63 protein-coding genes, 1 tRNA gene, 2 pseudogenes and 2 riboswitches (1 of these 68 running past the window's edge) are annotated in these 57,671 nt (G+C 34.6%); of the genes and pseudogenes, 49 read left to right on the plus strand and 17 right to left on the minus strand.

Going from position 1 to position 57,671, the window contains the following annotated elements; all coding sequences use genetic code 11:
* Window positions 1-266 precede the first annotated feature (266 nt).
* Together E3U55_RS03010 and rpmG are read right to left on the minus strand one after the other, a co-directional pair.
* Complete coding sequence (locus tag E3U55_RS03010; RefSeq protein WP_194840807.1) at window positions 267-836, minus strand: 5-formyltetrahydrofolate cyclo-ligase; 570 nt, start codon at window positions 834-836, stop codon at window positions 267-269.
* 66 nt (window positions 837-902) lie between these two features.
* Window positions 903-1,052 carry a 50S ribosomal protein L33 gene (rpmG, locus tag E3U55_RS03015; RefSeq protein WP_134338860.1) on the minus strand — a complete coding sequence of 50 codons (150 nt, stop codon included), beginning with the start codon at window positions 1,050-1,052 and terminating at the stop codon, window positions 903-905.
* Window positions 1,053-1,211: 159 nt separating this feature from the next.
* Between rpmG and E3U55_RS03020 the strand changes: the two genes are divergently transcribed.
* The 7 genes from E3U55_RS03020 to E3U55_RS03050 all read left to right on the plus strand — a co-directional run bounded on the left by E3U55_RS03020 (window position 1,212) and on the right by E3U55_RS03050 (window position 7,648).
* Window positions 1,212-1,607: a hypothetical protein gene (locus E3U55_RS03020; protein WP_134338861.1), complete on the plus strand. Its 396-nt coding sequence runs from the start codon at window positions 1,212-1,214 to the stop codon at window positions 1,605-1,607.
* Window positions 1,608-1,630: 23 nt separating this feature from the next.
* Window positions 1,631-2,194 carry an endolytic transglycosylase MltG gene (locus E3U55_RS03025; RefSeq protein ID WP_134338862.1) on the plus strand — a complete coding sequence of 188 codons (564 nt, stop codon included), beginning with the start codon at window positions 1,631-1,633 and terminating at the stop codon, window positions 2,192-2,194.
* 55 nt (window positions 2,195-2,249) lie between these two features.
* Window positions 2,250-3,803: a rhomboid family protein gene (locus E3U55_RS03030; RefSeq protein ID WP_134338863.1), complete on the plus strand. Its 1,554-nt coding sequence runs from the start codon at window positions 2,250-2,252 to the stop codon at window positions 3,801-3,803.
* 8 nt (window positions 3,804-3,811) lie between these two features.
* Complete coding sequence (locus E3U55_RS03035) at window positions 3,812-4,003, plus strand: YqgQ family protein (protein ID WP_134338864.1); 192 nt, start codon at window positions 3,812-3,814, stop codon at window positions 4,001-4,003.
* Between the two features lie 155 nt (window positions 4,004-4,158).
* The gene (locus tag E3U55_RS03040) at window positions 4,159-6,057 is read left to right on the plus strand and encodes an LTA synthase family protein (protein WP_134338865.1); all 1,899 of its coding nucleotides are present in this window, start codon (window positions 4,159-4,161) and stop codon (window positions 6,055-6,057) included.
* Between the two features lie 94 nt (window positions 6,058-6,151).
* Complete coding sequence (locus E3U55_RS03045; protein ID WP_134338866.1) at window positions 6,152-6,853, plus strand: ABC transporter ATP-binding protein; 702 nt, start codon at window positions 6,152-6,154, stop codon at window positions 6,851-6,853.
* Window positions 6,854-6,862: 9 nt separating this feature from the next.
* Window positions 6,863-7,648, plus strand: a complete 786-nt coding sequence (locus tag E3U55_RS03050; protein WP_134338867.1) for an ABC transporter permease — start codon at window positions 6,863-6,865, stop codon at window positions 7,646-7,648.
* Window positions 7,649-7,669: 21 nt separating this feature from the next.
* Here the strand turns inward: E3U55_RS03050 and E3U55_RS03055 are convergent, their stop codons facing one another.
* Window positions 7,670-7,855 (minus strand): DUF2759 domain-containing protein, encoded by a 186-nt coding sequence (locus E3U55_RS03055; RefSeq protein ID WP_134338868.1) that lies wholly within the window; start codon window positions 7,853-7,855, stop codon window positions 7,670-7,672.
* A 153-nt stretch (window positions 7,856-8,008) separates the two neighbouring features.
* On the opposite strand from E3U55_RS03055, the gene E3U55_RS03060 reads away from it, so the two are divergent.
* Entirely contained in the window at window positions 8,009-8,635 is a 627-nt protein-coding gene (locus E3U55_RS03060) for an MBL fold metallo-hydrolase (protein WP_323740395.1), read from the plus strand.
* 47 nt (window positions 8,636-8,682) lie between these two features.
* On the opposite strand, the gene E3U55_RS03065 is transcribed toward E3U55_RS03060, so the two are convergent.
* The 9 genes from E3U55_RS03065 to comGA form a co-directional block, all read right to left on the minus strand.
* On the minus strand, window positions 8,683-8,925 hold the full coding sequence (locus E3U55_RS03065; RefSeq protein WP_134338869.1) for a DUF2626 domain-containing protein: 243 nt from the start codon (window positions 8,923-8,925) through the stop codon (window positions 8,683-8,685).
* 117 nt (window positions 8,926-9,042) lie between these two features.
* Window positions 9,043-9,114 (minus strand) — tRNA-Gln (locus tag E3U55_RS03070).
* 14 nt (window positions 9,115-9,128) lie between these two features.
* Window positions 9,129-9,545, minus strand: a complete 417-nt coding sequence (locus E3U55_RS03075) for a hypothetical protein (RefSeq protein WP_134338870.1) — start codon at window positions 9,543-9,545, stop codon at window positions 9,129-9,131.
* The gene (gene comGF / locus E3U55_RS03080) at window positions 9,517-9,939 is read right to left on the minus strand and encodes a competence type IV pilus minor pilin ComGF (RefSeq protein ID WP_134338871.1); all 423 of its coding nucleotides are present in this window, start codon (window positions 9,937-9,939) and stop codon (window positions 9,517-9,519) included. The genes E3U55_RS03075 and comGF overlap by 29 nt, the downstream gene beginning before the upstream one ends.
* Window positions 9,923-10,258 carry a hypothetical protein gene (locus tag E3U55_RS03085; protein WP_134338872.1) on the minus strand — a complete coding sequence of 112 codons (336 nt, stop codon included), beginning with the start codon at window positions 10,256-10,258 and terminating at the stop codon, window positions 9,923-9,925. The genes comGF and E3U55_RS03085 overlap by 17 nt, the downstream gene beginning before the upstream one ends.
* Window positions 10,248-10,697: a competence type IV pilus minor pilin ComGD gene (gene comGD / locus E3U55_RS03090; protein ID WP_134338873.1), complete on the minus strand. Its 450-nt coding sequence runs from the start codon at window positions 10,695-10,697 to the stop codon at window positions 10,248-10,250. Before comGD ends, E3U55_RS03085 begins: the two co-directional genes overlap by 11 nt.
* Window positions 10,678-10,989: a competence type IV pilus major pilin ComGC gene (gene comGC, locus E3U55_RS03095; RefSeq protein WP_134338874.1), complete on the minus strand. Its 312-nt coding sequence runs from the start codon at window positions 10,987-10,989 to the stop codon at window positions 10,678-10,680. The genes comGD and comGC overlap by 20 nt, the downstream gene beginning before the upstream one ends.
* A 12-nt stretch (window positions 10,990-11,001) precedes the next feature.
* Entirely contained in the window at window positions 11,002-12,039 is a 1,038-nt protein-coding gene (locus E3U55_RS03100) for a type II secretion system F family protein (protein ID WP_134338875.1), read from the minus strand.
* The gene (gene comGA / locus E3U55_RS03105) at window positions 12,008-13,012 is read right to left on the minus strand and encodes a competence type IV pilus ATPase ComGA (RefSeq protein WP_134338876.1); all 1,005 of its coding nucleotides are present in this window, start codon (window positions 13,010-13,012) and stop codon (window positions 12,008-12,010) included. The genes E3U55_RS03100 and comGA overlap by 32 nt, the downstream gene beginning before the upstream one ends.
* Before the next feature lie 31 nt (window positions 13,013-13,043).
* Between comGA and E3U55_RS03110 the strand changes: the two genes are divergently transcribed.
* On the plus strand, window positions 13,044-13,541 hold the full coding sequence (locus E3U55_RS03110; RefSeq protein ID WP_134338877.1) for a shikimate kinase: 498 nt from the start codon (window positions 13,044-13,046) through the stop codon (window positions 13,539-13,541).
* Between the two features lie 248 nt (window positions 13,542-13,789).
* A complete protein-coding gene (locus E3U55_RS03115; protein WP_134338878.1) occupies window positions 13,790-14,590 on the plus strand; it encodes a GNAT family N-acetyltransferase in 801 nt (266 codons plus the stop codon).
* Window positions 14,591-14,637: 47 nt separating this feature from the next.
* On the opposite strand, the gene E3U55_RS03120 is transcribed toward E3U55_RS03115, so the two are convergent.
* Entirely contained in the window at window positions 14,638-15,447 is an 810-nt protein-coding gene (locus E3U55_RS03120; protein ID WP_194840808.1) for a YqhG family protein, read from the minus strand.
* The gene (locus E3U55_RS03125; RefSeq protein WP_134338880.1) at window positions 15,434-17,053 is read right to left on the minus strand and encodes a DEAD/DEAH box helicase; all 1,620 of its coding nucleotides are present in this window, start codon (window positions 17,051-17,053) and stop codon (window positions 15,434-15,436) included. Before E3U55_RS03125 ends, E3U55_RS03120 begins: the two co-directional genes overlap by 14 nt.
* 119 nt (window positions 17,054-17,172) lie before the next feature.
* Window positions 17,173-17,263, plus strand: a riboswitch (glycine riboswitch).
* Window positions 17,264-17,266: 3 nt separating this feature from the next.
* Window positions 17,267-17,351: riboswitch (glycine riboswitch) on the plus strand.
* A gap of 66 nt (window positions 17,352-17,417) precedes the next feature.
* On the opposite strand from E3U55_RS03125, the gene gcvT reads away from it, so the two are divergent.
* The 3 genes from gcvT to gcvPB are packed head-to-tail and all read left to right on the plus strand — an operon-like array spanning window position 17,418 to window position 21,339.
* Window positions 17,418-18,512 carry a glycine cleavage system aminomethyltransferase GcvT gene (gene gcvT / locus E3U55_RS03130; RefSeq protein ID WP_134338881.1) on the plus strand — a complete coding sequence of 365 codons (1,095 nt, stop codon included), beginning with the start codon at window positions 17,418-17,420 and terminating at the stop codon, window positions 18,510-18,512.
* 15 nt (window positions 18,513-18,527) lie between these two features.
* Window positions 18,528-19,877 carry an aminomethyl-transferring glycine dehydrogenase subunit GcvPA gene (gene gcvPA / locus E3U55_RS03135; RefSeq protein ID WP_134338882.1) on the plus strand — a complete coding sequence of 450 codons (1,350 nt, stop codon included), beginning with the start codon at window positions 18,528-18,530 and terminating at the stop codon, window positions 19,875-19,877.
* Window positions 19,870-21,339: an aminomethyl-transferring glycine dehydrogenase subunit GcvPB gene (gcvPB, locus tag E3U55_RS03140; protein WP_134338883.1), complete on the plus strand. Its 1,470-nt coding sequence runs from the start codon at window positions 19,870-19,872 to the stop codon at window positions 21,337-21,339. Before gcvPA ends, gcvPB begins: the two co-directional genes overlap by 8 nt.
* Before the next feature lie 37 nt (window positions 21,340-21,376).
* Here gcvPB and E3U55_RS03145 read toward each other — a convergent pair whose 3' ends face one another.
* Entirely contained in the window at window positions 21,377-21,769 is a 393-nt protein-coding gene (locus tag E3U55_RS03145; RefSeq protein ID WP_134338884.1) for a rhodanese-like domain-containing protein, read from the minus strand.
* A gap of 299 nt (window positions 21,770-22,068) precedes the next feature.
* Here E3U55_RS03145 and E3U55_RS03150 point away from each other — a divergent pair.
* The 3 genes and pseudogenes from E3U55_RS03150 to E3U55_RS03160 all read left to right on the plus strand — a co-directional run.
* Window positions 22,069-22,863: pseudogene (locus tag E3U55_RS03150) on the plus strand (ribonucleotide reductase N-terminal alpha domain-containing protein); the annotation flags it as partial.
* Window positions 22,864-23,215: 352 nt separating this feature from the next.
* A pseudogene (locus E3U55_RS03155) lies at window positions 23,216-24,982 on the plus strand (vitamin B12-dependent ribonucleotide reductase); the annotation flags it as partial.
* A gap of 102 nt (window positions 24,983-25,084) precedes the next feature.
* On the plus strand, window positions 25,085-25,978 hold the full coding sequence (locus tag E3U55_RS03160) for a patatin-like phospholipase family protein (protein ID WP_134338887.1): 894 nt from the start codon (window positions 25,085-25,087) through the stop codon (window positions 25,976-25,978).
* Between the two features lie 17 nt (window positions 25,979-25,995).
* On the opposite strand, the gene E3U55_RS03165 is transcribed toward E3U55_RS03160, so the two are convergent.
* On the minus strand, window positions 25,996-26,328 hold the full coding sequence (locus tag E3U55_RS03165) for an SA1362 family protein (RefSeq protein ID WP_134338888.1): 333 nt from the start codon (window positions 26,326-26,328) through the stop codon (window positions 25,996-25,998).
* A 173-nt stretch (window positions 26,329-26,501) separates the two neighbouring features.
* Between E3U55_RS03165 and E3U55_RS03170 the strand changes: the two genes are divergently transcribed.
* From E3U55_RS03170 to E3U55_RS03305, 28 genes are all read left to right on the plus strand, one after another.
* On the plus strand, window positions 26,502-26,993 hold the full coding sequence (locus E3U55_RS03170; protein ID WP_134338889.1) for a YqhR family membrane protein: 492 nt from the start codon (window positions 26,502-26,504) through the stop codon (window positions 26,991-26,993).
* 45 nt (window positions 26,994-27,038) lie between these two features.
* Window positions 27,039-27,488 (plus strand): type II 3-dehydroquinate dehydratase, encoded by a 450-nt coding sequence (aroQ, locus tag E3U55_RS03175; RefSeq protein WP_134338890.1) that lies wholly within the window; start codon window positions 27,039-27,041, stop codon window positions 27,486-27,488.
* Between the two features lies 1 nt (window position 27,489).
* The gene (locus E3U55_RS03180; protein ID WP_134338891.1) at window positions 27,490-28,551 is read left to right on the plus strand and encodes a M24 family metallopeptidase; all 1,062 of its coding nucleotides are present in this window, start codon (window positions 27,490-27,492) and stop codon (window positions 28,549-28,551) included.
* A 24-nt stretch (window positions 28,552-28,575) separates the two neighbouring features.
* Window positions 28,576-29,133 (plus strand): elongation factor P, encoded by a 558-nt coding sequence (gene efp / locus E3U55_RS03185; RefSeq protein WP_134338892.1) that lies wholly within the window; start codon window positions 28,576-28,578, stop codon window positions 29,131-29,133.
* Between the two features lie 203 nt (window positions 29,134-29,336).
* Complete coding sequence (gene spoIIIAA / locus E3U55_RS03190; RefSeq protein ID WP_134338893.1) at window positions 29,337-30,326, plus strand: stage III sporulation protein AA; 990 nt, start codon at window positions 29,337-29,339, stop codon at window positions 30,324-30,326.
* Complete coding sequence (gene spoIIIAB / locus E3U55_RS03195; RefSeq protein WP_134338894.1) at window positions 30,262-30,774, plus strand: stage III sporulation protein SpoIIIAB; 513 nt, start codon at window positions 30,262-30,264, stop codon at window positions 30,772-30,774. Before spoIIIAA ends, spoIIIAB begins: the two co-directional genes overlap by 65 nt.
* A 24-nt stretch (window positions 30,775-30,798) precedes the next feature.
* Window positions 30,799-31,029, plus strand: coding sequence for a stage III sporulation protein AC (spoIIIAC, locus tag E3U55_RS03200; RefSeq protein WP_134338895.1), 231 nt, complete (start codon window positions 30,799-30,801; stop codon window positions 31,027-31,029).
* On the plus strand, window positions 31,029-31,418 hold the full coding sequence (spoIIIAD, locus tag E3U55_RS03205; protein WP_134338896.1) for a stage III sporulation protein AD: 390 nt from the start codon (window positions 31,029-31,031) through the stop codon (window positions 31,416-31,418). Before spoIIIAC ends, spoIIIAD begins: the two co-directional genes overlap by 1 nt.
* Window positions 31,419-31,435: 17 nt before the next feature.
* Window positions 31,436-32,617 (plus strand): stage III sporulation protein AE, encoded by a 1,182-nt coding sequence (gene spoIIIAE / locus E3U55_RS03210; RefSeq protein WP_134338897.1) that lies wholly within the window; start codon window positions 31,436-31,438, stop codon window positions 32,615-32,617.
* 14 nt (window positions 32,618-32,631) lie between these two features.
* Window positions 32,632-33,237: a stage III sporulation protein AF gene (gene spoIIIAF, locus E3U55_RS03215; protein ID WP_134338898.1), complete on the plus strand. Its 606-nt coding sequence runs from the start codon at window positions 32,632-32,634 to the stop codon at window positions 33,235-33,237.
* Complete coding sequence (gene spoIIIAG, locus E3U55_RS03220; protein WP_134338899.1) at window positions 33,237-33,866, plus strand: stage III sporulation protein AG; 630 nt, start codon at window positions 33,237-33,239, stop codon at window positions 33,864-33,866. Before spoIIIAF ends, spoIIIAG begins: the two co-directional genes overlap by 1 nt.
* Window positions 33,867-33,868: 2 nt before the next feature.
* Window positions 33,869-34,426 carry a SpoIIIAH-like family protein gene (locus E3U55_RS03225; protein ID WP_134338900.1) on the plus strand — a complete coding sequence of 186 codons (558 nt, stop codon included), beginning with the start codon at window positions 33,869-33,871 and terminating at the stop codon, window positions 34,424-34,426.
* Window positions 34,427-34,590: 164 nt separating this feature from the next.
* The gene (gene accB, locus E3U55_RS03230) at window positions 34,591-35,103 is read left to right on the plus strand and encodes an acetyl-CoA carboxylase biotin carboxyl carrier protein (protein ID WP_134338901.1); all 513 of its coding nucleotides are present in this window, start codon (window positions 34,591-34,593) and stop codon (window positions 35,101-35,103) included.
* A 15-nt stretch (window positions 35,104-35,118) separates the two neighbouring features.
* On the plus strand, window positions 35,119-36,492 hold the full coding sequence (gene accC, locus E3U55_RS03235) for an acetyl-CoA carboxylase biotin carboxylase subunit (RefSeq protein ID WP_134338902.1): 1,374 nt from the start codon (window positions 35,119-35,121) through the stop codon (window positions 36,490-36,492).
* Window positions 36,493-36,894 carry an Asp23/Gls24 family envelope stress response protein gene (locus tag E3U55_RS03240; protein ID WP_134338903.1) on the plus strand — a complete coding sequence of 134 codons (402 nt, stop codon included), beginning with the start codon at window positions 36,493-36,495 and terminating at the stop codon, window positions 36,892-36,894. It abuts the gene before it with no gap.
* 552 nt (window positions 36,895-37,446) lie between these two features.
* On the plus strand, window positions 37,447-37,830 hold the full coding sequence (gene nusB / locus E3U55_RS03245; RefSeq protein WP_134338904.1) for a transcription antitermination factor NusB: 384 nt from the start codon (window positions 37,447-37,449) through the stop codon (window positions 37,828-37,830).
* 13 nt (window positions 37,831-37,843) lie between these two features.
* On the plus strand, window positions 37,844-38,692 hold the full coding sequence (gene folD, locus E3U55_RS03250; protein WP_134338905.1) for a bifunctional methylenetetrahydrofolate dehydrogenase/methenyltetrahydrofolate cyclohydrolase FolD: 849 nt from the start codon (window positions 37,844-37,846) through the stop codon (window positions 38,690-38,692).
* Between the two features lie 16 nt (window positions 38,693-38,708).
* Window positions 38,709-40,052 (plus strand): exodeoxyribonuclease VII large subunit, encoded by a 1,344-nt coding sequence (gene xseA / locus E3U55_RS03255; RefSeq protein WP_134338906.1) that lies wholly within the window; start codon window positions 38,709-38,711, stop codon window positions 40,050-40,052.
* A gap of 2 nt (window positions 40,053-40,054) precedes the next feature.
* On the plus strand, window positions 40,055-40,288 hold the full coding sequence (gene xseB / locus E3U55_RS03260; RefSeq protein WP_134338907.1) for an exodeoxyribonuclease VII small subunit: 234 nt from the start codon (window positions 40,055-40,057) through the stop codon (window positions 40,286-40,288).
* A gap of 1 nt (window position 40,289) precedes the next feature.
* On the plus strand, window positions 40,290-41,165 hold the full coding sequence (locus E3U55_RS03265; RefSeq protein WP_228547457.1) for a polyprenyl synthetase family protein: 876 nt from the start codon (window positions 40,290-40,292) through the stop codon (window positions 41,163-41,165).
* 703 nt (window positions 41,166-41,868) lie between these two features.
* Window positions 41,869-42,459 (plus strand): CNNM metal transporter family protein, encoded by a 591-nt coding sequence (locus E3U55_RS03270; protein ID WP_134338909.1) that lies wholly within the window; start codon window positions 41,869-41,871, stop codon window positions 42,457-42,459.
* 21 nt (window positions 42,460-42,480) lie between these two features.
* Window positions 42,481-44,373: a 1-deoxy-D-xylulose-5-phosphate synthase gene (gene dxs / locus E3U55_RS03275; RefSeq protein ID WP_134338910.1), complete on the plus strand. Its 1,893-nt coding sequence runs from the start codon at window positions 42,481-42,483 to the stop codon at window positions 44,371-44,373.
* A 5-nt stretch (window positions 44,374-44,378) separates the two neighbouring features.
* On the plus strand, window positions 44,379-45,200 hold the full coding sequence (locus E3U55_RS03280; protein WP_134338911.1) for a TlyA family RNA methyltransferase: 822 nt from the start codon (window positions 44,379-44,381) through the stop codon (window positions 45,198-45,200).
* 60 nt (window positions 45,201-45,260) lie between these two features.
* Complete coding sequence (ahrC, locus tag E3U55_RS03285) at window positions 45,261-45,713, plus strand: transcriptional regulator AhrC/ArgR (protein ID WP_134338912.1); 453 nt, start codon at window positions 45,261-45,263, stop codon at window positions 45,711-45,713.
* A gap of 15 nt (window positions 45,714-45,728) precedes the next feature.
* Entirely contained in the window at window positions 45,729-47,441 is a 1,713-nt protein-coding gene (gene recN / locus E3U55_RS03290; protein ID WP_134338913.1) for a DNA repair protein RecN, read from the plus strand.
* A gap of 184 nt (window positions 47,442-47,625) precedes the next feature.
* Window positions 47,626-48,708 (plus strand): SpoIVB peptidase, encoded by a 1,083-nt coding sequence (gene spoIVB, locus E3U55_RS03295; RefSeq protein WP_228547458.1) that lies wholly within the window; start codon window positions 47,626-47,628, stop codon window positions 48,706-48,708.
* A gap of 223 nt (window positions 48,709-48,931) precedes the next feature.
* Window positions 48,932-49,717, plus strand: a complete 786-nt coding sequence (gene spo0A / locus E3U55_RS03300; RefSeq protein WP_134338915.1) for a sporulation transcription factor Spo0A — start codon at window positions 48,932-48,934, stop codon at window positions 49,715-49,717.
* Between the two features lie 183 nt (window positions 49,718-49,900).
* Entirely contained in the window at window positions 49,901-51,265 is a 1,365-nt protein-coding gene (locus E3U55_RS03305) for an aspartate kinase (RefSeq protein WP_134338916.1), read from the plus strand.
* Window positions 51,266-51,308: 43 nt separating this feature from the next.
* On the opposite strand, the gene E3U55_RS03310 is transcribed toward E3U55_RS03305, so the two are convergent.
* The gene (locus E3U55_RS03310) at window positions 51,309-51,548 is read right to left on the minus strand and encodes a DUF2627 family protein (RefSeq protein ID WP_134338917.1); all 240 of its coding nucleotides are present in this window, start codon (window positions 51,546-51,548) and stop codon (window positions 51,309-51,311) included.
* 138 nt (window positions 51,549-51,686) lie between these two features.
* Between E3U55_RS03310 and E3U55_RS03315 the strand changes: the two genes are divergently transcribed.
* The 5 genes in view from E3U55_RS03315 to lpdA are tightly spaced (at most 28 nt apart) and all read left to right on the plus strand, a layout consistent with a single transcriptional unit that may run on beyond the window.
* Complete coding sequence (locus E3U55_RS03315) at window positions 51,687-53,735, plus strand: sigma 54-interacting transcriptional regulator (RefSeq protein WP_134338918.1); 2,049 nt, start codon at window positions 51,687-51,689, stop codon at window positions 53,733-53,735.
* Between the two features lie 28 nt (window positions 53,736-53,763).
* Entirely contained in the window at window positions 53,764-54,663 is a 900-nt protein-coding gene (yqiS, locus tag E3U55_RS03320; RefSeq protein ID WP_134338919.1) for a phosphate butyryltransferase, read from the plus strand.
* A 20-nt stretch (window positions 54,664-54,683) separates the two neighbouring features.
* Window positions 54,684-55,784: a Leu/Phe/Val dehydrogenase gene (locus E3U55_RS03325; protein WP_134338920.1), complete on the plus strand. Its 1,101-nt coding sequence runs from the start codon at window positions 54,684-54,686 to the stop codon at window positions 55,782-55,784.
* Window positions 55,785-55,802: 18 nt separating this feature from the next.
* Complete coding sequence (gene buk, locus E3U55_RS03330; protein ID WP_134338921.1) at window positions 55,803-56,885, plus strand: butyrate kinase; 1,083 nt, start codon at window positions 55,803-55,805, stop codon at window positions 56,883-56,885.
* Window positions 56,886-56,899: 14 nt separating this feature from the next.
* Window positions 56,900-57,671, plus strand: the 5' portion of a protein-coding gene (lpdA, locus tag E3U55_RS03335; protein ID WP_134338922.1) for a dihydrolipoyl dehydrogenase. The gene runs 650 nt beyond the window's last position; the window shows 772 of its 1,422 coding nt (coding positions 1-772); its start codon is at window positions 56,900-56,902; its stop codon lies off the right edge, out of view.

The raw sequence follows: 57,671 nt of genomic DNA on the forward strand, positions 1-57,671 counted from the left end.
CGGATATGAGGTCTCTTCATCTTCGGGTCTTGAAGGCATGCATTTACAAGGTGCGATGACAATTTTCACCGCTAATGTAAAACGTATACTAAAACTTAAAACATAAAAGAACAATACAAATTTCTAACTTATACCAAAAAATAGCTGTTTCGGACATTTAGAAATCCGAAACAGCTATTTTTTTTAGCTCACAATTAAGTTTCTTGAAAAACTGACAGTTTTTCAGTGGCCTCCATCAATGTAGGCATTTCTTTTTGTGTCTAGAGTTATACGTTTGTGTAATAAGTATCTTTTTCAGTAATGATCCCATCTACCGGCAGGTCATATTGATCATGAGGTAAATGTTTAACCAATTGTTGTTCCATAGCTATTGAAATTTTAGCATTGCTATATTTCGACAGGTAGCGGTCATAATAACCTCCACCGTAGCCAATACGATAACCTTGATAATCATATAAAAGCCCAGGAACAATGATTAGATCAATTTCTGAGGGTTGTACGAGCTTCTGTTTATCTTCTTTAGGTTCATACAAATCCAAAAAAACATTTTCTAACTCATGCTGGTTAGTAAACTTATAAAAGTTCATGGAATGGTCTTGATCTGGATAACATTTTGGAATAACGACAGTTTTCTGTTGCTTCCAGGCCGTTTCTATAATTGGCAATGTTTCCAATTCGATTTTTCTCGCAATTGTTAGAGCAATAACGTCGGAGCTCATCCACCATTCTGAGAGGTATAGACGATTAGAAATATCATTTAAGTATTCCTTTTTCTGTTCTTTTGTAATTTGCCTTAACAATCGTTTGCTTAGAATACGAAAAGTTTCTTTATACACAAGATTCCACTCTCCTGAAACTACTAGAATTAAACATATAAAAAAACAGTAGGAGACCCTACTGTTTTATTTCGTTTCACGGTGTAACGTATGTTGATTTTCTCTTGGACAATATTTTTTCATTTCAATACGCTCAGTGTTCGTACGTTTATTTTTAGTAGTGTAATAATTGCGGTCACCACATTCAGTACATGCTAACGTTACTTGTACACGCATGTAAATCCCTCCATTTCTGCATTTACAATCATTTTTGACTACATTATCATACCAAATGTGAATTAATTATTCAAGGACGAAATCATAAATTAAAAGCATTCTCTTTCGATATAGTTAATGTTAAACTATTTACTAGAATGTTGGTGAGAGGTGAGGAGCTTGTTATACATCATAGTTACGTTATTAAGTGTGGGAATAGTATTGTTAATAAGTTCATTTTTTATGAGCAATCGTTTTGATGAATTAGAAAATCAAATTGAACAATTATCAATTTCAACTTTGCAAGATAGTTATGTTTTGAAAAATAAAGTAAAGGTATTAGAAGAGGAATTGTTAACCGATTCCATTGATTTATCAAATATTAGACAGACAATGAAAACACAACAAACGAACGGTTCGAAGTCTGTCGATAAAGAACCTGCAATTGTAAAGAATGTAAAATCATTATATGAACATGGGTATTCCATGAAACAAATAGAAGATCAAACTGGTTTAAGACAAGAAGATATAAAAGTGATCGTTAATCAACAAAATAAAAATGAAGCATTTAAATAATGTTTTGAGGGAGATTTTTAAGCATGAGAACTGTGGTGCAATCTTTTTCTATAGGAATCATAACTGCTGCATTAATCATAGGTATATTCTATATGTTAGAAGAGGAAGAGACCGTTCAATCAGAGAGCACATTATCTACTCAAGAAGCTAAAGAATACTTAAAAGATGAAGGGTTTGCGGTGGTTAGTTCTTCAGAATACGATGAAATTCTTAGGGAAAAACAGCAACTTGAGAATGAAATTGCACAGATAAAAGAAGAACAATCTAAAAAAGAAGATGAAGATAACAAGGAAAAATCAGAAACAGAACAAAATACAGAAGAAAATAATGAATCAAATGCGGGAACCCAAAATGATGAAGAAAAAGAGACCGAGGACAACAATAAATCTTTTACACTTAATATCCAAAGTGGTATGACTTCAATCGATATCGCTAATGAATTAGAAACAGCACAAATTATAGATAATGCAGATGAGTTTAACAATTATTTGGAACAAAATAATTATAGTCGTCAAATTCAACTTGGTGAATACCAATTAAATAATAGTATGAGCTTTAATGAAATTGCTGATGTTATAACTAATTAATAATGTATTGATAATTAAATGATAGGTTGTTTTGGGTGGGTTAGGAGTTGTTACTTTGTTTATCAAAGAGAGGTTTATTTTATTAAAAGCGATTGATCATCTAATTGAAGATCATAACTATCGCATTATATATACATCAAAGAATCGGGATGAATACGTTTTACAGAAATACGATAAACGAGTGAATAAGATTCTGCGTTTTAAGCAGCAAACATTTGATTGGGCTAATCACTTAAAACGTGACATAGAACAAAGGATTGCAGCTTTATTAAGACAAAAACAATTCCTTAAAGGTAAAGAAATTCAAATGCACTTCGTTTATATAGCTGATTTAAATCCAGTAGATGATTGGGAACACTTAATAAATACTAATAAGGTAAAACACTCTAAACCCACTAACGTTTCAGTGTATTATTTAGATCAACACAACCGTGAACAAGAGTGGGAACGTTTTATTATGCACATTAATGAGGGTAACCCAAACTTAGTAGATAACCTTTCACATTCTGAAGAACTAGAAAGACATGTGCCTTATCTAGAACAAAAATTACAAGCATCTTTATATAAAAAACAACGAGAGATACAAGAAGTGTTCTCCTTTGGTAAAAATCGTTTAACCTTCTTATTAATTGCTGCAAATATTTTAATTTTTTTGTTGTTAGAGATGAACGGGAGTACGACGAATACCCTTGATTTAATTAATTGGGGGGCTAAGTATAATCCAGCCATTGCAGATGGTGAATGGTGGAGAATATTTAGTTCGATGTTCCTGCATATTGGTATGCTCCATATTTTAATGAATATGATTGCTCTTTATTACTTAGGTGATTTAACAGAAAAAATATATGGAACCACACGTTTCTTTTTTATATACTTTCTTGCCGGAATTTTTGGCGGGCTAGCCAGTTATGCAACCAATGATTCGGTAGCCGCAGGTGCATCAGGAGCAATTTTTGGATTGTTCGGGGCTTTGTTATTTTTTGGTTTTCATTATAAAGATATTTTCTTTCGTACAATGGGTATGAATTTGCTATTAGTTATTGGAATTAATATAGTCTTTGGCGTATCAGTACCTCAAATTGATAATGGTGCGCATATAGGTGGATTAATAGGTGGTTTAATTGCATCTCAAATTGTCCACCTACCCAAAAGGAAATCGTGGTCTAAACAGTTAATAGCTTTAACAATATTTGTTGCGGCTGTCATTGTCATGTTTTCTTTTGGAACTAATAATGCATATTCATCAGTGAAACCTGAAACTTTAGGGTTAATGTCTTATCAATACCTTGAAGAACAAAAGTTTGAAAAAGTTTTAGACATACTTGATGAACCAATTGAATCAGGTGTTGAACAGGATTATTTATTCTACTATCGATCAATTGCGTATGTAAATTTGGAACAAATAGTTGCTGCTAAAAAAGACCTTAAACAAGCAATTAAATTAAATCCCGACTTTGCAGAAGGGCATTATAATTTAGCCATCCTGTATATTGAAGAGGATAACCTTGACCAAGCGGAGTCACACATAATAAAGGCTCTCAAAATAAAACCAAATGATGAAAAAATTAAACAATTAAATGAAGAGTTAAGTAATCTTAATAAGGAATGACAGATACTATGGAAACAATGATAGATGTTAGACAATTACTTAAAAGATTTGGTGTATTTGTTTATGTGGGCAACAAAAAAGCAGATCTACATTTAATGGAAGATGAAATTAATGCGTTGTTTGATAATGGCCTAATAACCCGCGAAGATTATATGAGTGCTCGCTTAATTATAAAAAAAGAGAAGAAAGACCTAGAATAAAATTAGGAACTTGATGTTATAATATTTAAGTTTGCGGGTATATCATATAATACTAACGTATTTTTATGAAACTTTTATGGTTTTGATACGTCTAATCAATGTGAAAAGACATCAGAAATGGGAAAGACAACAGAAAGGAAGACGGAGGCTATATCATGAATCGCTTTAAACATATACCATTATTTATAGTTGCTGCTATTTTATTTGGATTAAAGACATATGTCGTTTATCGTTTTTATTTCAATTTATCAATCGAATCAATTTTCCAAGAAATAATACTATTTATCAATGCATTTGTTATTAGCTTCTTTATATTTTCTATTGCAATTTGGTTTAATAAAAAACGCCAAAGAAAATATATTTTAACAATGTCCATTCTATTATCATTTATTATAATATTTAACTTAATGTATTATCGTAATTTTACGGATTTCATAACACTACCGACATTATTCCAGGCTAGCAATGCTGCTGATCTAGGAACAAGTATCTTATCACTGGTACATTTTGTTGATGTGTTTCTAGTCCTCGATGTAATTGTTTTATTTATTCTAAGCAAAAAGCAAATATTTCCAGTTCAAAAATTCTCTACGTTGTTCAAGCGTCGAATTGTAACTGTTGCTATGTCAGCAATTGTCTTAAACTTAGTAATGGCTGAGATTGAACGTCCAATGCTATTTAAACGTGGTTTTGACAGAGAATATTTAGTTAAAAATGTTGGTGTATTTACTTATCATGCCTATGATGCGTTTATTACAGCGTCAACTCACTCAAAACGAATTTTTGCGGACGGCTCAGAGCTAAATGAAATTGAGGAATATGTGAAGAAAAGCGTGCAAGATGAAGACCAACAAAATGCAAATGAAGAAATAAATTTAGAAAACATAGCAGAGGGTAAAAACATTGTTTATATTGCTGCGGAATCTTTCCAACAATTTGTCATTAATAAGAAATTGCATGGTGAAGAGATTACCCCATTTTTAAATGATTTAATTGATGATAGTTATTACTTCGAAAATTACTATCATCAAACACCTTTAGGGAAAACATCTGACCATGAATTTCTATTAGACAATAGTTTATATCCTCTACCTAATAGTGCTGCTTTCTATACGCATGCTCAGAATGAATATTATGCTTTACCTGAAATTCTGAAAAAGAAAAAAGGATATAACACATTTGCTTTTCATGCGAATAACGGAAGCTTTTGGAATAGAAATGTGATGTATGAGAATTTAGGTTATGATAAATTTTTCGATGTTGAATCATTTGAATTTGATAAATCAGATGAAATCGGTTGGGGACTTAATGATAAAATGTTCTTTAACCAGTCAGTCGATATTCTTAAAGAACAAAAACAACCTTATTATGCAAAACTTATAACTTTAACAAACCATTTTCCATTTGATATTCCAGATGAAGAAGCAACAATAGATCCTTATACTTCAGATTCTGTAACACTTAACCAATACTTCCAAACTGTGCGTTATACAGATGAAGCAATTGAAGGTTTCTTTAAGAAAATGAAAGAAGAAGGTCTTTATGAAGATACCATCTTCATTATTGGTGGAGACCATTATGGCATACCTTCATATCATTATGATGATTTAGGTGAATATCTAGGTAAAGAAATTACACCGTTTGAAGATGCTAAACTACAAAGAGTACCATTTATTGTTCATATCCCTGGGCATGACGACGATCGCACATTATCTCGAATTACAGGGCAGATTGATTATAAACCAACGATTCTTAATTTCTTAGGAATTGAACAACAAGAAGACATTGTGTTTGGTAATAATATGTTTGCATCTGTTGAAGATCGAAAAGACTTTATTGCATTCAGAGATGGCCAGGTGGTTGGAGAAAACTTTGTCTATGCTGGAGGAATTTGTTACGATCAGTCAGGTGAGCCGGTAGAAGATGAAAATTGTACGGATATTAGAGAAAAGGCTACGAAAGAATTAAATTACTCTAATGAATTAATATATGGTGATCTACTTCGCTTCTACGATTTTGAAAGCGGAGAAATTAAAACAGAGGAAAAAGAATAATTGCTAAATCATGAAGGGTTGCTTGTTACTTGAGCAGCCCTTCTATTTTTAGTATGGTTATTTATATAACTAACGGCAAGGTGGAGATGACTTCGTGTCTAATCATGTATTTGAGCTATCTGAGGTCAATAAACGTGTATTACAAAATATAAATTTAACGGTGAATCAAGGGGGCCGCGTTATGGTTTTTGGACCATCTGGGTCTGGGAAATCAACTTTATTACACCTTTTTAACCGGTTAGAAGACCCTGATTCTGGTGAAATAAAGTATCAAGGGCAACCTATTGAAGATTATAATATCCCAAAATTAAGAAAAGATGTAGGCCTTGTATTACAACAACCATACCTTTTTTCAGAAACAGTCATAGATAACTTAAAGTATGGTCCTAAAATGTTTAACGAGTGGGATGAAGCGTTTGTTGATGAATTACTGGATTATGTTAATTTACCTAAGGCTTATTTAGATAAACCTGTTGAAGACTTATCGGGTGGAGAAAAACAGCGAGTATCATTGGCTAGAACATTAGCCAATAAACCAAAGGTATTATTACTTGATGAACCAACTAGCGCATTAGATGATCAAAATATTGAATCCATTGAGGAAGACTTATTAAAACTTATGGATGCTTGGCAATTAACCATTATTATGGTTACTCATAATCTAAAACAAGCTATGAGATTAGGAACTAAAGGGATTTATTTAGAAAGTGGAAAAATTGTAGAAACTGGAAAATTACCTAATTTAATTGAACACCCTCAAACCGATTCGCTTAAAAATTTCACAGCAAACCAATAGGAGGTAGACATGGAGAGAGATGTTTCCAATTTTTCATTGCTTGTGTTGATTGTATTTGTGATGATTCCTTTTACAATCTCATATTTTTATCAATTAGGACTAAAAAAAGATATTCTATGGTCTTCTGTTAGAGGTGCCGTTCAACTTTTCTTAATTGGACTTATATTAACGTATTTATTTGATTTACCTCCGTTAATTGGTATACCAATTATGTTAAGTGTCATGATTACAATAGCTACTTTTCATGCAAGAAAAAAAGGGAAGGAGCTACCCAATGCATTCTTAACTATACTTTTAGGGCTAGTGACTATTGAAATCTTTGTTTTAGGACTGTGGCTAGGATTTGATATGGTATCATTTACACCAGAAGAAATTATTCCAATGAGTGGTATGGTGATTGGTAATAGTATGGTAGCCATGGGATTATCTCTTGAAAGAATGAAAGCAGAATTTAATACAAATGAAGGAAAAATTTTAGCAGCCTTATCACTTGGAGCAACTCCTAAGCAAGCTTCTCACATAACCGTAAGGCGTACATTAAATGCAGCATTAATTCCGAATATAGATCAGTTAAAAACTATCGGACTTGTACAATTGCCTGGAATGATGACGGGGTTAATATTAGGAGGAGTTCCACCGATCGTCGCAATAAAATATCAATTGGTTATATCCATAAGTATATTCTCCACTGTATCCATAAGCGCGATTATCGTATCATTAGTCATGTACAGATTTTTTTATAATGAAAAAATGCAACTTGTCGATTTTGAGGAATTAAAAAATAAAAACGGCTAACATAAGTTAGCCGTTAGGGTATTAGTGAGTTGTACCTGATAACATATTCATAATCTCTGAATAAATAGTCATTACTGAAAACCAACCAAAAACTGCTGCCGAAGCACCTGCAAATAAGATTGCTAAAACATTACGTCTTTTTAACTCTCTAAACACTGCAATGGCACTTAGTATCGCTACAAAGAAAAACATAATTCCTAATACCATATGTTGTTGCCTCCTTGAAATTACAAAGTTGTTCATTAAATTACGTTTAAGTATTTTTTATTGACGTTTCTTTCTCTAGTATATTTTATACAAAAAAAATAATACTGTCGAGTGATATTAATAAAAATCCATAGTAAATTGGGGGAACTTTTTGTGAACATTAATGTTAAAGATCTTCAATTAGGAATGTTAGGAACTAATTGTTATTTATTATCTAACCAAAATAATTGTTTAGTCGTTGATCCTGGTGGTGACTATGACATATTAAGGAGAGAGCTGGAGAATGAAAGTTTAACTCCAGTCGCTATAGTGCTTACACATGCTCATTTTGATCATATAGGAGCAGTAGAAGACCTAAGGCTAAAGTATGACATTCCTGTCTATATGCATGAATCGGAAAAAGAATGGCTTGTAGATGCATCACTTAACGGCTCTGAATTATTTGGGGTAGGAAAAATTCAATCATCTAAATTACCTGAGTATACGATAGGAGAAGGTCAAAGTAAAGTTGGAGAGTTTGAATTTGAAGTTTTTCACACCCCAGGACACTCTCCAGGGAGTATTTCATTATGGTTTGAAAATGATAACATATTAATAGCTGGAGATACTCTGTTTAACGGCAGTATCGGCAGAACGGATTTACCTTTTGGTAATCACCAACAATTAATTGAAAGTATTAATGAAAAAATTATGTCTTTACCGGATGATACTATTGTTTATTCAGGGCATGGACCAGAGACTACTGTAAAACAAGAAAAACAATTGAATCCATTTTTATAAAGAGATAATGAAAAAAGGATGGCTCAATGAATGAGCCATCCTTTTTGTTAGTGCGCAAATCCAGGTTCTAAGATGAACGTAACATAGTAAGTAAAACCTACCATGAAAACTGTTAAGTAAGCGCCAAAGATATACATATAAAGACGTTCAGAAAGATTTAAGTATCCAATTCCTAAAAAGAAAACTGTTTGCGCTAAAAATAGTAGTGATAATTGATTCATACCACCAGCATAGAACATAGCCGTAAAAATCCCTGTCCAAAATGCGATTACGCGAAACATTCTTGGCATGTCTTTTTCCTCCTTTGTGCAGGAACGTTATCAAAAACATTATATCGGAATCCAATTTAATTGTAAATGAACAAATTTTGTACAAATGAAAGATTTTCCTTATAAAAATAAAAAAGACTGGGCCAGCTGGATTCGAACCAGCGCATGACGGTACCAAAAACCGTTGCCTTACCGCTTGGCCATGGCCCAATACACAATCATTATTATAATAAGTTATCATCGTTTTTATACATTATTTTTGTTGAATAAATGAATGGCCGATCTCTTTTATAATTGTTTGTTGTAATCGAAAGTTTGAGTTTAATGGTATTGTCATCAATTAAGGAATATTCTATACATGCTTGACCTGTTTGGTAAATAAATTCAATCAACTGTACATCTTTAGAAATAAGCAATTCTTCTTGCTTTGCATCAAAGTCATGGATCGCAATTTGAATAATGTTCTGGAGCGATTGTTGCTCTTCTAACATTTTGGTTTGTTCTAGTTGATATTGTTCCAACTCATATAGTGTTAATAAAAAAGACGATAAGATAATCATGACAATTAAAACATAAGGAAAAACAGCTCCTTTTTCATTTGAGATAAATAATTTAATAAACATATGCCTTCGTATATTCATGACCATCACTCCTAATGATGGTAATAGTAAATAAATTATTGTTATATTGTTGTATTTTAAATTCGCTTACTTCTCTTAATAAGATTTCATATCCTGAATAGTCAACTCTTCGTCTAATTAATTTGTTATAAAGGTCAATGGTTGCAGTTTCTCCTTCAAAATTGTTTATATGAATAGAATTCGATTGAACCTCAATATCTTTAGCTTGATTCATCTCTGCAGCAAGAAAGTAATGAAACTGTCTCATTTCCATCTCAGATAGTGTATAAGGTGTATCAAGTTGAACAACTAATTTAACTAATGTAAGCAACATTGGAGTTAAGCTGATTAATATAGATAATGCTAATAGTGTTGATAACAATGTAAAGCCATTTTGGCTACGTAGCAGGTACATATCTACATATTCTCTTTTCTTCTTGTTTTGTATTGGTCCAAGCTATACATGTGAAATATTTATTTTCGTCTAATTGAAACTCAAAGTAATAAATATTTTGGTTATGTTGAACGGGATATTCGACGCTTTGAGTTGGTTCGTTGACCAACTGTTCTAATATTTCTTGATTGAGTAATTCTTCTGCTTGAATAGTTAACTGGTAATCTTGTTGTATAGATGCAATTCGACTGATGAATGGGAGTAGAATACTTGTCATCATTAAGATACAGGTTAGTGCAAGTAATAAATCTGTTAAAATATATCCTTTCTCACAATTCATTGACATAAAACCTTCCCTTCCCAAATGGAAAGATGACTTTATAGGCTTTGTTTTTATAAATGACAAAAAACGAACCTGGATTAAGAGGAAGACCTGTTGTGTTGTATCTGAATGGTACGCTGAAGGAATAGAGGTCAACTTTTATTTGAGGATTGTAATGCCTGATAATTAATTTAGTATTGCCTTGTATATCTGTAATGTAATAATAATTTTCGCTACGATTAAAGATTAGAGATAATGATTTTTGATTTGTTACAGAGTATTGCTGCATAAAAAAGATATCTTTTTCGAAGGAGTCTAAGAATTGTTTGACTGGATCTTCTGGTTGATCAACTTTGAAAAAAATAATGGAAATTGTTGTAATCATCATAACTATCATTAAAACGATTAACATCTCTATAAGGGTGTACCCTTTTTGATTACGAACCAGAAGAACCAATGGAAACTACTCCATCTGTACCTATTGTTATATCCGTCCAGTCAGTACAACTGTTTTTTGTAGAGGTGTCGATTCCTTCAATATCAGTAATGGTTGTTGGATACACACCTTTTTCAATTTTATAAAGTTGAACCTCCGACTGCACCATATCCTCAAATGCTTCACACCCTTTGTCTTCAACTAAAGTGTTATATTTAACTACATTAGGAATGGTTATAATTAGTAACACAGATATAATTAACAAAACAATTAACATCTCTATTAACGTAAATCCTTTTTGGTTATTCAACATAGTTTTGCTCCTTTATAAGTGTTTCATGAGCTGATACACAGGAAAAATAGTTAAAATGTAAATAGTAATTACTATTGCACCGACAACGACGAAAGAAATAGGCTGAATCATTAATAATGTTTTTCGTGTTTTATCTTCTAAAACATCCAGCAAAAGGTTAGCGTAATGATAAAGGTCCCTAGAAAGAGTTCCAGTATCATCACTTCTGTTGATCAGCCACTTCATTTCGTCTTGTATGAGGGATAATGATTTAAATGATTCATACAGAGATTTTCCATGTGATAGGTTAACCACGATGATCTTGGCAAAGTAACTAATTAGTTTTAATTCATTTTGACTTCTAATGAGTTTTAATGATTCTTGAATGGTCTTTCCACTTTCTAACAGTGCGTAAAGCTGATAGGAAAATTGTAAGCTTATGAGTAAACTATAGTAGTATTTAATAACTGGGAGTTGTGAAATTACACGAATTTTCTTAGGGATTGATTGTTTCTTCATGTAAGCCAATGTAGCTATGAGGAAAAATAATAACATCAAAAGAATAGTGGTGAAAACATTAATACTATGGACAATCATTTGAAAGAACTTTAATGCGTCAGCTGATCCGAATGTATTAAACGTATTTTTGAACATGGGCATCAAATAAATGTTTAGACCAATAATGATCAAAACGCTGATAAATATTAAAAGTAAGGGATACTTTAGCACATCTAAAAACTTCTTTTGGAACTCTGCTTTGATCTTTAATAAACGGTTACAGTTAATAATGTGCTCACTGATATGTCCTGATTCATTTGAAAAATTGATAAATGAAATTACTATTGGATGGAAAGATAGTTTTCTAAAGCATTCATCAATCGTGGTTCCTTTTTGAAGAAGATTTGAAAATTCATTAGCAATGACTTTAAATTGAGGGTCATACTTCATAAATTCTAATGCTTGTTTCATAGTATACTGTTTAATTAAAAGTCTAGATAAGCGGTCTAAGAAATCTATTTGCTCTTTAATAGGGAAGGTGTTATAACGAAAGGGAAGTATAGCCAAGCGCATAGGCTTTCCTCCTTAGTATTTCAAAGGTTTGATAACCTTTACGACTTTCCGGCGGGAATCCATCTAGTGCTTTATTAAGGTAATCTCCAGTTAGAAGTTCAGCTATAGCAGCCCGGCCTCTTGATTGTTTTGACTGTATTTGTTTAATAGGTACAAGCTGTTGAGACGCAATGCCAATAATAGTTTCTTTTAGATCTGCTTTGCTCAAGCCCATTTCATTCAGTCTGGAAATGGTTCCATAGGCACTTTTAGCATGAACGGTACTCATTACTAAGTGTCCAGTTAAGGCAGCTCTGAGTGCAAATCTCGCTGTTTCAGCATCTCTAATTTCTCCAACCATAATAATATCTGGATCATGACGCAAGGCTGCTTTTAATCCTACATCATAATTGAACCCAGCCTTTTCATTTACTTGAACTTGTAACAAGTCATGGATGGATTGTTCAACAGGATCTTCTAACGTTATAGCCTGAAAGCCATAATGTTCAATGGAACTTTTTAGTAATGCATACATTGTTGTAGTTTTTCCAGAGCCAGTTGGTCCAGTAAATAAAATCATACCAGCTCTCTGTTTTATCCACCCCAACAAGCGTGTACCTTGTGAGGGGAAAAGAAATAATTGTTTAAGTTTTGGGTAATAATCTTTTGATAATATACGAATGGCTAGGCTTTCTATATGTTTAGTTGGTAAGGTGGATAATCTTAAATCATAAGGCTGCGACTCAACATGGTGTAATATGGTGCCATTTTGAGGGATACGTTTTTCAGCTATATCCATACCTGATATGAATTTATAATAACTGATTAACGAATGGTACGCGTCATAAGGAAGGTCTTTATAGAACCATCGATAACCGTTTATTCGAAAATAAATTGAGACATCATCCGTTTTTGGGTTAAAGTGTATATCAGTAGCCCCTTTATGGATGGCTTCATTTAAAATAGAATTAGAATGAAGTTCAGGGTTATCCACTTTCAAATCCTCCTTTTAAGTAGGTGAAAATATGAAAACAATAGCATTAGTTGGTTTTATGGGTTCAGGAAAAACAACAACTGGGAAGGCATTGGCAAAAAAATTAGGTGTTCAATTTTTGGACACTGATCAAATGATAGAAGCACATACAAACATGTCCATCCCTCAATTATTTAATCATTATGGGGAAGGATATTTTCGTGAGTTAGAGAGCGATATTATATTAAATTATGATTTCAACGATGTAATTGTAGCTACAGGTGGTGGAATTGTTAAAAGAGAAGCAAATTGCGAAGGTCTGAAAAAGCGATTTGATACCGTGTTTTTACAAACTGAATTTAATACTATTTTAAAACGCTTAGAAAGTGATGCGTCTCGACCGTTATGGCAACAGTCGAATAAAGAGCGAGAAGAGTTATTTAACACTCGTCAACAACTATACCTTGATGTTTCATCTATGATTGTTAAAACTGATGAATTAACAACAGATGAAATAGTTCAAGATATCCTCTCACAATTAAATTTATAAACAATTAAAATTGTATAGTCAAGCAGGGGAAAATTGTTGTTTCTCTATAAGGAAATATAGTTTTCTACACTAAAAATAACCATTATATAACATTTTTAATGAGAAAATAAAAAAAGACTATAATTTTATTTAAGGGTAATAAGTAGTTATTAGATGAAGGAATATAGTAATAAAAAGAGAATACATATATTGTAAATTTATAATTGAATTATTCATGATTTCTATTTTAAATCGGGAGGTCTTTTATTATGTCGGAAATAATAAAAGAGGCGACGGTAGATGAGCTTATTACAGCCAATCAACGAAATCTGTTAGGTTTTTTTTATTTAACGAGTCAAAACGCTAAGGAAATAAACTATTATGATGATGAAGGCATTGAAGGGATTTACAGTCCCAATATGCCGGTAAACGTTATCAATCGAATTATTCGTACAGATACTATTGAGGAAAATTTTGATGATGTTAAAGAGCGTGTGTCTCAATTTTATGGTAAAAAGGGTGCTCCATTATTTTGGGAAGTCTGGCCAACGAATAGTACTTCAGATGTTGAAATGGAGCTTAAGAATAGTGGATTCAGTTATTCGCATGAGTATCCCGCAATGATTATAAAACTTGATCAAGTTAAAATTAAAGAATTAACGAATTTCGAAATTAAGATAGTAAAAAATGAATATGACGCACGTACCTTAGCTAACTTGTTTCAGGAAATCTATCAACTCCCAGATGCTGGTGGCGAAGATTTTTACAATACGATTGTAAACTCTGGTTATGATAGTGATTTAGTAAGTTATATTGGTTATGAGGAGAGCGAACCTGTCTGTATTGCTACTATTTATTACCATGCGGGGGTAGCAGGCATTTATAATGTAGGTACTAAGGAGAAGTATTGTAGAAAAGGTTACGGCAGAAAAATTACTGAAGTCGCCTTGTTAGATGCTAAGAAACGAGGATTTGAATTCGGAATTTTACAATCTTCTGATCAAGGATATAAAGTTTACCAAAGAATGGGCTTTGAAAATCAATGTATGGTTCAATCATATAAAAAGTAGTTGCTTAAAATGCAACTACTTTTTGTACTTTATAAATCAAACAAAATTTAAGAAATATTCATCATATGTTTTGATCGGTTTTCAGTTAAATAGAATAATCCGCAATTAATTAGCTTTAATTGAACCTTAGGGTATAAACGATTATAGATTTGTTCCTCAATATTTTTTTGTAATACTTCTGTATCTTCATCCTCCCGTGTTTTAAATAAATGATCAGTCATATTCAATTCTTTTTGATACAATTCCATAGATTCTTGTTCAAATGCAGATGATTTTTGATTAATTCTCAAACTGATTTCCTGGTTAATCATTTGTATGGCACGGTTATGTGAGATGATTGGAGGAATCTTATAACAGTAGTCAGGGATAACATTAACAAAAGATTCTTGTAAAATTTCATCCATCATCTTGAACCGCATTGTGCCATTAATTAAATAAACCCCTATACTGACCAATTCATCTTGTGTATATGATCCTTGATATCTCACTTTGAGATTACAAATAAACCAAGGATGTAAGGCTTGACGCTCATCTTGATTCGTTTCTTCATAAAGTTCAGCATATCGACCTTCTTCAAAAATCATTTGAAATAACTGTTCTAGTCTTGGAGAACCGTAATGAATCCATTCACCTTTTTCTTCTTTCTTACTTTCATCTGATATAAATGTCACAGACATGGGTTCGCCTTGTTTGCCAAGTTTTTTAACATACTGCCAATAAAAAGGTCGGTTCATAAGCTTCTGGTCTAATTCTTCAGTCAATTTAACTTTAAGAAGACCACGTTCATTTAATTCAATAGTTGCTTGTCTTTTATAAAAAAAATGCACAAGAAATTCATGTATTTCAGCTTGATTCATTGGCAATATCCCTTTCTTCCACATGACTGTCGCTTATGACAGAGAATAGATGGTTAACTTTGATAGAAGCTTCCTTTTCAGAACGAGATTCTTTAACGATATCTTCAATTTCTTCTTCCAGACTATTGATACCAAGTTGACTTAGAATTTGATCTAGTTCGCCAATCACATCTTTAAATAAATCTAATTTATCGTACAGTAAGTTTAAGATTCTTTGGTCGATTGTGTTGTTTAAAACCATGTAATAGATATTTACATCTTTAGTTTGTCCAAAACGGTGAATACGACCTATACGTTGCTCCAGTTTCATAGGGTTCCATGGTAGATCATAATGAATCATGTGATTACAAAATTGTAAGTTGAGTCCTTCACCACCAGCATCTGTAGCAATGAGCACCTGAGCTTTATTTTTAAATAATTGGATCATCCAGTCTTTCTTACTCTTTTTAAATTTACCGTTAAATGTGACAGAAAAAATTCCATTTTGTTGTAAAAGCCATTGAAGGTAAATCTGAGTTGATTTGTACTCCGTAAAGATAATACATTTGTCATTTAGTGATTTTACAAACTCTACCGTTTTTAGAGCTTTTGAATGATGAGGGAGTTGTTCAATTTGTTGCATCATGTCATTTTTAAAGTCATCATCCCAGTTAGAATGACGAATGGTTTGATAACAAGCTTCACGGCTTGAACATATTTCTCTTTGTAAAGTAAGAGTGGTAAATGAATGATAAGCATTCATAGATTCAAGTTGTTTGTAAAATTCCAGTTCCTGTTCAGTGAAATCCACAAAAATGGTTTCTATATCACGTTTTGTCCAGTCATTCTCTGTATCAGACCTGCGATTTCTAATCATGGATTGTTTAATTAGTGTTTGAATGGCATGACTATCTTCATGTCGTTCTTGTTTAACATTTTTCTTAAATGAATATTTATCACCCAATAAACCTGGTCGAACAATTGACATTAGGTAATAAATCTCATCAATTTTATTTTGAATAGGTGTTGCAGTTAATAATAAGCAATAGGTCGATCTAATTTGTTTCACAAATTGATAGTTTCGAGTTTTAGGATTTTTCAACCGATGAGCTTCATCAATAATTAACATATCATAGTCCTGTTTCAATATTTCACTTGCATGCGGTTCTTTTTTGGCTAAGTCAATTGATGATATACAAATATCATAAGCTTCCCAAGGGTATGACCGATGTTTGGATGTAGCTGGAATATAAAAAGTACGCTGTAATTCAATTTCCCACTGTCTAATTAATGATGAAGGAACAAGAATAAGTACTTTTTTTACTAAGTTTTTAACCATTAGTTCTTTTAAAATGACACCAGCTTCGATTGTTTTTCCTAAACCAACTTCATCAGCTAATATAGCTCGACCATGCATTTGATTTAAGACCTTTTTTACGGCGTCAAGTTGGTGAGACATTAACTCTAGGCCGGGCAAATATTGCATGCAAGTTAATGAATCTTTGTTATTCATTTTCATTTTGCTTAATTGATAAGCTTGTCTAAAAGTATCCCAATCACTCGATTGGTAATCATTAAGATTTTGAGAAAGAGATTGCAAATCTTGATCTTCAATAACTATTCTCATCGATCCTACTCCTCTCTAAAATAAATCGATGATGACGCTTACACAAGTCATGCACATATGCTATAATGTGACACAAGTATAGTATTATTATGTACAAAAAATAGAATATCATCAGGCGAATGAATACAAGGGGAGAGACCATTTTATGGCGCCGACGGAGCAAATACGGTCACGTATGAATCTCTCAGGCAAAAAGACTCTTGTAGGACGCTACTCTGGAGAGTGTTCATGACTATGAACCACCAAAGATGCAAGTAATGCTAAACGTATTACGAAACTTTCAGGTGACAGGACAGAGAATTCCGAATGGTTGATTTGGTATTCTCTTTTTTAATGTTTAAAAACAAATAACGGAGGGATGAGAATGGGAGAGTTGAGACGAACACCAATTTATCCTGTTTATAATGCAAAAACAGTTGATTTCGGTGGTTGGGAGATGCCAGTCCAATTTGTTGGTATCAAAGATGAGCACCATGCTACGCGAGAAAAAGCTGGTTTATTTGATGTATCTCACATGGGAGAAATTTTAGTTGAAGGTAAAGATAGTGAAGCATATTTACAAAAGATGTTAACGAATGATCTATCTAAAGTATCTATAAATCAAGCGCAATACACCATCATGTGTTATGAAGATGGCGGCACAGTAGATGATTTATTAGTTTACAAGCTTGAAGAAGAAAAATATCTTCTAGTTGTCAATGCTGCTAATACTGAGAAAGATTTTGATTGGTTAAAGCAATATGTGACTGGTGATGTATCAGTTGAAAACGTTTCATCTGAATATGTGCAGTTAGCACTACAAGGACCTAAAGCAGAAACAATCTTGCAAAAGCTGACAGAGGAAGATTTGAGTGAGATTAAATTCTTCAGATTTAAGCAAGATGTTGAACTTAAAGGAATTGAGCACGGTGCTTTAATTTCTCGTACAGGTTATACAGGTGAAGATGGTTTTGAGATATACATAGACCAATCAAGTGGTGTAGATCTCTGGAAAGCCATTTTAGAAGCAGGAGAAGAATTTGAAGTCACACCAGTTGGTCTAGGAGCTCGTGATACGTTGCGTTTTGAAGCTAACCTTGCTCTTTACGGTCAAGAACTTTCGAAGGATATCACTCCAGTTGAAGCAGGATTGAATTTTGCTGTTAAAGTTAAGAAAGAAGCGGATTTTAACGGTAAAGAAGTGTTGGCTGAGCAAAAAGCTAATGGCCCAAAAAGAAAGTTAGTTGGGTTAGAAATGATAGACAAAGGCATTCCTCGTCATGGATACGATGTATTAAAAGATGGGGAAACGATTGGTTTTGTTACTTCTGGAACTCAATCACCTACATTAGGTAAAAACGTAGGTTTAGCCCTAGTGAATACCGAATTTGCTAATGAAGGTGAATTTTTAGATGTACAAGTAAGAAAAAGAACGTTACAAGCTAAAGTAGTTCCAACACCATTTTATAAGAGAAAATAAGAGAGGTGAATCATCATGCAACATCGTTACATTCCAATGACTGAAGAAGATAAAAAGTCGATGTTAAAAACTGTTGGGGTAGATTCAACAGAAGATTTGTTTGCAGATATCCCTAAAGAAGTTCGCTTTGATGGTGAACTTAATATTAAACCAGCGAAAGATGAATATGAACTAAAAAAAGAATTGTCACAATTAGCTGGTCAGAACGCAAACCTGGAAAGCCATACGTCATTTTTAGGCGCAGGTGTGTATCAGCATTATATTCCATCAATTGTAGACCATGTTATTTCTAGATCAGAGTTTTATACAGCTTATACACCTTATCAACCAGAAATTTCACAAGGTGAATTGCAAGCAATCTTTGAATTCCAAACGATGATTTGTGAATTATCTGGAATGGAAGTAGCTAATTCCTCTATGTATGATGGAGGAACAGCTTTAGCTGAAGCGGTTAATTTAAGTGCCGGGCAAACGAAAAAGAAAAAAGTATTAGTATCTAAAGCGATTCACCCGGAATCTCTTGAGGTTATTAAAACTTATGTTAAAGGCCCTGGCCTTGAAATTGTTGAAATTGATGTTAAAGATGGTTTAACAGACCTTCAACAACTTGAGCGCGAATTAGATGATGATACTGCAAGTGTAGTTTTACAGTACCCTAACTTCTTAGGACAGATTGAACCACTTCAAGAAGTAAATGAGCTATTAGCTAATCAAAAGAAAACAATGATGTTAGTTTCTAGTAATCCATTGAGTCTAGGATACTTAACGCCTCCAGGTGAATTTGGTGCTGATATTGTTGTAGGAGACGCTCAAGTATTTGGTATTCCTGCACAATTCGGTGGACCTCATTGTGGTTATTTTGCAACAACGAAAAAGCTAATGCGTAAAGTTCCTGGCCGTCTAGTTGGTCAAACAGTAGATGAAGAAGGTCAACGCGGCTTTGTGTTAACCTTACAAGCTCGTGAACAGCATATTCGTCGTGATAAAGCGACATCAAATATTTGTTCAAACCAGGCGTTAAATGCTTTAGCATCATCAGTTGCCATGTCAGCTTTAGGTAAACATGGAGTTAAAGAAATGGCTGAATTAAATATGAAAAAAGCCCGCTATGCTATGAAAAAATTTGAAGAAGCAGGTTTTGAAGTCGTATATAATGGCCCAATATTTAATGAATTTGTTGTTAAAATTAATGGCAATATAGCTACTTTAAATAAAGAGCTCTTAAACAAAGGTTTTATTGGTGGATTTGATTTAGGAAAAGTCAATGATCAGTGGAGCAATCATTTATTAATAGCAGTTACTGAAATTCGCACCAAAGATGAGATTGATCAATTTGTAAAAGAATTGGGTGATATCAATGGCTAATCAAAAAGACTTCCCAGTTATATTTGAATTAAGTCAAAAAGATCGAAAAGGTTATAGCTTACCTTCATTAGATGTACCAGAAGTTGATTTAGACGCTGAATTTGATAGCGCATATGTAAGAAAAGAAAGCCCTGATTTACCAGAAGTGAGTGAACTTCAAATCATGCGACATTATACAGCGCTTTCTACACGTAACCATGGTGTAGATTCAGGGTTTTATCCACTAGGATCGTGTACAATGAAATATAATCCTAAAATTAATGAGGATGTTGCACGTTTCCCAGGCTTTAGCCAAGTTCATCCTTACCAAGAGGAAAGCTCAGTACAAGGAGCTCTAGGGTTATTGTACGATTTACAAACATCTTTAGCTGAGATTACTGGTATGCATGAAGTGACCTTACAGCCAGCAGCTGGTGCTCAAGGTGAATGGACTGGATTAATGATGATTCGTGCCTTCCATGAAGCCAATGGGGATTTTAACCGAACAAAAGTCATCGTACCTGACTCGGCACATGGTACTAACCCAGCATCAGCTACAGTAGCAGGGTTTGACGCTGTGACTGTTAAATCTGATGAGCGAGGGTTAGTTGACCTTGAAGATTTAAAGCGTGTGGTTGGAGATGATACAGCTGCATTAATGCTAACAAACCCAAACACATTAGGATTATTTGAGGAACATATATTAGAAATGGCTAAGATTATCCATGATGCAGGTGGTCGTTTGTATTATGACGGTGCTAACTTAAATGCAATCATGGGTTATGCACGTCCTGGTGACATGGGATTTGATGTGGTTCACTTGAACTTACACAAAACATTTACAGGCCCACACGGTGGTGGCGGACCTGGTTCTGGACCAGTTGGTGTATCTGAAGAGCTTTCAAAATATTTACCGAAACCAGTTCTAACAACAAATGGCGACCAATATTACTTTGATCATGACCGTCCAGAATCAATTGGTCGTGTGAAACCGTACTACGGAAACTTTGGTATTAATGTTCGTGCTTATACTTACATTCGTTCTATGGGACCTGACGGCTTAAAACAAGTCAGTGAAAACGCGGTTCTTAATGCAAACTATATGATGCGTCGATTAGAAGAAGAGTATGAGTTACCATTCACACAACATTGTAAGCATGAATTTGTTCTATCAGGTAAGAACCAGAAGAAATTAGGGGTTCGTACATTAGATATTGCTAAGCGTCTTCTTGATTTTGGGTACCATCCACCTACAATTTACTTCCCTCTTAATGTTGAGGAAGCATTGATGGTAGAACCTACTGAAACGGAATCAAAAGAAACATTAGATGAATTTATTGATGCAATGATTCAAATCTCTAATGAAGCAAAAGATGACCCTGAAGTCGTTCAGGAAGCACCACATACGACAGTAATTAGTCGTTTAGATGAAACACAAGCAGCAAGAAAACCAGTGCTACGTTATATGAAGGAAGAAGAATAAAAAGAAGCGGCTACCAAGATGGTAGCCGCTTTATTAATTAATAGGATTTCTTTTTCGCTTTTACTTTTCCGCTCCATTTACGGAAACCACCTTTAAGATGGTTTAAGTCTTGATAGCCACGTTTGTGTAACATCGTCGCCGCACGCATTGATCTTTGTCCACTTTGACAATATAAATAAACAGGTTTATCAGGTCGAATTTCCTGTAAACGTTGTTTTAATTGTGACATTGGTATATTTCTAGCACCTAGTATATGACCATTATCAAATTCATTTGGTTCCCGTACATCAATAAGTTGTGCTTTACGATAACCTTCAATAAATTGATCTTCAGTTAGTGTGTTCAAGATTCGTTGAGTTTTTACATAACGTAAGACACCGATAATAATAATTACTGCAAGAACTATTAATACAGTTAGTAGTATATCCATTGATATCCCCTCTCTTATCTTTCTATTTTACATTATATAAGTCATTCATTTATTATTCAAAGGAAAAATTTTTTTGATCCCCTTAGAGTGTGCTTGTACCAATGTATACAGTAGGTCATTCCAGATTTATCGACATTTTAAACCGTTGACAAAACAACCTTTATATGCTCTTTTTACCACATATAGTATTATTTTTAAAAACTTCACACAATATATTGATTTCTATTTTTGGTTCTGATACATTTAATTCAACAAGCAACTCAATGTTGCATAAATTGTCGAAAGAAGGAGTGACATTCATGCAAGGTGTGAAGACACGTGATTCGCAAATTAATGTGGAACGTTTAAATGAAGACATTAAGCAATTTCCACATGTACACCCAATCACTTCCCAGATGAACACAACACATAAAGGTGTATCGCGTTTAGTCATGCTAGATCGATATGCATTTAAAGACACTGAAAAGAAAACATTGAAAGAAGGAGATTTTGTTGTCTTAACAGTTAAAGACGACCCTAAATTTCCCGCTAGAGGTACAGGATTTATTGTATCAATTAATGATGAAACAAAAAAGGCTAAAATAAAAGTCGAAGAAGATTATGTTCACGTACTGGACAAGCCTGAGGAACAAGAAACTGGAATCATTGAGCGTTCTATCAGCGCGATTGATAAGCCTTTAGAAATCTATTACGAACAAATTGCTCTTCGGAACGCCACGGGCTTAGCTGAGGTTGAAAGAACTCCAGAAAAACGTCATGAATGGTTTGAGAAATTTAATGAAGAACTTTCAAACTTGAATTTTATCCCGGCCGGACGAGTGCTTTACGGAGCAGGCTCCAACACAGATGTAACTTATTTCAACTGTTACGTTATGCCTTTTGTTAAAGACTCAAGAGAAGGTATTAGTGATCACCGTAAACAAGTGATGGAAATTATGTCACGTGGCGGTGGTGTTGGAACGAACGGTTCAACTTTAAGACCTCGTAATGCATTAGCAAGAGGTGTAAATGGAAAATCATCAGGTTCGGTTTCCTGGTTAGATGATATTGCGAAGTTGACACATCTAGTTGAGCAAGGCGGATCAAGACGTGGTAAACAGTTGTGCCTCGTCTATAAATAAATCTCGCGAATTGCTGGAAACCCCTAAAGCCTATTACACTACAACGTAGCTGGTGACGGCAAACGTGAATGTTAAAAAGTAGTAGGATGTTACAATGGGCAATCAGCAGCGAAGCATCTATGGAAACATAGATGAACGTTCAACGACTACTGAAACTTCCTAATGCTTTCAAAGTTAAGGAAGAAGTAAGCTATATTATTGGAGACAGTATTATAGGGCGCGAGGCAAGGAGTAATCCTTGAAGATATAGTCTGATCTTACATGAAAGTGTAAGAGATAGGCAGAAATGACCTATCCCACTTGAAAAAGTGAGTAACAATAATTGGCACAAATGATTATGTTAAATGATTGGCATCCAGACATTATTGAATTTATTATCTCTAAAATGCAAAACCCTAGAATTCTAAGATACTTAGTTGAAAATATTGAAGATGAAACCGTTCAACAACTAGCGAAGGATAAGCTTAAATTTACGCCTCTAACACCTTCAGAAGAACAGATGTATCAAGGAATTGTGAATTATAAACACATCCCTGGTCAAGGTGGGTTCTCAGAAGAAAATATTAGAGAAGCTGAAAATAAACTTCGTGATGGTGGCACATATAGTGTGCATAACCCGGAATTCTTAACCGGAGCAAATATTTCAGTTTGTATAACAGATGAATTCATGAAAGCTGTTGAGAATGATGAATATTATGAACTTCGCTTTCCAGATGTAGAAAGTTACAATGAAGAAGAGATGCAATTCTACAATGAACGCTGGTCTGAGTCTGGAGATGTTCGTGAATGGGAGAACATGGGCTTTGGCATAAAAGTTTATCAGATTATTAAAGCTAAAGAGCTTTGGGATCTTATTAATATCTGTGCAACTTATTCAGCAGAACCTGGTATTTTCTTTATTGATAATGCTAATAAAGAAACAAACGCTAAGGCTTATGGCCAGAAGGTTGTTGCTACAAACCCTTGTGGAGAACAACCCCTCGCACCTTATTCAGTCTGTAACTTAGCAGCAGTTAACCTGGCAAGTATAGCTGATAAGGAAACTAAACAACCTGATTTTGACAAGTTAAAACAAACTGTTGAAGTCGGTGTGAGAATGCAAGATAACGTGATTGATGCAACACCTTACTTTTTAGATGAAAACCGTAAGCAAGCGTTAGGTGAACGTCGTGTGGGTCTTGGTGTTATGGGGCTACATGATTTACTCATTTATTGTGAAACTGAGTACGGTACAAAAGAAGGTAATGAACTTGTAGAACAAATTTTTGAGACCATTGCTACTACTGCATACCGTGCATCTATTGAACTCGCAAAAGAAAAGGGAAGTTTTCCTTTCTTAATCGGAGAAACCGATGCTGAGACACATATGCTTCGCGAGCGTTTTATCAGTACAGGATACATGCAAAAGATGCCTGAAGATATTAAACAAGGCGTTTTAGAACATGGTATTCGTAATTCGCACTTATTAACGGTGGCACCAACGGGGTCTACAGGAACGATGGTGGGTGTATCAACTGGTCTTGAGCCGTATTTCTCTTTCACTTACTACAGAAGCGGACGTTTAGGTAAATTTATAGAAGTGAAAGCTGATATTGCAGAAGAGTATTATAAGTTGAATCCACAGGTTTCAGAAGATGCAGAGCTGCCACACTGGTTTGTAACGGCAATGAATCTATCACCTGAAGCTCACGCGGATACTCAGTGTGTCATCCAGCGATGGGTTGATAGTTCCATTTCGAAAACGGTTAATGCTCCAAAAGGTTACCGTGTGGACCAAGTTGAAAAAGTGTACCGTCGTCTATATCGTGGTGGTGCAAAAGGTGGAACAGTATATGTTGATGGAAGTAGAGATACTCAGGTTCTATCACTAAAAGCTGAAGAAAATGATTTATCAGAACAACAAGAGTTATTTGAGGAAGAAGAGAAGAAAGTCGTCTTAATGGATACTGTGCATGAATTAGATAAAACAAATGTTACAGTAGGTTCCGAAGTTGGAGATACTTGTCCTGTTTGTCGTAAGGGTAGTGTTGAAGACGTCGGTGGTTGTAACACATGTACGAATTGCGGCGCACAATTAAAATGTGGATTATAAGAAGTTGAGCTTGGCCTAAAAAGGTCAAGCTCTTCTTATGTTCTATAAATAGGCCATCCCTCATAGAATGATATGCAGTAAGAATATCCTGGAGGTTAAAGAATGAAAGTAGATGGCGTCTTTTCAGGTGGAGGTATTAAAGCTTTTGCGTTTTTAGGAGCTTTAGAGGCCTGTGAGAAAAGAGACATTAAATTCGAGCGCTTCGCAGGTACATCAGCTGGTGCATTAATTGCCACTTTGCTTGCTGCAGGATACCATCAATCAGAAATTAAAATGTTGATTAATGAACTAGATACAAATAAATTATTAGACCCGCCTAAGTATGCTAAAAATTTAAGGTTTTTGAAATGGTTAGCTCTCTACTCCAAAATGGGAATATATCGTGGCGATTTCATAGAGAAATGGATTAATCAATTGTTATTACGTAAAGGTATATATACATTTAATGATCTAAAGAGAGAGTTATACATCATAGGTGCAGATATAACGAATGGCAGAATTGCTTTATTTCCAAATGATTTAGAAAGTTATTATGGTGTGGACCTTAATGATTTTCCATTAGCTAAGGCTGTTCGAATTAGTATAAGTATTCCTTATTTTTTTCAACCCGTTCAAATTTTAACGAAGTCAACTTATAAGAGTTACTTTATTGATGGAGGAACACTGAGTAACTTTCCTTATTGGGTGTTTTCTGGTGAGAATAAACACAACCGTCTAATACTTGGGGTAAAGTTGAGTTCTAATGAACCAGAAGTGCCTATTCAACAAGTAGATAATGCTATTGACATGTTACCAGCCATTGTCAAAACAATGATTCAAGCTCATGATAGTCGTTACGTCTCGAAGAACGATGCCCAAGATATCATTTTTGTCCCTATAGAAAAGGTTAGCACTACTGATTTTGATTTAAGCGAAGAAGAGAAGAGTTATTTATTTGATGTTGGTTTTCAAAGTGCAGAGAAATTTTTCGAGAATTGGCAGCACATAAAAAAGTAGCTGAAAATAACGTTCAGCTACTTTTTATTGCCTTTTATAACAGTTAAATGTGATGGTTTTTTCTGCCTTTGTAACTTTGAAGGCTTGTTAGAATTAGTAAATCTTGAATTAGTATTCTTACCATACTTTTTACGAGATTGTTTAACTGCCTTGCGATAGTTAGAATCCTGACCAGACCGATGACGACCAATAAAGAAATAATAAATTAAAAGTCCGAAGACTACAGCAAAACCAATCATCATAAGTGTGCCTTTAAAAAAGTCTACTGTATCAAAAAATAAGTTATAGAAAAGTCCTAATGACGCTAAGCCTAAAATAGCATATACAAAATATTTTGCTTTATTATTCATGACAAACTCCTTTCAATCAATAATCTTCTAACTTATTAACATTTTGCCATGTGAACGAAAAATCTATACGATAATCTACTTTTATTTTACTAAAGATAGATATAAACATACAAATTGTTATGAAGTATGAAACTTGATGAAACGTATAAACTACAGTTGAAGGAGTGGTGCTAATGGCAAAACAAGAAGAACGTCAATCATCTGTATTTTTAAAAAGCTTATTTTGTGGAGCAGCAGGAGGTTTTATCTGGGGGATCGTTAGCTCGATTGCTTATTTTTTTTCGTTTTCTGAAGTATCTCATGCGTCATTTATTTTACGCACTTTCTTTTCTGGAAGTTGGACTGAAGGGTGGATGGGTGAACTAATAAGCTTATGTATATTAACAATCTTAGCCATTATCCCTGCCTTAATATATTATTTATTATTTAAGCAAATGCATGGAATAATGCCAGGAATATTGTATGGTATTGGTTTATGGGTGATTATATTTTATTTCTTAAATCCTTTATTTTATTTCGTGCCACCGTTAAATGAAATGACGATGGACACGATTGTGACGACCGCTTGTCAGTTTGTTTTGTATGGAGTGTTTGTAGGGTATACCATTTCTTATGAACATCATGACCGTCGAATCGTCCCTAAAAGTTCACAAAATGAGGCCTAATTATGATAAACTATTAAAAGAATTACCAATAAGGGGAATATTGAGATGGACCAAATTCTTTTACTTAATGGTCCTAATTTAAATTTGTTAGGACAACGTAATACAAAAATTTATGGACAAGCTTCACTCGATGAGATCGTAAACAAGGTTGAAGAGTATTTAAAAAAGCAGGATTATCAATTAATATCATTTCAATCAAATCATGAAGGAGAATTAATTGACCGGTTACATGAGGCTAATAATTCCTGTTCGGGTGTCATCTTTAATCCTGGTGGTTATACTCATACAAGTGTTGCTTTGAGAGATGCAGTTGAAGTTTTAAATATTCCTGTCATTGAAGTACATCTCTCTAATGTACATAACAGGGAACCATTTCGCTCGCATTCATTTATTGCACCAGTAGCAGCGGGTCAAATTTTGGGGTTAGGTCCATTGGGCTATTTGACAGCAGCTTATGCATTAATGCAAATATTAGATGGAAAGGGAGAGTTTTAAAATGGAACAATTAAAAAGACTAAGAGAAAAATTAGTCGAAAAAGATTTAGACGGGTTTCTAGTAACAAACGGTAAAAATAGAAGATATTTAACGAACTTCACTGGAACAGCAGGGGTTGTTTTAGTAACTGCTGATGAAGCGTTGTTTATTACTGATTTCCGTTACACTGTTCAAGCCAATGAACAAGTGAAAGGTTACAACATTATTGAGCATAAAGGACCTATTCATCTGGAAGTAGCTAAACAAGCTAAAGACCTTGGTGTGAAACGCCTAGGCTTTGAAAAAGATACAATGACTTATGGAGTGTATGAAACTTATTCTAAAGAACTAGAATGTGAGTTTATTCCTCACACAGGATTAGTTGAAGAATTACGTTTAATTAAAACAGAAGATGAAATAAAAGTATTGAAAGATGCCGCACAAATTGCGGATGCAGCTTTTGAACATATTCAATCATTCATTAAACCTGGCGTTAAAGAAATTGATGTATCGAATGAATTAGAATTCTTTATGCGTCGTCAAGGAGCAACGTCTTCTTCTTTCGATATAATTGTTGCTTCTGGATACCGTTCTGCATTACCACATGGTGTAGCTTCTGATAAAGAGATTCAATCAGGTGAGCTCGTGACATTAGATTTTGGAGCGTTATATAACGGATATTGTTCTGATATTACTCGTACTGTTGCAGTAGGAGAAATTAATGATCAATTGAAAGAAATCTATGATGTTGTTTTAGAAGCTCAATTACGAGGAATGAAAGAAACGAAAGCTGGATTAACTGGTAAAGAAGCTGACGCATTAACTCGTGATTACATTAAAGAAAAAGGTTATGGTGAATATTTTGGTCACTCAACTGGACATGGGCTAGGAATGGATGTTCATGAAGGACCAGGGTTATCATATCGCTCTGATGTTGTATTAAAACCAGGTATGGTAGTAACGGTTGAGCCAGGAATTTATGTACCTGATGTCGGCGGATGCCGTATCGAAGATGATACCGTAATTACTGAAAACGGTAATGAAACGTTAACATTCTCAACAAAAGAATTAATTACGCTTTAAGTTGTTTTAAGGAGGCAGAATATAATGATTTCAGTGAACGATTTTAAAACAGGATTAACAATTGAACTAGATAATTCAATTTGGCAGGTTATTGAATTCCAACACGTAAAACCTGGTAAAGGTGCGGCATTTGTTCGTTCGAAATTACGTAACCTTGAAAACGGAAGCATCCAAGAAAAAACCTTCCGTGCAGGTGAAAAAGTTAATAAAGCCCATCTGGAGAGACGTAAGATGCAGTATTTATATGCAGATGGTAACAATCACGCATTTATGGATACTGAAACGTTTGAACAAATTGAAATTCCAACTAAAACGATAGAGAACGAACTGAGTTTCATGAAAGAAAATATGGAAGTAACTGTATTAATGTATGATGGTGATACATTAGGAATTGAACTACCAAACAACGTAGAATTAGAAGTTGTGGACACTGAACCAGGTGTTAAAGGTGATACGGCAAGCGGTGGTACAAAGCCAGCAACACTTGAAACTGGTCATATCGTTCAAGTTCCTTTCTTTGTGAATAAAGGAGAAGTACTAGTTGTAAGCACAGCTGACGGTAAATACGTCTCTCGTGCATAAAACCTTCATTTAATAATAATAGTTATAAAGAAGTACCTAATTAAAGGTGCTTCTTTTTTTGTGTTTTTAATCGATAAAAGGCTTTAACAGAATTTTTAATTAACCTTTTCAAAATGGAAAAACATTTAATAGATTTCATAAACCTTTTTCATATTCAAGAAGTAGTGTTCATAGAATAGTGATATCAATAGGAGGATGTCCAAATGAAAGAAATATTAGAAAAACTCCCTGAACACATTAGGCAAGCGATTCAACAAGTTAAAGAACTAGAATCGTTGGAAGAGATTCGATTAAGAATCGATAAACCTATTGAATTAGTTTTTCATAATCAAAGTATTTTTCTAAATAATTACATGTTTAAAGAACAAGAAGCTAAAGAATTCTTAGGAAAAATTAGTCAACACTCCGTATACAGAATGGAAGAAGAATTAAAGAATGGTTTTATTACAATCAAGGGCGGACATCGAGTAGGAATCGCAGGAAAAGTCACTCTGGATAACGGTGTAGTAAAAGCTATCACGCACATTTCATCTTTTAATATTCGTGTGGCTAAAGAACATAAAGGGTCAGCTAGACAAGTTGTACCTTTGATCTATCAACCTTCCACTAACACTGTATTAAATACGATGATAATAGGAGCACCGAAGAGCGGTAAAACAACATTACTACGGGATATCGTGCGTTCGATTAGTGATGGATTATATGGAATAAAGGCTAGTAGAGTTTCATTAATTGATGAACGTTCTGAGATTGCAGCACCTTTTCAAGGGGTTCCTCAGCATGATGTGGGCAAAAAGACAGATGTAATGGCAGATTGTCCAAAGGCTGATGGAATGATGATGATGATTCGGTCGATGTCACCAGAGGTACTGGTGGTAGATGAAATTGGTGATGAGTTAGATGTTAAAAGTTTAAAAGAAGCCGTACATGCAGGTGTACAAATTATTTGTAGTATTCATGGATATTCATTAGAAGAAATCCAAAAAAGACCTTCTCTAAAACCTCTGTTTGAAGATCATGTTTTTCAACGATACATCTTATTAGATTACACAACCTCTCCAGGAAAAATTAATCAAGTGTACGGAGAAGAGTTTAACAGATTAGAGAATAACTTAAGGAGAAATCAGTATGAAGTGGATCGGAGCCATTCTGATATTGTTCACGTGCACGTGGGTCGGAGTCGACATCGCTAGAAATTATTCCAGAAGACCAAAACAGATTCGTGAGCTTTTACATGCCCTACAGATCATGGAAGCTGAAATGGTATTTGGTCAAGAGCCCATTCAAACGGTTCTTCACAAACTATCGAAACAATTAACGCCACCATTAAGCTATATTTTTTATGATATTTCTGAACAGCTAATAACTAGTCACCTCTCATTACAGGATATCTGGGAACAAACTTTAAATAGAAACTGGAATCATACTTCAATGAAAGATAAAGAAAAGGAAATTGTAATCCAGTTTGGACAAACATTAGGTATTCATAACCTGGAACAACAACAGAAACAAATCCATTTAGCAAAAGTGCATCTACAACATGAATTGAATGATGCTTCTGAAGACGAAAAACGTTTTTCAAATATGTTCCGCGCACTGGGTGTTTTATCTGGTCTATTATTAACACTAATTTTCTTATAAAAAATAGTAGGAGGTAGAGGATAGATGACCGATGTAGCTTTATTATTCCAAGTAGCTGGTATAGGGATTATCGTAGCGATGATTCATACCTTATTAAAAACAATGGGAAAGGAAGACATGGCTCATTGGGTAACTCTCCTTGGTTTTATCCTAATTTTAGTGGTCGTCATCGATTATCTGTCTCGTTTGTTCCAACAGATTAGATCTGTCTTTTTACTGCAAGTCATCTCTACCTTTAGAGGGTTCTTTATGTAATGCAAATTCTACAAATTCTAGCTGTAGTAATCGCAGCGGCTCTGCTTATCATTTTAGTGCGTGAGAAACATGAATCTATTGGTTTTTTATTAATTGTTATTACTGGAGTTATAGTATTTATTTTTGTGTTGGACAAGGTATCTCAGTTATTTGCAATTGTTCAACAAATAGTTAATCGCTTCAATGTGTCACTTCTTCATCTAGATACTATTTTTAAAGTAATTGGAATTGCATACATCACAGAATTTACTTCTCAGTTATTAAAAGATGCAGATTTAGAAGCTATTGCGATAAAAGTTGATTTAGTCGGTAAAATCTTCATTCTACTGTTTGCGCTACCGATTTTTATTGCTGTTCTAGAAACATTAATGAACTTTATTCCTCACTAATGAAGAAGGGATATGACATGTATTTAAAGATAATAATATTGGCTTTTTCTTTATTATTCCTCATTGATATTAATTCAACGGCTCATGCAACGATGGGTGAAATAGCGGATAATGAACAGCTATTCAACATCCCGAACGAGTGGACCGAAAGTGAAGAAATGCAAGCCCAATGGCAGCAAATTTTAATGAAATACCGAGAATACTTACCAGTTTCATCTAATGATCACTGGTTAGATGCTGTTCGAGAAGGATCAATTTTTTCTATTAATGATTGGTTAACTGGGATTATGAACTTTTTCATTCATGAGTGGATAGTCAACGGCAAACTATTAGGTATGCTCATCTTTTTGACATTGTTAAGTGTCTTTTTAAAACTACTGATTGGTTCATTTGAAAATGAATCAGTATCTAAAGTTAGCTATCTTGTAATTTTTGCAGTGCTGCTTACGATTGCCATTACAAGCTTTCATCAAGCTGTTCAACTTACTACAGATGCCATTAATGGAATGGGAAACTTTATGCTGGCTTTGTTGCCCCTCATGTTAAGTCTGATGGCAGCATTTGGGAATGTGGCTTCTGTGGCTTTTTTTCACCCATTAATACTCATATTCGTGCAAATTAGCGGTGTATTAATCAGTAAAATTGTTTTACCTCTATTTTTCTTATCAGCCATATTAAACATCGCAAGCACAATTAATGAAGAATATAATGTCACGCGATTGGCAGATTTAATTAAACAGGTTGCTTTTATTATTTTAGGTGCATTTTTAACCTTATTTGTTTCAGTCATGTCAATACAAGGAGTAACTGCAGCAGTTACAGATGGGGTAGCGATAAGGGCAGCAAAATTTGTTACAAGTAATTTTATACCGGTAATTGGACGTATGTTTACTGAAGCGACCGACACTGTTTTATCTGCATCAGTTTTACTAAAAAATTCGATAGGGTTAGCTGGTGTGGTGTTAATGCTGATCATTACATTATTTCCAGCAATTAAGGTCTTAGTCATTGGGTTAATCTTTAAGTTGTCAGCAGCATTATTACAACCCGTTGCAGATGGCCCAATTATTGACGCAATTGAAACAATGGGGAAACATATATTTTATATTTTGGCAGGATTACTTGCCGTATCAATCATGTTTTTTTTCGCAATTGTCATGCTGATAATCGTTGGTAATATGACATTAATGGTTCGTTAAAGGGTGGTTAGTATATGGATTATATAATCGAATGGATTTCACAAATAGTTTTCTTTATTTTCCTGGCCACAATAATCACCCTGTTGATTCCGGCGACTTCCCACCAAAAAATTATTAAATTAGTTTTTGGATTAGTTATCTTTTTATTATTTTTACAGCCTTTAACTAAATTATTTGGAGTTAATCCAGACCAATATATTGATTCCTGGGAGTTAAAGGTGGAAGAAATGACTTCGGAAAGTTTAGAAGATGAAATTAATTCTAAAAAAAATGAAATACAAGCCTCACAACATGCATATATATTAGAACAGCTACAACAAGACATTAGAAGTCTTTTATCCGATGAATTAAAACAACAATATGGACTAGCTATTAGAGAGATGCAAATTAAGACAAGCGGTCAAGATTTAAAACAAGATTTAGTAGAACAAATCCAGCAAATCACTTTTCATCTTGAAGAAGATTCGGACAACCGTATTGAAGAAGTTGAAATTGTCTCTATACCTTCAAAGAAGGATCAGGTTGATAAGGAACATGAGATGGAGATTATAGAAACGATTGCAAACCAATTAAGCTTATCTATTGATCAAATAAAAATCGTCTGGGGAGGAGCAACATAATGTTTGAAAGTTTTAAAAGAGTTTTAAGAATGAAAAATAATCACAATCGACCCACGAAGCGTTCCTATATTATTTTGGTTGGTTTGCTAGGGTTGTTGTTTCTAATTGTGTCAAACATTTTTTCAAGTGGTTCAAATCAGAGTGAACCTCCTGCCATTCAGGAGGAAGAGGTTTTCTTGGATAACAAAGAAAATAAACCATCGATGTCTGATGATGATGTAGCGAGCGAGCTTAGAAACCGATTGCAGGATGAATTAGCCGCTGCACTTGAAACCTTAAAAGGTGTATCAAATGTACAAGTTATGCTTCAATTAGAAGCTTCTGCAACTAAAGTTTATGAAAAAAATACAATTATGGGAACTCAACGGACAAGTGAAACAGATCAAAATGGTGGTACTAGAAAAGTGGAAGATGAAACTGTTGAACATCAAACAGTCATTCTGAGAAAAAACAACTCTGAAGAGCCTTTATTAATTCAGCAAAAAAATCCACCTGTTCGAGGGGTCCTAGTCTTAGCAGAGGGGGTTGATAAACTTCAAATTAAACAAAATGTCGTTGAAGCCGTTTCAAGATTATTAGACGTTTCGACGCACAGAATCGCTGTGATGCAAAAAGATAGGGAGGAATAAAAATGGTATTGAAAAAACAAACGGTATGGTTAATTACAATGTTAAGTTTATTAATTGTATTGAGTGTATACTACATGACAGCACCAGGAGATGACGTAGCAGTAGTTGACCCAGATGGTGAAGAAAAAAATGGTGAAGAAGAAAGTGGCACTGAGAATGAAACTGAATCTGACATGGATGAATTAGATGTTTCAGGTATGACAGTTGATGAATTATTTGCAACAACTCGAATGGAAAAGCAAGATACAAGAAGTATGTTAATTGAAGAATGGCATAATGTTGTAAGCTCACCAACAGCAACAACAGAAGAGAAAAGTGAAGCCATGGATCAAATTCATGAACTTCGAACAATTGCTCAAAAAGAAACGATTTTAGAAAATACTATTCAACATGAAAAGAATTATCGTGATGTTCTAGTCCAAAAAGATGAAGCTGTTGTGAGCATTACAGTAATTGCAGAAGAATTATCTAAAACAGATGCAAACCAGTTGATGCAAATGGCTAGAGATGAGTTTGGTGTAATGGAAGTACAGGTTAGATTACAACAAGATGATGTATAAAATATAGTAGTTTTTAATGTCCCATATCTATAAGGTATGGGATTTATTATATTTTTGAAAAATTATTTATTAAAGATAAGTTGAAGTTCAATAGTTGTTTGTCGTACAATAATTAGTAGGAATTATTAGTACCAGTTAATAAAAGCAAAAGGAGTGCCAATATTATGTTAAAAGTACAAGAAGTTCGCGAACTAATTAAACTTATTGACGAATCATCAATATCTGACTTTACTTTTGAGTCTAATGGTACCAAAGTAACTCTAAAAAAAGAACAAGGTGAAGTAGTATCCGTAAATAAAACGAGTAATCCACAACCAGTAAAAGAAACTGTGGAAACTACTCCAGTAAAAGCAGCTGTACAAACACAGGCTGAACCAAAAGAGGAAGTAAAAGAAGAGAAAGCTGCAGAACCAGCAGCAACTGAATCAACTGATTACGATTATGAAATTGTTTCTCCAATGGTGGGAACATTCTATGAATCACCATCACCTGATGATGATCCATATGTGAAAGTAGGAGACTCAGTGGATAATAATTCAGTTGTTTGTATTGTTGAAGCGATGAAATTATTCAACGAAATCGAAGCTGAAGTAAAAGGTGAAATCGTTGAAATGTTAGTTGAAAATGGTGAATTAGTAGAATACGGACAACCACTATTTAGAGTGAAGAAAAAATAAAAGGAGGGATTGTCCGTGATTCAAAAAGTATTAATAGCCAATAGAGGAGAAATTGCAGTAAGAGTTATTCGAGCTTGTAAAGAGCTTGGAATTGAAACAGTAGCTATTTATTCAGAAGCTGATAAAGAGTCTTTACATGTGCAATTAGCTGATGAAGCATATTGTGTAGGTCCAACATTAAGTAAGGACAGTTATTTGAATAAAACTAATATTATGAGTTTAGCAAAATTAACAGATTCTGATGCGATTCACCCTGGATATGGGTTTTTATCTGAAAATGCTGATTTTGCAGAGATGTGTGAAGCATGTAATGTAACTTTCATCGGTCCTAGTGCAGATGCCATTTCAAGAATGGGAACAAAGGATGTCGCTCGAGAAACAATGCGTCAAGCTAACGTTCCAATCGTACCTGGTTCTGAAGGGATTATTGAAAATGTAGATGAAGGAAAGAAAGTAGCTCAAGAAATTGGATACCCAGTTATCATTAAAGCAACTGCTGGTGGTGGCGGTAAAGGTATTCGAGTAGCCAGAGATGAAGATGAACTAGTAAAAGGAATTCGTATCACTCAGAATGAAGCTGAGACAGCCTTTGGAAATCCTGGCGTTTACTTAGAAAAATTTATCGAAGATTTTCGTCATGTTGAAATTCAGGTTTTAGCAGATGCTCATGGTAATACCGTACATTTAGGTGAGCGCGATTGTACGATTCAACGTCGTTTGCAAAAACTAATTGAGGAAACACCTTCACCAGCCATTGATGAGGAAACGCGTGAAAAAATGGGGCACGCTGCAGTTAAAGCTGCAGAAGCTGTAAATTATGTTGGTGCCGGTACGGTTGAGTTTATTTATGACCGAAACCAAGGTAACTTCTATTTCATGGAAATGAATACACGTATTCAGGTTGAACACCCTGTAACGGAAATGGTAACGGGCATAGACTTAATTAAAGAGCAAATTAATGTTGCAAATGGCAAGGTCCTTTCCTTTAAACAGGAAGATGTTAAATTTGAAGGTTGGTCTATAGAATGTCGAATTAATGCTGAAGATCCATTCCGCAACTTCATACCTTCAGCTGGTGAAGTTAAAATGTATCTACCACCTGGTGGATTAGGAGTGCGTGTAGATTCAGCAGCTTATACTGGATGGAATATTCCACCTTATTATGACTCTATGATTGCTAAATTAATCACATATGGAAAGACAAGAGAAGAAGCCATTCACCGAATGAATCGAGCTTTAGACGAATTTGTTATTGAAGGTATTTTCTCTACAATCCCATTCCATAAGCGAATGATGAATCACCCTGTGTTTATTAATGGAGAATTTAATACGAAGTTCCTTGAAGAGTATGATGTATTATCAGAAGAAACAGTTAAAGAGGTGAAGTAAGTGGAAGATAAACAGCTATTGAACGTTAGTGATGACCAACTCGGAAAAGTTGAGATTGCTCCAGAAGTCATTGAAGTTATCGCGGGAATTGCTGCTAATGAAGTAAGCGGAGTGGCAAATATGCGAGGTAATCTGGCTTCGAATGTTACTGAGCGATTCGGTAAGAAAAAGCACGGCAAAGGTGTAAGAGTTGACTTGTCTGAAGAAGGAATCGTCATTGACATCTTTACTGTTCTAGATTACGGTGTATCAATTCCAACAGTTGCTCAAAAAATTCAGGATAGCATCCGTTCTACACTGAAAAATATGACGGCGTTAGAGATCTTAGAAATTAATGTTCATGTTGTTGGTATACAAATTGAAGATAAAAACGATGAGGCCACTAAAGATCAAAATGCATAAATAAAAAGAGTTTTGATTAACAAAAAGAAATGCCTAAACTTTAAACAATCCAATAGACTTCTTAGAAAATAAAGTTTGAGTCTTTTGGAACGGTTATTAAAGTGAAGGCATTTCTTTTCTTTTGACTATGTTAATGTTGATTTTTGTCATAGATTAAGTTGTTGAATTTGTGATGAGCGAAGGTAGCGACTCCTGGTCGGCTAAGGTCGGTCACGTCCTGCGCCTGGTTACTCGGCGCAAACTAATGCAAAGATGTATTTCAAGTAGCATTTGTGGCCAACGTCGACACTTGACCGTCCAGGTCTTCGGAAAGCGTCCACCGAAAGCGAATCATAATATCAACAACGGACTTTAACAGAACCTTTCTTTTAGTTCGTTAGAGTTCAATCTTTATATAGTCAAACATGAAGCGTTAGATTGCCTTACTTTACGAACTTTTCTTTAAATCCCTCACATATATAAAAGCTTTTTTCATTACACTAAAATCATGGTAAACTGTTGATGGACATGATAGGATATAAAAGGATATTTTGAAATTAAAGGAGCACGAACATGAAAGAGCGTAGACATGCTAGGGAAAAAGCATTTCAAGGGTTATACCAAATAGATATAAATAAAGATGTTACACTTGAAAACTTATATGAAGCAATTGATGAAGATGTTGATGAATATGCTAAAAAAATCATTAAGGGTGTAGTTGAACATAGAGTTGAAATAGACCAAGCTATCGATGATAAATTAGAGAAGTGGTCTTTTTCACGTATTGCTACTGTAGAAAAAACAGTATTAAGAATCGCAGTTTATGAATTAATGTTTGAAGATGAAGTACCTAATAAAGTTGCCGTAAATGAAGCGGTTGAGCTGGCTAAAAGGTTTAACGAAGATCAGTCAGGTAAATTTATAAATGGTGTTTTATCAAAGTTTATGAAGGAATAAAGGTGGGGTATTGATGTCTGCTTCCATTATGTATGGTGATATTTTGGCGCAAAAAATAAGAAGTAATCTAAAAATAGTAGTTAATGAATTAAAAGAAGAGAACATCATCCCTTCTCTTACAGTTGTTATAGTAGGAGATAACCCAGCATCAAAAACTTATGTAAAAATGAAGCAAAAAGCATGTGAAAAGATAGGGATTCGTTCACATGTTATTGAGTTAAATTCAGATATTTCGGAAGAAGATTTACTCAATCAAGTAATTAATTTAAATGAAGATGACTCAGTTCATGGAATTTTAGTACAACTTCCTTTGCCTGATCACATTAATGAAAAACGAATATTAGAATACATAGAGCCTACTAAAGATGTGGATGGCTTTAACCCAATTAATATAGGTAGACTTTCGATCGGTCAAGATGCTTTAATCCCTTGCACGCCTTTAGGGATTATGGAATTATTAGATTTTTACGGAGTTTCTCTTAGAGGTAAACATGCTGTAGTTATTGGTCGAAGTAATATTGTTGGTAAACCGATTGGTCAACTCTTACTAAATAAGGATGCTACGGTTACTTACTGCCACTCAAAGACTGAAGCATTGTCATCGATTACTAAGCAAGCTGATATACTAATAGTGGCTATTGGAAAAGCTCAATTTATTACAAAAGACCACATTAAGCCTGGAGCAGTAGTTATTGATGTAGGAAACACCTTTTTATCATCAGGTAAAGTTGTGGGCGATGTTGATTATAACGAAGTTAAAGATCATGTAAGTCAAATAACACCTGTTCCAAAGGGTGTCGGTCCTATGACGATCACAATGTTATTACATAATACAATTAAAGCAGCAAAAAACTTCAAATAACAAGGGAGTTTTTGTTATGGAGAAAAGGTATTTAACAGTAACAGCTCTAACCAGATATATAAAACGAAAATTTGATACGGACTCAAATTTAAAAAATGTATGGCTGCAAGCTGAAATTTCTAATTTTAATCATCATTCACGAGGTCATATGTATTTTACTTTAAAAGATCAAAATGCTCGAATGTCTGCAGTCATGTTTGCAACACAAAACCGACGTTTGAAATTTAAACCTGAAAATGGAATGAAAGTTTTAATTAAAGGTGATTTGTCAGTCTATGAGCCACAAGGTCAATATCAAATTTACGTTCAAGAAATGCAGCCAGATGGGGTTGGTGCTTTATTCTTAGCCTATGAAGAGCTTAAGAAAAAGTTGGAAATCGAAGGGCTATTTCAAAAGGATAAGAAAAAGGTCATTCCAAAGTTTCCGAATCGCATTGCGATTATAACGTCACCTACTGGTGCAGCAGTAAGAGATATAATTACTACATTAAAAAGACGTTATCCGTCAGTTAGGCGAACCATTATTCCCGTCTCGGTTCAAGGACCACAAGCTGCCCCTTCCATTGTTAAAGCTATTGAGTTTGCAAATAATGTTAACGAATTTGATACAATTATTGTCGGACGTGGCGGTGGTTCAATTGAAGAATTATGGGCGTTTAATAAAGAAATTGTTGCGAGAGCAATTAACGACTCCCGAATTCCAGTTATTTCAGCGGTCGGTCATGAAACGGATTTTACTATTAGTGACTTTGTAGCAGATTTACGAGCTCCAACCCCGACAGCTGCCGCTGAATTAGCTGTACCTTCGTTATTTGACATCAAACAGAATTTATTTAATTTATCTCAACGATTAAATCAAAATGTTCAACATCAATTAACTACAAACCGTGAGCGGCTTCGATCACTTAAGCAGGCATATGCATTTAAATACCCAATTCATCTGACTCGCCAACGGGAACAAGATCTAGACCGTTTGGTAGTGAATCTCAATAAATCTATCCAACGATTTGTTACAGACAAGCAACAATATAAAAGTAATATGATTCAACGCCTTGTAATGAGTAACCCGCGAAAATTAATTCGCGAACAACAGAAAGACCTAAGCTACCTAACTTCACGTTTAAATAATTCGATTAAAGCAAATAAGGAACAACGTGAGAATTTATTTCAAACTTATATTGAGAAATTGTCAATATTAAACCCTCTTGAAACAATGAAACGAGGTTATTCAATTACTTATAAAGACAGAAATATTGTAAAGTCGACTAAGGAAATTCAACCTGGAGATATGCTTAAAGTTTCACTTCAAGACGGGGAATTAGATTGCCAAGTTTGGGGAATTGATGAAAGGGAGGAATAGTCATGACAAATCAAGAGGAATTAACTTTTGAACAGGCCATGCAGAAGTTAGAGGGGATTGTTAATAAACTAGAAGAGGGCGATGTACCTTTAGAAAAAGCAATTGAATATTACAAAGAGGGTATGAAGCTATCTAAGTTTTGTAATGATAAACTTCAAAGTGTAGAAGAAGAAATAACAGAAGTAATGGAAGAAAATGGTGATACTGAACCTTATAGCGTGGAGGAAGAAGAATAAAGTGATCCATTCATATATAGAACAAAAACAAAAACAAATTAATCAATCATTAGTAAGGGAGCTTGACCAATTAGAACTTCCTCTTGATTTAAAGGATGCATTATTGTACGCCACGAAAGCAGGTGGGAAAAGGTTAAGGCCTGTCTTAATGATGGCTTCTTTTGAAGCTTTTAACCATAGCATTGAAAAAGTTCTTCATCCAGCATTAGCTTTAGAAATGATTCATACTTACTCTTTAATTCATGATGATTTACCTGCAATGGATGACGATGATTTCAGACGAGGAAAACATACTTTACATAAAAAATATGATGAAGCCACTGCCATATTAATTGGCGATGGTTTATTAACTTACGCTTTTCAAGTCGTGTCTAATTCAGATCAATTAGATGCTGAGGAGAAGGTTTATGTCTTACAACAGTTAAGTCAAGCTAGTGGATTTGAAGGTATGATTGCTGGGCAGCACTTAGATCTTCAAGGTGAAAATCAATCCTTGGAAGAACAAGAGTTAAATCGCGTGCATCAATTGAAGACAGGCGCTTTAATTCGTTCGGCAGTGAAAATAGGTGCTTATTTAGGTGGAGCAACACCACCTCAAATTGAATCAATGGATCAATTCGCATCTTATTTAGGGCTAATTTTTCAAATTCAAGACGATATTTTAGATGTAAGTGGAGAAATGGATGTGATTGGGAAACCAGTCGGAAGCGATGAAGAGAAAAACAAGAGTACTTATCCACAAATTATGGGCTTAGAACAAGCAATTAACATGAAAGAAAGTTATATGAATAAGGCTAAAGAAAAATATTCAGAAGCGAATATTAACCAGCCTATATTATTAGAATTGCTTGAGGTGTTCGGGAACCGTGATGCCTAGTTTGTAATTTATTGTTTGAGATATAAAAATATGATAAAATAGTAGGTACAAGTGGGATGGTGCAGTATTCTAGTCGGTCCTCCACTTCTGAAGGCGGGCCTAAAAATCCGCCAAAGGGCATATCGATGAAGTTCCTGGTGTTGGCTTGAGGCGCCCAGCCTTGGGTCAATGCTGGGAGTTAAGGTTGTAGGGCGATCCACAAAGGCATGTGGGCGTTGACCCTACTTCCGCGGAGGCCCATTCTTGTGCCCCATTAATTGCGCTTAATGGGGTACGAAATGGGGTATGAACCTGCATAATAAGGGTTAACAGCCCTTATTTGCAGCGTAGCCTGCCTTGAGTGGTGTTTAGGGGATTACAATTAAAAACAAGGATACGGAAGGCCACCGTAGAATTGTTGTTGACATTGTATGAAATAAACACTGCAAAAGAGGCTAGGAAGTGGCCAAAGGCTGTCGAGGAAATCTCCTAGACTGTTCCTGGACACTTAAAAGGGATTGTAGTGCGGACTAAGTGGTAGTCCAGTCTAGCTGTGGAAACGTAGCTAAGGTCGATTTAAAGGGGAACCGCCGATGTGGCAACACACGGTATCGACCTGGGAAAACCTACTGGACCTAAGCCGCAATATTTACCTTTTAAGTGACCATCCCCATTTACATAACAATGTTTATTACACATATTTTGAGCAGTTACGAGGGAAATTATGAACAAAAATATGATAAAAAGATCACTTCGATTTAGTATAAGTATCGCCGTTATCACATTCGTGTTAGCGGCAATTTTTTCAATTGCGTCCAATATTGCTTTAGAAGGTACAATTTGGTCGCTTGGATTAATCATAGTTTTTTTAATTGTTTTTATTGGTGTATTTTTTGATATGATGGGAATAGCAGCAGCTGCTGCAACAGAACCACCTTTTCATTCTATGGCTGCCGAAAAAATTGTAGGTGCTAAAGAATCAATAGTTATAGTCAGGAACGCAGATCGTTTTGCATCCTTCTGTAATGATGTTATTGGTGACATTGCCGGTATCGTCAGTGGTGTGGCAGCCACGATAGTTGTTTTTCAGTTGGTTAATGTGATTGACTTAGGACAATCGAGCCTCAATACCATATTGACGAGTATTGTAGCAGCAGTTACTGTAGGTGGAAAAGCTTTTGGTAAAACACTTGCTATGACAAAATCAACTGAAATCATACTATTAGCAGGTAAAACTGTATCTTTTATCGAAAATAAAATGCATATCCGTATTTTACCTTCTCTAAAGAAGAAAAATAAAAAGCAAGAAATATAGTACAAAGGTGAGTGATCCACAATGGATCTGAAACAAATTAATCAACCTTCAGATATTAAACAATTATCAATCGAAGAATTAAAAACTTTAAGTGAAGACATACGTTCATTTCTTATTAATCAACTCTCGGCAACAGGTGGGCATCTTGGACCAAACTTAGGAGTTGTAGAATTAACATTAGCATTACATCATGCGTTTGATAGCCCAAAAGATAAATTTATTTGGGATGTGGGTCATCAATCTTATGTTCATAAGATGTTGACCGGTAGAACTAAAGATTTTCCAACATTAAGACAATATAAAGGGTTATGTGGATTTCCTAAAATGAATGAAAGTGAACATGACATTTGGGAAACAGGACACAGCTCCACTTCTTTATCAGCTGCTATGGGAATGGCTATTGCGCGCGATTTGAAAAATAAAGACTATTCTGTAGTTCCTATAATCGGCGACGGAGCATTAACAGGTGGCATGGCATTGGAAGCCTTAAACCATATTGGTAGTGAAAAGAAAAATGTTATTGTAATTCTTAATGATAATGAAATGTCAATTGCACCAAACGTAGGTGCACTACACAATATTTTAGGTCGCTTAAGAAGTGGTCAAAAATATAATTGGGTTAAAGATGAAATGGAATGGTTAATGAAAAAGATTCCAGCGGTTGGTGGAAGAATTGCGACCGTAGCAGAACGTGTTAAAGACAGCATGAAATATATGGTAGTTCCAGGAATGTTCTTTGAAGAAATGGGATTCACGTATTATGGGCCAGTTGATGGACATGATTATGAAGATTTATTTAAATCGATTAATTACGCTAAAAAGACAGAAGGACCTATTTTAATACACGTTATTACCAAAAAAGGAAAAGGCTACAAACCAGCTGAATCCGATACAATTGGTACATGGCACGGTGTAGGGCCTTATAAAATTGAATCAGGCGAAAGTATGAAAAAATCATCTTCTGGACCAGGTTGGAGCAAAGTGGTTAGTGATACATTGATGAAAGTTGCAGAAAATGATTCAGATGTTGTCGCGATAACTCCAGCGATGACTGTGGGTTCAAAGTTAGAAGATTTTAAGAAAAAGTTTCCAGATCGTCTGTTTGATGTAGGGATTGCTGAACAGCATGCTACAACTTTAGCAGGTGGAGTAGCCACTCAAGGTTTGAAACCATTCCTATCTATTTACTCTACATTTTTACAAAGAGGTTTTGACCAGGTTGTACATGATATTTGCAGACAAAATTTAAATGTGGCATTCGGCATTGATCGAGCTGGATTAGTTGGGGCAGATGGTGAAACGCATCAGGGTGTTTTCGATATTTCTTATTTAAGAGACTTACCGAATATGACGATTATGATGCCTAAAGATGCAGATGAATGCCAAGATATGGTGTATACAGCACTTGAGTACAAAAAAGGACCAATTGCTGTTAGGTATCCTCGTGGAAATGCAAAAAATGCTCCTAAGAGTGACAAATTTAAAAAGGTTCCTATTGGAAAATGGGAAATAATTAAAGAGGGTTCTGATGCAGTTATCTTAACTTTCGGAACGATGATTGATTCTGCATTAGAAGCTTCTGAGAAATTAGAGCAGGAAGATATATCTGTTCGAGTCGTTAATGCTAAATTTATAAAACCTTTAGATAAGAAAATGTTGTTAAATATTGCTCAAACAAATTTACCAATTTTAACAGTGGAAGAACATGCTCTTAAAGGCGGATTTGGTAGTGCTGTATTAGAATTTTATGAAGAAGAGAACATGGTTTTTCCATATATTCAACGAATGGGTATTCCAGATCGATTTATTGAACATGGAAGTGTCAGTGAATTATTAGAAGAGATTGGTTTAACGACTGATGGCATTGTCAATAAACTTAAAGATATGGTACCAACAAAAGAAAAGAGAGCTTAAACACCATGAGCAAAGTTAGATTAGATACGCTTTTAGTAGAACAAGGACATTTTGATTCACGTGAAAAAGCTAAACGTTCAATCATGGCAGGGTTAGTTTTTCATAAGCATGAGCGTTTGGATAAGCCAGGCTTAAAAATTGATCCTTCAATTGAAGTTACTGTTAAAGGAAAAGCCATACCATATGTGAGTAGAGGCGGCTTAAAATTAGAAAAAGCCTTAAAAAATTTTGATGTGAGTGTGAAAGATAAACTAATAATTGATATTGGTTCATCAACCGGTGGATTTACTGACTGTTCTTTACAAAAAGGTGCAAGCGAAGTTTATGCTGTTGATGTTGGTTATAACCAATTAGACTGGAAATTAAGAAACGATCACAGAGTTCATGTCATGGAAAGAACTAATTTCCGCTATGTTACACCTGAGGATTTGAAGTTTGGTGTACCAGAATTTGCAGTTACTGATGTATCGTTTATCTCTCTAAAATTAATATTCCCTGTGCTAAAAAACCTTTTGAAACCTAAATCAGACGTTATAGCTTTAATTAAGCCTCAGTTTGAAGCGGGAAGAGAACAGGTTGGTAAAAAAGGTATTGTGAGAGACTCTAAAGTACATCTTCAAGTGGTTTCAAAAATTACACAATTTGTATTTAATGAAGGTTATGACATCATTAATTTAGACTATTCACCAATTACAGGTGGCGACGGGAATATTGAATTTTTACTCCATGCCAAATGGCCTGAAGGTGAAGCAACTAACCATATTGATGAGGGTAAAATACAAGAAGTAATCGAACAAGCTCATAATGAATTTCAAAAAAAGAAGTAAGGGCTACATGAGTAGTCCTTATTGATTTGTTATAACACATTAAAGTTGGTGGTTGATAACATGAAAAAATCTCAGCGTATAATGAAAATCAGGGAACTAATATCCAGTGAAAATATAGAAACTCAAGATGAGATGGTACGTCGTTTCCACGAGCTCGGCTATCCAGTGACCCAAGCGACTATTTCGCGGGATATTAAAGAACTACAGTTAGTTAAAGTCCCTACACATGATGGGTCTTATCGATATAGTTTGCCACAGGACCAAAAATATGATCCAGTTCAAAAGCTGAGAAGAATGTTAGCGGACAGTTTTGTTTCAATTGATCGTGCGGATCATTTTATAGTTTTAAAAACCATTCCTGGGAACGCTCAAGCTGTTGGAGCGTTATTAGATCAATTAGATTGGGACGGTATTATGGGCACACTTTGTGGTGATGATACCTGCTTAATTATATGTCGATCTCCAGTAAATAGCGAAGAAGTTTTTGAAAGCTTTAATGAAATGCTGAATTAAAACGAGGTGTTTAATGTGTTAGGACAAATCAACATTCGTAATTTTGCCATAATAGATGAAATAAGTTTAGATTTTAAAGAAGGGTTAACTGTATTAACTGGTGAAACAGGTGCAGGGAAATCCATTATTATCGATGCTATTCAATTATTAGCTGGTGCACGCGCATCTGTTGATTTCGTTCGTCACCAAACAGATCAAGCACATATTGAGGGCATATTTTTTATTGATAATGAAAAGCATAATGTTTATCAAGTGATGAATGAATTTGACCTGCCATATGATGAGGAAGGCAGTATTATCTTGCAAAGACAAATTACTTCAAAAGGAAAAAGTATTTGTCGTGTGAATGGTAAATTGATCACTTTAGCCATTCTTAAGGAAATTGGACAAACTATAATTGATATACATAGTCAGCACGAAACACAATCGTTAATGCATTCAGATAAACATATTCAGTTATTGGATCAATTCGATAAACCATCTATTTCAAAGGCAACAGAATCATACACCTATTTATATGATGATTATATCCGATTAAAAAATCGTTTTAAGGACTTATCTGAAAATGAACAAGAGATTGCTCAACGAATTGATTTATTAAAATTTCAATTAACTGAACTTCAAGATTCACAATTAGAAGTAGGCGAAGATGAAAACCTGGAAGAAGAACGGAATAAATTAGCCAACTTTGAACGAATCCATGAGCATTTACAAACAACTTATTATGCGTTATATGGAGAAAGTAAAGGTTTAGATTATTTGAGTCATGCTATGACGTCTCTTGAGAATCTGGAAGATGTGGATTCTTCTTTTAATCAACTATCAGAACAACTAAAGGCCAATTATTATGCCATTGAAGAATTATCATTTGAATTAAGAAACCATCTTGACGAGATGGAATTTCAACCAGATCGGTTAAATGAAATTGAAAAAAGGTTGCATGAAATTAATCGTTTAAAGAGAAAATATGGTAAAGATGTTAAAGACATCGTTGATATGATGATAGCAATGGAAGAAGAATTAGAACAACTAGAAAATAAAGATACACACATTCAGGCATTGGAGAAACAAATTAATGAAGTTGAAAAAGATGCATTAATGGAAGCAGAACAACTTCACCAAATTCGTAAACAAGTTGCAGAAAAATTAAAGTCAGCAATCCATGATGAACTTAAAGATTTATATCTTGAAAAGGCTGAGTTTGACGTATTATTTGATACATTAACGGGTGAGGTAGAGTGGAAAGACAAACAAATTAAACTCACGAAAAATGGTCTGGATCAAATTCAATTTTTAATTAGTACGAATCCCGGTGAGCCGAAAAAACCTCTTCAAAAAGTTGCTTCTGGAGGGGAAATTTCTAGAATCATGTTAGCGTTAAAAAGAATTTTCTCAGAACATCAAAATATGACCAGTGTTATTTTTGATGAGGTTGATACTGGTGTGAGCGGTAGAGTAGCTCAAGCGATAGCACAAAAAATTCATCACGTTTCTAAACAATCTCAGGTATTGTGTATCACACATTTACCTCAAGTTGCCGCTATTGCAGACCAACATTTACTTATTGAAAAAAACCAAATGCAGCATGAAACAACTACAACTGTCAAACAATTAACTAAAGAGGAATCTGTCATTGAAATTAGTCGTATGATTTCAGGCACAGAAATTACAGATACAACCAAACAACATGCTGAAGAGTTAATTGAACAATCTAAAAGTGTTAAATAATGAAAGTATAATTTATAATAAATCGCCTAGATCAGATTCCTATTTAGGCGATTTTTTTATTCTAATTAATAATACGAAAAGAAGGAAAAGATAAACTGTATTGCATGTGTTTTAACTGTTTAAAAAACCACCCAAAAGCTCAAATTAAGCTTACAGCTTCGAAATAGGAATGAGGAGTGTGAATATGAAAAAGTCTCGCCATATAATACATTTGATTCTCCTTGTTTCGTTTTTTATTCCATTCACACACGTCAGTACAGTTTATGCATTAGATTCTAATACAGTAAGTGAAGTCATTCCTGGTGGTCAATCCATTGGAGTAAAATTACACACTTCTGGTGTTATTGTTGTTGGTTTTAGTCCCGTTCAAACGAATGATGGCAAAGTATCTTCAGCTGAGCAAGCCGGGGTTAAAATAGGTGATATCATTTTGAAATTAAATGGGGATAAAGTTGACAATATGAGTGATTTCATTAAAAAAATTAAAGAAACAGAAGAAAAAAAGGAACCTGTTCAACTGCTAATTAAAAGAGAAGAGCATATTTTTCCTTTGTCATTTAAACCCGCTTATGATGTAAAGGATGAAGCTTATCGTTTAGGTTTATTTATAAGAGATGCTACGGCTGGAATCGGAACGTTAACATTTTATGATCCTGAGTCCAAGAAATATGGAGCTTTAGGTCATGTTATTATGGATCACCAAACCAAAAAGCCCATTGATATTTACAATGGTAAAATAGTGACCTCTGATATCACATCGATAAATAAAGGTAAAAACGGAACCCCAGGGGAAAAGAAAGCTCGATTCTCGATGGATGACGATAGCTTAGGGACTATTCAAATTAATAGTGATTATGGAATTTTTGGTAAGTTAAATGATTCTTCTTTTATTAAAGGGCATCAAGATCCAATTCCTGTTGCTAAAGCCAATGAAGTAAAAGAAGGTAAAGCGCAAATTTTAACTGTTGTAGAGGATGACAAAGTTAAAACTTTCGATATTGAAATCATTAGCAGTGTTCCAAGTAAAAACCCTGAAACAAAAGGGATGATAATTAAAGTCACGGATAAGGAATTGTTAAAGAAAACTGGTGGTATTGTACAAGGGATGAGCGGAAGTCCAATAATACAAAACGGAAAATTAGTTGGAGCAGTTACTCATGTGTTTTTAAATGATCCGACAAGTGGATATGGTGTGCATGTAGAATGGATGTTAAATGAAGCAGGATTAAAAATAGAAGCCGAAAAACAAACTCAAAAAGCAAGCTAAAAATAGTCGATGTTACCAAAATGTTGGTAGCATCGACTATTTGTTTTACTATCGACAAATAAAAATAAAATAACAAGAAACATGTCGTATTTTGGAGATAATCCAAGAAATTAAATAAAAAAATAAATAATTTAAAAAAATTTAAGATAAAAGAAGGATTTTTAAGAGAAATATGGAAATAGAATATAGTGAAATAAGAAGAAAATTCTGGGAGGTAACATTAATGGAAAAGGTACGTTTAGGGATTGCAGATGACAACCGAGAATTAGTCACATTATTAGAGGATTTTTTTAATGAGGAGGATATGATTGAAGTCGTTGGCACAGCTTACAACGGTAGAGAATGTTTAACAATGATCGAAGACACTAATCCAGACGTACTCATCTTAGATATCATTATGCCACATGTGGATGGTTTAGCCGTGTTAGAAAAAATGCGCGACTTGAATTTAGATGAATTTCCTAATGTCATTATGCTAACTGCATTCGGTCATGAATCTGTAACTAAAAAAGCTGTTGAATTAGGTGCTACATATTACATGCTTAAGCCGTTTGATTTAGAACTACTTAAAGAGCAAGTTCTACAAGCTGCTGGTGCCGCTCAGCATACACCTATTAAATCGGAATCGTTTCAACAGAACAAACAGACTAAGAAAATTGATTTAGATGCTAATATCACTTCAATAATTCATGAAGTCGGTGTTCCAGCTCATATAAAGGGGTATTTATATTTGCGCGAAGCCATCTCAATGGTATATCACGATATTGAGTTGTTAGGCTCAATTACTAAAGTATTGTATCCGGATATTGCCAAGAAATACAATACCACTGCTTCAAGAGTTGAACGCGCGATTAGACATGCTATTGAAGTCGCTTGGAACAGAGGGAATATTGATTCGTTATCATCTATATTTGGTTATACAGTAAGTGTTACAAAGGCAAAACCAACAAATTCAGAGTTCATTGCAATGATTGCTGACAAGTTAAGATTAGAGCATAAAGTAGGATAATGCCATATAATAGCACCTCACTCGATGAGGTGCTATTTTTTTTACTAAGTATTCCCTTAAACTTAAAATGCTAACAAATAGACGATGATATGTAGAAAAGCACACGTTCTCTAGGTTTCATATTCAGGTATGAACGTGATAAAATTATTAAATGTTAAATCAACTTTGGAGGGGATTTTTTACATGAAAGTAGCAAAATTTGGGGGTAGTTCTGTAGCATCCGCTGAAATGTTGCAGAAAGTAGCGAGTATTATTAAAGATGATCCACAGCGAAAATTCATTGTTGTTTCTGCTCCTGGTAAACGTTTTAGTGAAGATATAAAAGTTACGGACTTATTTATTAAACTTGGTGAGCAATATAATAGTGGACAAGATGTTGAAGGAACGCTTCAGAAAATAACTGACCGTTTCATGTCTATCACTAAAGACTTGGATTTATCTGATGAAATTGCTGAACGTATAAAAAATGAATCAAAACGATTATTAAAAGAAACATCCAACTCATCACATTTAATGGATGCATTAAAAGCAATGGGAGAAGATTCACTTGCTCGAGTACTTAGTGCTTATTTAAATAAAATTGGATTAGATGCGACATACGTTAATCCAAAAGATGCAGGAATATTTGTGAGTGATGACCCTGGTGATGCGCAGGTATTAGAGCACAGTTACGATAAGATATATAAACTAAGAGAAAAAGAAGGAATTATTGTTATTCCTGGTTTCTATGGCTATACAGAAAAAGGGGTATTAACGACTTTCCCTCGTGGCGGGTCAGATATAACTGGTTCAATCATTGCAGCAGGAATCGAAGCTGAATTATATGAGAATTTTACAGATGTAAGTTCAGTTTATAGTATAAACCCAGCAATTATTGATGAGCCGAATGAAATTAAGTTCTTAACATATAAAGAAATGCGCGAGCTGTCATATTCTGGATTTTCAGTATTTCATGATGAAGCATTAATTCCAGCTTTTAATAAAAACATTCCAGTGTGTATTAAAAACACCAATGAACCAGAAGCGCCTGGTACAATGATTGTAGCAAATAAAGAAGAATATAATGGTCCAATTGTCGGTATCGCAAGTGATAAAGGATTCGCAAGTATATACGTGAGTAAGTACTTGATGAACCGAGAAATAGGTTTTGGTCGTAATTTATTAAATATTTTAGTTGAAGAACAGATCTCATTTGAACATGCGCCATCTGGTATCGATAGTATGTCTGTTATTGTACGCTCTGATCAACTGACAGAGAAAAAAGAACAACGTCTTATGAGTCGTATTAAGCAAGAATTAGATGTTGATTATGTTTCAATCACACATGGATTAGGGATGGTTGTAATTGTTGGAGAAGGTTTAAGTAATCGTGTTAACGTAGCTGCTATTGCAACAACAGCTATTGCTAAAGCGGGCGTTAATATTGAGATGATTAACCAAGGATCATCCGATGTTTCAATGATGTTCGGAATCCGAGAAGAAGATATTAATAAAGCTGTTAAATCTCTATACCTCGACTTTTTTGAGTCGGCGATGGTTGTTAGATAATAAAGAATAAATAAAATGAGCTAGCTTCAGATAAGAAGCTAGCTCATTTTTCGTTTTTAAATCTTCCTTTAGTTTTGTTCTTTTTACGATCTCTGTGTAATAAAAATCCCCCAATAAAGCCAATACCTATTATGACAAAAATTAATCCTGCAAATAATTGTATAATTACGTTAAAAAAGACTGGGTTAACAAAACCGAAAAAGGAATCCCTCATTAGCTTTATTCCATATACAGCAAGTATTCCTGGAATTAATAAAACTAAAAATGCAATTAATCGATACATTATAACACGACCTTAATATCATTATCCTTAAGTAGTATATCATAATTATAAAATTAATCGATGAAAATATCTTGCATTATTTAAGCGCTTTCATTAAGATAGAAGTGTGCAAATTTTTGCAGAGTGTAGGTGTAAAGTGTGCAAAATGTTATAATAGTAGGAGCAGGTAAGGGTGGAACCGCTATATTAAAGTTGTTTAAGCAAGCAGAGATGCTTCGCATTATAGCTATTGCTGATATAGATGAACATGCACCTGGTGTTAAACTTGCTAAAGAATTAAATATAGATACATACATCGATTATCGTCAAGCTGTAGAGAGTGACATTGATATCATTGTAGAAGCTACTGGTAATCAAGAAGTATTTGACGAATTGCTACGAATTAAACCAGAAAATTGTGTTTTAATTCCAGGTTCAATTGCTCATATTATGTTTGAACTTCTCGATGAGAAAGAGAGCTTATTAAAACAGGTACAAAAAAATACCATGACTCGTGATTTGGTTCTTAATTCTATACATGATGGAATGATTGTCATTAACACGAATGAGCAAATCACTTTTATGAATGAAGCTGCAAGTCAGATATTGAATCTTGGTAAAGAAGAGGCAATGCAACAAAAGGTGCTTGATGTCATTCCAGATTCTAAATTACCTTTTATTCTGAAATCACGTGAATCAGAAATTAATCAACATTTAACTTTAGAAAATCAGAAAAGTGTTATTACCACTCGAATTCCTTTAATTACTAATGAAGGAGAGTTATTAGGAGCATTTTCTGTTTTTAAAGATATCACAGAAGTAGTTGGACTAGCTGAAGAGATCACGAACCTTAAAGAAATCCAAGTCATGCTCGAATCCATTATTCAATCAAGTGAGGAAGCTATTTCTGTAGTGGATGAAACCGGCCGAGGTATTATGATTAACCCGGCTTACACAAAGTTAACGGGTTTATCTGATAAAGAAGTTATTGGAAAGCCTGCAACGGCTGATATCTCTGAGGGCGAAAGTATGCATATGAAAGTTTTGCAAACAAGACGCCCAGTTCGTGGAGCTCGAATGAAGGTTGGGCCATATAAAAGAGATGTCCTTGTAAACGTTGCTCCAATTATAGTGGATGGCAAGTTAAAAGGAAGTGTAGGTGTTATACACGACTTGTCTGAAATTGAGTCCTTAACTTCCGAATTAAAGCGAGCAAGACAAATCATACGAAATCTTGAAGCTAAATACACATTTGATGATATTGTTGCTGAATCAAGTGATATGAAACTCGCATTAGAACAAGCTAAAGTAGGCGCAAAAACACCAACGCCAGTTTTACTCCGGGGTGAATCGGGAACAGGAAAAGAATTGATTGCCCATGCTATTCATAATGAGAGCAAGCGAAAACATATGAAGTTTATTCGCGTCAATTGTGCGGCTTATGATGAAGACATGCTGGATCGTATACTTTTTGGTGATGAAAAAGGTGCACCTGAGCAACAAAAAGGGTATTTTGAAGAAGCCCATCATGGAAGTATATTTCTAGATGAAATTGGAGATCTTTCTCACCATTTGCAATCTAAAATTCTTAGGGTTTTAGAAGAGCAGACAATAGTTAGAGCAAGAGGCACTGAACCTATTTTTGTTGATGTCAGGGTTATTGCATCAACAAATGTAAATTTAGAGCGGGCAATCATGACTAAAGAGTTCAGCGAAACACTCTATTATCGATTAAGTAAATTTCCAATTAATATTCCACCACTAAGGGAACGAATGGAAGACCTAGAACCATTAATTTTACATCTGATTTATCAGTTAAATGAAAATTATGGTCGAAATGTCAAACAAATTTCTAATGAAGCTCTTAATAAATTGAGAAAATATAATTATCCAGGAAACGTTAGAGAGTTGGAAAATATTGTTGGGCGTGCAATGATTAGTATGGAAATTCAAGATGAAACTATAAAGGAGAATCATCTGCCTCCTTTGAGAAAGACTTCATTAGATGATTTAGATATTATACATGGAACACAGGATGATGAAGTGATTCCTTTGCAAGACGCCATTGATGAATTTGAAAAGCAATTAATTTTAGAAACATTAGAGAAGAATAATTTTATAAAATCAAAAACTGCAGAACAATTAAATATATCAATTAGAAATTTATATTACAAAATGAAGAAATACAACTTAGGTAAAGACACTTGAGAATCGAACAACATGAAGGTGAGAAATTATGACATTAGATGATTTAGTTAATCAGCTATGTAACATGGAAGAAAAGAAAGTTGTTGCAGTAGCTGAAGCAACAAATGCAGAAACTTTGAAAGCTGTTAAAGATGGTGTTGACCGAGATCTTGCAGCGTTCAAGTTATTTGGAAATATAGAAGATATTACAACGGCCTCAAAAGAAGTGGGGCTGGATGTTAACAATGAAAAAATAACACTGCACCATGCGACATCCGTTGAAAATGCTGTAGAAAAAGCAGTGTTGTCTGTATCTGAAGAAAGATCTGATATTTTGATGAAGGGTAATGTCGCTACAAAGATTTTACTTAAAGCCGTATTAAAGAAAGGTTCAGGTCTTAGAAACGGAAGAATTTTATCACACGTTGCTATGTTCGAAATGCCTGATCGTGACCGATTCCTATTCTTAACAGATGCAGGGATGAACATTGCGCCTGACCTTGAAGAAAAAGTGCAAATCATACAAAACTCTGTAGATGTTGTAAACCGGATTGGCGTGACTAATCCTAAGGTTGCACCACTGGCAGCAGTTGAAATTGTTAACCCGGCAATGCAAGCATCAATCGACGCTGCTGTTCTATCACAAATGCAAAAAAGAGGTCAAATTACTAATTGTATTGTAGATGGCCCATTAGCCTTTGATAATGCAATATCATTTGAATCGAAAGAACAAAAGAATATTCAATCAGAGGTTGCAGGGGAAGCAGATATTTTAGTTTGCCCTTATATCGAAGTAGGAAATACTTTATACAAATCTTTTACGTATTTTGCCAACGCTAAAGTGGCTGGTATTATAAGCGGTGCTAAAGCTCCAATAGTTTTAACCTCTCGCGCTGATTCGGCAGAGAGTAAAATATATTCATTAGCTTTTGCTTTATTATCATCATAATTTTTGGGAGGAATACAAACATGGAATTATTCAAGTATTTAGAGGAAAACGATTACGAACAGGTCGTATTTTGTCAGGATAAAAATTCAGGACTAAAAGCGATTATTGCGATTCATGATACGACACTCGGGCCTGCATTAGGTGGAACTCGTATGTGGACGTATGATTCAGAAGAAGAAGCAGTAGTAGATGCGCTTCGTTTAGCTAAGGGTATGACTTATAAAAACGCTGCAGCAGGATTAAATCTAGGTGGAGGTAAGACTGTTATTATTGGTGACCCTAAGAAGGATAAAAATCCAGAAATGTTTAGAGCATTTGGTCGTTATATCCAAGGATTAAATGGTCGTTATATTACAGCAGAAGATGTTGGTACAACTGTTCATGATATGGATACGATCTATATGGAAACTGATTTTGTAACAGGTATTTCGCCTGAATTCGGTTCTTCTGGTAACCCATCACCGGCTACGGCTTATGGTTGTTATTTAGGTATGAAAGCGACTGCTAAAGAAGCTTTCGGTACGGATTCTCTTGAAGGTAAAGTGGTTGCAGTACAAGGTGTAGGTAACGTTGCATATAACATGTGTAAACATCTACATGAAGAAGGTGCGAAATTAATTGTTACAGATATTAATCAAGATTCAGTTAAGCGTGCAATGGATGATTTCGGTGCACAAGCTGTTGATCCTGATGATATTTATGAAGTTGATTGTGATATTTATGCTCCATGTGCACTAGGTGCAACAATTAATGACGATACAATTCCTAAATTTAAGGCTAAAGCTATTGCTGGTTCTGCTAATAACCAATTAGCTGAATCACGTCATGGGGAGAAGCTGCATGAATTAGGTATCGCTTATGCTCCAGACTATGTTATTAATTCAGGTGGAGTTATTAATGTGGCTGACGAATTAAATGGTTATAACAAAGAGCGTGCTTTCAAACAAATTGAAACGATTTATGATAGTTTAGAAAAAATCTTTGAAATTTCAAAACGCGATAACATTCCAACTCATTTAGCTGCTGACCGTATGGCTGAAGAGCGTATCGAGAGTGTTAGTCGTTCAAGAAATACTTTCTTACAAAATGAACACAACATCATCTCTAGAAGAAACCAGTAAATGATGGAGGAATTATAAGTGAATCAATCTTTTCGAACGCTAATTATCAATCCGGGATCAACATCAACGAAAATTGGTGTTTTTGAAAATGAATTAAGTATTTATGAAAAAACAATTCGCCATGAAACGAGTGAGTTGGATAAATTTGATCAGCTGATGGATCAATTTAGCTTTCGTAAGCAAGTTATATTAGAGAGTTTAGATGAGGAAGGCTTCAACCTATCCAAATTTAATTCAGTCTGTGCCCGAGGTGGATTGCTTAGACCGATAAAAGGTGGCACCTATGCAGTTAATGAGGCGATGATCGAAGATTTGAAGGCTGGATATAATGGAGAACATGCATCAAATCTTGGTGGATTAATTGCTAATGAAATCGCTACTGATTTAAACATTCCAGCTTTCATTGTTGATCCGGTAGTTGTAGATGAAATGACAGATGTTGCAAAAATATCTGGCTTAAAGGAATTACCGAGAAAAAGCATTTTTCATGCACTAAATCAAAAAGCAGTTGCAAGAAAAGCGTGTGAAGAAATGAATAAACCATATGAACAAGCAAATTTAATTGTGTGTCATATGGGCGGTGGAATTACGGTCGGTGCTCATTCTGAAGGTAAAGTTATTGATGTAAATAACGGGTTAAATGGTGATGGACCATTTTCACCTGAGAGAGCGGGTACACTTCCGGCGGGGCAATTAGTAGAGTTATGTTTTTCAGGTGAACTAACAAAAAATGAAATCAAAAAAAAATTAGTTGGTCAAGGTGGCCTTGTCAATCACTTAGATACACACGATGCAGTTGAAGTAGAAAAAAGAATAGAAAATGGAGATTCACAAGCCGAATTAATCTATGACGCAATGGCTTACCAAATTGCAAAAGAAATTGGTTCGATCAGTGTAGTTTTAAAAGGTCAAGTTGATGCAATTATATTAACTGGTGGAATTGCTTATGGTAAGAAGTTTGTAGCGAAAATCACAAATCATGTGGACTGGATATCCGATGTATTGGTTTATCCTGGAGAAAACGAGATGGAAGCGCTTGCAAAAGGTGCTTTAAGAGTATTATCAAAGCAAGAAGTGGTTAAAGAATATAAAGCTGAATAGAGAGGGGTTTGAAAATGGCCTTAGAATATGATGTTGTTGTACTTGGTGGAGGTACTGGTGGTTATGTAGCTGCCATTAGAGCAAGCCAGCTAGGTTTAAAGACTGCAATCGTAGAAAAAGGAAATTTAGGTGGTACTTGCCTACATAACGGATGTATTCCATCAAAAGCATTATTACGAAGTGCAGAAGTATTTAAGCAGACAAAAGAAGCAGAGCAGTATGGTGTAATGACTGAGAATACATCGCTTAACTTTGTAAAAGTTCAAGAACGTAAACAAGCCATAATTGATCAATTACATATGGGCGTTCAAGGATTAATGAAAAAAGGAAAAATTGATGTATTTGAAGGATTTGGCCGAATTTTAGGACCTAGTATTTTTTCACCTACAGCTGGAACAATTTCAGTAGAGCGTAATGACGGTGAAGAAAATACAATTATCATTCCTAAAAATGTATTAATCGCAACTGGTTCAAGTCCAAAATCACTACCAGGCCTGGAGTTAGATGGCGAGATGGTTATGTCATCTGATCATGCTCTTCATATGGAGGAATTACCTAAATCAATTCTTATTGTTGGTGGCGGTGTTATTGGTATCGAGTGGGCTTCAATGCTCGCTGACTTTGGAGTGGAAGTGACAGTCTTAGAATACATGGATCGCATTTTACCTACTGAAGACGAAGCTGTATCAAAAGAAGTTAAGAGACTGATGAAGAAGAAAAAAGTTAAAATCGTAACAGGTGCAAAGGTATTACCTGATACGCTTAAAAAAGAAGGAAATGTAGAAA

Source organism: Filobacillus milosensis, assembly GCF_004402015.1.
Lineage (GTDB): Bacteria > Bacillota > Bacilli > Bacillales > Alkalibacillaceae > Filobacillus > Filobacillus milosensis.

Bases quoted from the DNA above. Each gene is read 5' to 3' on its own strand.
- nusB (WP_134338904.1), top strand. From the start codon at position 37,447: ATGAAAGAGCGTAGACATGCTAGGGAAAAAGCATTTCAAGGGTTATAC.
- E3U55_RS03280 (WP_134338911.1), top strand. From the start codon at position 44,379: ATGAGCAAAGTTAGATTAGATACGCTTTTAGTAGAACAAGGACATTTT.
- ahrC (WP_134338912.1), top strand. From the start codon at position 45,261: ATGAAAAAATCTCAGCGTATAATGAAAATCAGGGAACTAATATCCAGT.
- gcvPB (WP_134338883.1), top strand. From the start codon at position 19,870: ATGGCTAATCAAAAAGACTTCCCAGTTATATTTGAATTAAGTCAAAAA.
- spoIVB (WP_228547458.1), top strand. From the start codon at position 47,626: ATGAAAAAGTCTCGCCATATAATACATTTGATTCTCCTTGTTTCGTTT.
- dxs (WP_134338910.1), top strand. From the start codon at position 42,481: ATGGATCTGAAACAAATTAATCAACCTTCAGATATTAAACAATTATCA.
- E3U55_RS03035 (WP_134338864.1), top strand. From the start codon at position 3,812: ATGGAAACAATGATAGATGTTAGACAATTACTTAAAAGATTTGGTGTA.
- accB (WP_134338901.1), top strand. From the start codon at position 34,591: ATGTTAAAAGTACAAGAAGTTCGCGAACTAATTAAACTTATTGACGAA.
- E3U55_RS03050 (WP_134338867.1), top strand. From the start codon at position 6,863: ATGGAGAGAGATGTTTCCAATTTTTCATTGCTTGTGTTGATTGTATTT.
- E3U55_RS03160 (WP_134338887.1), top strand. From the start codon at position 25,085: ATGAAAGTAGATGGCGTCTTTTCAGGTGGAGGTATTAAAGCTTTTGCG.
- spoIIIAB (WP_134338894.1), top strand. From the start codon at position 30,262: ATGAAGTGGATCGGAGCCATTCTGATATTGTTCACGTGCACGTGGGTC.
- E3U55_RS03055 (WP_134338868.1), bottom strand. From the start codon at position 7,855: ATGGTATTAGGAATTATGTTTTTCTTTGTAGCGATACTAAGTGCCATT.
- efp (WP_134338892.1), top strand. From the start codon at position 28,576: ATGATTTCAGTGAACGATTTTAAAACAGGATTAACAATTGAACTAGAT.
- E3U55_RS03125 (WP_134338880.1), bottom strand. From the start codon at position 17,053: ATGAGAATAGTTATTGAAGATCAAGATTTGCAATCTCTTTCTCAAAAT.
- spoIIIAC (WP_134338895.1), top strand. From the start codon at position 30,799: ATGACCGATGTAGCTTTATTATTCCAAGTAGCTGGTATAGGGATTATC.
- yqiS (WP_134338919.1), top strand. From the start codon at position 53,764: ATGACATTAGATGATTTAGTTAATCAGCTATGTAACATGGAAGAAAAG.
- E3U55_RS03110 (WP_134338877.1), top strand. From the start codon at position 13,044: ATGAAAACAATAGCATTAGTTGGTTTTATGGGTTCAGGAAAAACAACA.
- E3U55_RS03180 (WP_134338891.1), top strand. From the start codon at position 27,490: ATGGAACAATTAAAAAGACTAAGAGAAAAATTAGTCGAAAAAGATTTA.
- spoIIIAD (WP_134338896.1), top strand. From the start codon at position 31,029: ATGCAAATTCTACAAATTCTAGCTGTAGTAATCGCAGCGGCTCTGCTT.
- E3U55_RS03305 (WP_134338916.1), top strand. From the start codon at position 49,901: ATGAAAGTAGCAAAATTTGGGGGTAGTTCTGTAGCATCCGCTGAAATG.
- comGC (WP_134338874.1), bottom strand. From the start codon at position 10,989: ATGTTGAATAACCAAAAAGGATTTACGTTAATAGAGATGTTAATTGTT.
- rpmG (WP_134338860.1), bottom strand. From the start codon at position 1,052: ATGCGTGTACAAGTAACGTTAGCATGTACTGAATGTGGTGACCGCAAT.
- E3U55_RS03040 (WP_134338865.1), top strand. From the start codon at position 4,159: ATGAATCGCTTTAAACATATACCATTATTTATAGTTGCTGCTATTTTA.
- E3U55_RS03065 (WP_134338869.1), bottom strand. From the start codon at position 8,925: ATGCCAAGAATGTTTCGCGTAATCGCATTTTGGACAGGGATTTTTACG.
- spoIIIAF (WP_134338898.1), top strand. From the start codon at position 32,632: ATGGATTATATAATCGAATGGATTTCACAAATAGTTTTCTTTATTTTC.
- folD (WP_134338905.1), top strand. From the start codon at position 37,844: ATGTCTGCTTCCATTATGTATGGTGATATTTTGGCGCAAAAAATAAGA.
- spoIIIAA (WP_134338893.1), top strand. From the start codon at position 29,337: ATGAAAGAAATATTAGAAAAACTCCCTGAACACATTAGGCAAGCGATT.
- xseB (WP_134338907.1), top strand. From the start codon at position 40,055: ATGACAAATCAAGAGGAATTAACTTTTGAACAGGCCATGCAGAAGTTA.
- E3U55_RS03100 (WP_134338875.1), bottom strand. From the start codon at position 12,039: ATGCGCTTGGCTATACTTCCCTTTCGTTATAACACCTTCCCTATTAAA.
- E3U55_RS03145 (WP_134338884.1), bottom strand. From the start codon at position 21,769: ATGGATATACTACTAACTGTATTAATAGTTCTTGCAGTAATTATTATT.
- gcvT (WP_134338881.1), top strand. From the start codon at position 17,418: ATGGGAGAGTTGAGACGAACACCAATTTATCCTGTTTATAATGCAAAA.
- E3U55_RS03075 (WP_134338870.1), bottom strand. From the start codon at position 9,545: ATGAATATACGAAGGCATATGTTTATTAAATTATTTATCTCAAATGAA.
- aroQ (WP_134338890.1), top strand. From the start codon at position 27,039: ATGGACCAAATTCTTTTACTTAATGGTCCTAATTTAAATTTGTTAGGA.
- E3U55_RS03270 (WP_134338909.1), top strand. From the start codon at position 41,869: ATGAACAAAAATATGATAAAAAGATCACTTCGATTTAGTATAAGTATC.
- E3U55_RS03025 (WP_134338862.1), top strand. From the start codon at position 1,631: ATGAGAACTGTGGTGCAATCTTTTTCTATAGGAATCATAACTGCTGCA.
- E3U55_RS03165 (WP_134338888.1), bottom strand. From the start codon at position 26,328: ATGAATAATAAAGCAAAATATTTTGTATATGCTATTTTAGGCTTAGCG.
- E3U55_RS03225 (WP_134338900.1), top strand. From the start codon at position 33,869: ATGGTATTGAAAAAACAAACGGTATGGTTAATTACAATGTTAAGTTTA.
- E3U55_RS03085 (WP_134338872.1), bottom strand. From the start codon at position 10,258: ATGAATTGTGAGAAAGGATATATTTTAACAGATTTATTACTTGCACTA.
- E3U55_RS03325 (WP_134338920.1), top strand. From the start codon at position 54,684: ATGGAATTATTCAAGTATTTAGAGGAAAACGATTACGAACAGGTCGTA.
- E3U55_RS03170 (WP_134338889.1), top strand. From the start codon at position 26,502: ATGGCAAAACAAGAAGAACGTCAATCATCTGTATTTTTAAAAAGCTTA.
- spo0A (WP_134338915.1), top strand. From the start codon at position 48,932: ATGGAAAAGGTACGTTTAGGGATTGCAGATGACAACCGAGAATTAGTC.
- spoIIIAG (WP_134338899.1), top strand. From the start codon at position 33,237: ATGTTTGAAAGTTTTAAAAGAGTTTTAAGAATGAAAAATAATCACAAT.
- E3U55_RS03310 (WP_134338917.1), bottom strand. From the start codon at position 51,548: ATGTATCGATTAATTGCATTTTTAGTTTTATTAATTCCAGGAATACTT.
- gcvPA (WP_134338882.1), top strand. From the start codon at position 18,528: ATGCAACATCGTTACATTCCAATGACTGAAGAAGATAAAAAGTCGATG.
- spoIIIAE (WP_134338897.1), top strand. From the start codon at position 31,436: ATGTATTTAAAGATAATAATATTGGCTTTTTCTTTATTATTCCTCATT.
- xseA (WP_134338906.1), top strand. From the start codon at position 38,709: ATGGAGAAAAGGTATTTAACAGTAACAGCTCTAACCAGATATATAAAA.
- E3U55_RS03120 (WP_194840808.1), bottom strand. From the start codon at position 15,447: ATGAATCAAGCTGAAATACATGAATTTCTTGTGCATTTTTTTTATAAA.
- E3U55_RS03115 (WP_134338878.1), top strand. From the start codon at position 13,790: ATGTCGGAAATAATAAAAGAGGCGACGGTAGATGAGCTTATTACAGCC.
- comGF (WP_134338871.1), bottom strand. From the start codon at position 9,939: ATGTACCTGCTACGTAGCCAAAATGGCTTTACATTGTTATCAACACTA.